Source organism: Sulfurimonas sp. (assembly GCF_023229025.1).
Lineage (GTDB): Bacteria > Campylobacterota > Campylobacteria > Campylobacterales > Sulfurimonadaceae > Sulfurimonas.
The window spans coordinates 1-57,671 of record NZ_JALOAA010000004.1 but is presented as its reverse complement, the minus strand read 5'-3'; the positions used below and the strand labels follow the sequence as shown (position 1 = coordinate 57,671).

The 57,671-nt window shown below is 37.1% G+C and carries 55 protein-coding genes and 5 tRNA genes (1 of these 60 running past the window's edge); 38 read left to right on the top strand and 22 right to left on the bottom strand.

The window, feature by feature from the left end:
• A protein-coding gene (locus M0Q20_RS01965) for a thioredoxin family protein (RefSeq protein WP_295058337.1) crosses the window boundary here: on the top strand, positions 1 to 56 show its final stretch. It extends 265 nt beyond the left edge of the window; the window shows 56 of its 321 coding nt (coding positions 266-321); its start codon lies beyond the left edge, outside the window; the stop codon is at positions 54 to 56.
• On the opposite strand, the gene M0Q20_RS01960 is transcribed toward M0Q20_RS01965, so the two are convergent.
• Positions 57 to 806 carry an RNA methyltransferase gene (locus M0Q20_RS01960; RefSeq protein ID WP_295058335.1) on the bottom strand — a complete coding sequence of 250 codons (750 nt, stop codon included), beginning with the start codon at positions 804 to 806 and terminating at the stop codon, positions 57 to 59.
• A 124-nt stretch (positions 807 to 930) separates the two neighbouring features.
• Here M0Q20_RS01960 and M0Q20_RS01955 point away from each other — a divergent pair, with 124 nt between their 5' ends.
• Together M0Q20_RS01955 and M0Q20_RS01950 are read left to right on the top strand one after the other, a co-directional pair.
• Entirely contained in the window at positions 931 to 1,554 is a 624-nt protein-coding gene (locus M0Q20_RS01955) for a hypothetical protein (protein ID WP_295058333.1), read from the top strand.
• A gap of 21 nt (positions 1,555 to 1,575) precedes the next feature.
• Positions 1,576 to 3,720, top strand: coding sequence for a copper-translocating P-type ATPase (locus M0Q20_RS01950; protein WP_295058332.1), 2,145 nt, complete (start codon positions 1,576 to 1,578; stop codon positions 3,718 to 3,720).
• A gap of 2 nt (positions 3,721 to 3,722) precedes the next feature.
• Here M0Q20_RS01950 and M0Q20_RS01945 read toward each other — a convergent pair whose 3' ends face one another.
• Positions 3,723 to 4,451, bottom strand: coding sequence for a YaaA family protein (locus M0Q20_RS01945; protein WP_295058330.1), 729 nt, complete (start codon positions 4,449 to 4,451; stop codon positions 3,723 to 3,725).
• Between the two features lie 150 nt (positions 4,452 to 4,601).
• On the opposite strand from M0Q20_RS01945, the gene M0Q20_RS01940 reads away from it, so the two are divergent.
• The 19 genes from M0Q20_RS01940 (at position 4,602) to M0Q20_RS01850 (ending at position 23,230) form a co-directional block, all read left to right on the top strand.
• Positions 4,602 to 4,678, top strand: a tRNA-Thr gene (locus M0Q20_RS01940).
• Between the two features lie 44 nt (positions 4,679 to 4,722).
• Positions 4,723 to 4,807: transfer RNA gene (locus M0Q20_RS01935), tRNA-Tyr, on the top strand.
• Between the two features lie 14 nt (positions 4,808 to 4,821).
• A tRNA-Gly gene (locus M0Q20_RS01930) sits at positions 4,822 to 4,898 on the top strand.
• 167 nt (positions 4,899 to 5,065) lie between these two features.
• Positions 5,066 to 5,140 (top strand) — tRNA-Thr (locus M0Q20_RS01925).
• 90 nt (positions 5,141 to 5,230) lie between these two features.
• Complete coding sequence (gene tuf / locus M0Q20_RS01920) at positions 5,231 to 6,430, top strand: elongation factor Tu (protein ID WP_295058328.1); 1,200 nt, start codon at positions 5,231 to 5,233, stop codon at positions 6,428 to 6,430.
• 45 nt (positions 6,431 to 6,475) lie between these two features.
• Positions 6,476 to 6,628 (top strand): 50S ribosomal protein L33, encoded by a 153-nt coding sequence (rpmG, locus tag M0Q20_RS01915; RefSeq protein ID WP_295058327.1) that lies wholly within the window; start codon positions 6,476 to 6,478, stop codon positions 6,626 to 6,628.
• A gap of 50 nt (positions 6,629 to 6,678) precedes the next feature.
• A tRNA-Trp gene (locus M0Q20_RS01910) sits at positions 6,679 to 6,754 on the top strand.
• 62 nt (positions 6,755 to 6,816) lie between these two features.
• On the top strand, positions 6,817 to 6,996 hold the full coding sequence (secE, locus tag M0Q20_RS01905; protein WP_295058324.1) for a preprotein translocase subunit SecE: 180 nt from the start codon (positions 6,817 to 6,819) through the stop codon (positions 6,994 to 6,996).
• A 9-nt stretch (positions 6,997 to 7,005) separates the two neighbouring features.
• Positions 7,006 to 7,548, top strand: coding sequence for a transcription termination/antitermination protein NusG (gene nusG, locus M0Q20_RS01900; protein WP_295058321.1), 543 nt, complete (start codon positions 7,006 to 7,008; stop codon positions 7,546 to 7,548).
• Between the two features lie 19 nt (positions 7,549 to 7,567).
• Positions 7,568 to 7,993: a 50S ribosomal protein L11 gene (gene rplK, locus M0Q20_RS01895; RefSeq protein WP_295058318.1), complete on the top strand. Its 426-nt coding sequence runs from the start codon at positions 7,568 to 7,570 to the stop codon at positions 7,991 to 7,993.
• 65 nt (positions 7,994 to 8,058) lie between these two features.
• Positions 8,059 to 8,751 carry a 50S ribosomal protein L1 gene (gene rplA / locus M0Q20_RS01890; protein ID WP_295058315.1) on the top strand — a complete coding sequence of 231 codons (693 nt, stop codon included), beginning with the start codon at positions 8,059 to 8,061 and terminating at the stop codon, positions 8,749 to 8,751.
• A 153-nt stretch (positions 8,752 to 8,904) separates the two neighbouring features.
• Positions 8,905 to 9,393, top strand: coding sequence for a 50S ribosomal protein L10 (rplJ, locus tag M0Q20_RS01885; protein ID WP_295058314.1), 489 nt, complete (start codon positions 8,905 to 8,907; stop codon positions 9,391 to 9,393).
• A gap of 200 nt (positions 9,394 to 9,593) precedes the next feature.
• Positions 9,594 to 9,965 carry a 50S ribosomal protein L7/L12 gene (rplL, locus tag M0Q20_RS01880; protein WP_295058311.1) on the top strand — a complete coding sequence of 124 codons (372 nt, stop codon included), beginning with the start codon at positions 9,594 to 9,596 and terminating at the stop codon, positions 9,963 to 9,965.
• Between the two features lie 199 nt (positions 9,966 to 10,164).
• The gene (gene rpoB / locus M0Q20_RS01875; RefSeq protein ID WP_295058308.1) at positions 10,165 to 14,310 is read left to right on the top strand and encodes a DNA-directed RNA polymerase subunit beta; all 4,146 of its coding nucleotides are present in this window, start codon (positions 10,165 to 10,167) and stop codon (positions 14,308 to 14,310) included.
• A complete protein-coding gene (gene rpoC, locus M0Q20_RS01870) occupies positions 14,303 to 18,814 on the top strand; it encodes a DNA-directed RNA polymerase subunit beta' (protein WP_295058306.1) in 4,512 nt (1,503 codons plus the stop codon). The genes rpoB and rpoC overlap by 8 nt, the downstream gene beginning before the upstream one ends.
• Positions 18,815 to 19,031: 217 nt before the next feature.
• A complete protein-coding gene (rpsL, locus tag M0Q20_RS01865; protein ID WP_295058303.1) occupies positions 19,032 to 19,406 on the top strand; it encodes a 30S ribosomal protein S12 in 375 nt (124 codons plus the stop codon).
• A gap of 230 nt (positions 19,407 to 19,636) precedes the next feature.
• Positions 19,637 to 20,104 (top strand): 30S ribosomal protein S7, encoded by a 468-nt coding sequence (rpsG, locus tag M0Q20_RS01860; RefSeq protein WP_295058300.1) that lies wholly within the window; start codon positions 19,637 to 19,639, stop codon positions 20,102 to 20,104.
• A gap of 11 nt (positions 20,105 to 20,115) precedes the next feature.
• Positions 20,116 to 22,206, top strand: a complete 2,091-nt coding sequence (gene fusA / locus M0Q20_RS01855; protein WP_295058297.1) for an elongation factor G — start codon at positions 20,116 to 20,118, stop codon at positions 22,204 to 22,206.
• Between the two features lie 358 nt (positions 22,207 to 22,564).
• Positions 22,565 to 23,230, top strand: coding sequence for a hypothetical protein (locus M0Q20_RS01850; RefSeq protein WP_295058294.1), 666 nt, complete (start codon positions 22,565 to 22,567; stop codon positions 23,228 to 23,230).
• Here M0Q20_RS01850 and M0Q20_RS01845 read toward each other — a convergent pair.
• The gene (locus M0Q20_RS01845; protein ID WP_295058291.1) at positions 23,219 to 23,938 is read right to left on the bottom strand and encodes an arginyltransferase; all 720 of its coding nucleotides are present in this window, start codon (positions 23,936 to 23,938) and stop codon (positions 23,219 to 23,221) included. The two genes, M0Q20_RS01850 and M0Q20_RS01845, sit on opposite strands and share 12 nt — an antisense overlap.
• Before the next feature lie 42 nt (positions 23,939 to 23,980).
• On the opposite strand from M0Q20_RS01845, the gene M0Q20_RS01840 reads away from it, so the two are divergent.
• Complete coding sequence (locus M0Q20_RS01840; RefSeq protein ID WP_295058289.1) at positions 23,981 to 24,346, top strand: hypothetical protein; 366 nt, start codon at positions 23,981 to 23,983, stop codon at positions 24,344 to 24,346.
• Here M0Q20_RS01840 and prfB read toward each other — a convergent pair.
• The gene (gene prfB / locus M0Q20_RS01835; RefSeq protein WP_295058287.1) at positions 24,324 to 25,421 is read right to left on the bottom strand and encodes a peptide chain release factor 2; all 1,098 of its coding nucleotides are present in this window, start codon (positions 25,419 to 25,421) and stop codon (positions 24,324 to 24,326) included. The two genes, M0Q20_RS01840 and prfB, sit on opposite strands and share 23 nt — an antisense overlap.
• A gap of 50 nt (positions 25,422 to 25,471) precedes the next feature.
• Between prfB and panC the strand changes: the two genes are divergently transcribed.
• A complete protein-coding gene (gene panC / locus M0Q20_RS01830; RefSeq protein ID WP_295058284.1) occupies positions 25,472 to 26,293 on the top strand; it encodes a pantoate--beta-alanine ligase in 822 nt (273 codons plus the stop codon).
• Here panC and M0Q20_RS01825 read toward each other — a convergent pair.
• The 4 genes from M0Q20_RS01825 to flgB form a co-directional block, all read right to left on the bottom strand.
• Positions 26,270 to 28,039: a penicillin-binding protein 2 gene (locus M0Q20_RS01825; RefSeq protein ID WP_295058280.1), complete on the bottom strand. Its 1,770-nt coding sequence runs from the start codon at positions 28,037 to 28,039 to the stop codon at positions 26,270 to 26,272. The genes panC and M0Q20_RS01825 overlap by 24 nt on opposite strands.
• 102 nt (positions 28,040 to 28,141) lie before the next feature.
• Positions 28,142 to 28,441, bottom strand: coding sequence for a flagellar hook-basal body complex protein FliE (gene fliE, locus M0Q20_RS01820; protein ID WP_295058277.1), 300 nt, complete (start codon positions 28,439 to 28,441; stop codon positions 28,142 to 28,144).
• 14 nt (positions 28,442 to 28,455) lie between these two features.
• Positions 28,456 to 28,950, bottom strand: a complete 495-nt coding sequence (gene flgC, locus M0Q20_RS01815; protein WP_295058274.1) for a flagellar basal body rod protein FlgC — start codon at positions 28,948 to 28,950, stop codon at positions 28,456 to 28,458.
• 9 nt (positions 28,951 to 28,959) lie between these two features.
• Entirely contained in the window at positions 28,960 to 29,391 is a 432-nt protein-coding gene (gene flgB, locus M0Q20_RS01810; protein ID WP_295058272.1) for a flagellar basal body rod protein FlgB, read from the bottom strand.
• A gap of 258 nt (positions 29,392 to 29,649) precedes the next feature.
• Here flgB and M0Q20_RS01805 point away from each other — a divergent pair, with 258 nt between their 5' ends.
• The 3 genes from M0Q20_RS01805 (at position 29,650) to M0Q20_RS01795 (ending at position 32,511) form a co-directional block, all read left to right on the top strand.
• Entirely contained in the window at positions 29,650 to 30,078 is a 429-nt protein-coding gene (locus tag M0Q20_RS01805; protein ID WP_295058270.1) for a type II secretion system protein, read from the top strand.
• Between the two features lie 100 nt (positions 30,079 to 30,178).
• Positions 30,179 to 30,604, top strand: a complete 426-nt coding sequence (locus tag M0Q20_RS01800) for a prepilin-type N-terminal cleavage/methylation domain-containing protein (RefSeq protein ID WP_295058267.1) — start codon at positions 30,179 to 30,181, stop codon at positions 30,602 to 30,604.
• Between the two features lie 68 nt (positions 30,605 to 30,672).
• Positions 30,673 to 32,511 (top strand): primosomal protein N', encoded by a 1,839-nt coding sequence (locus M0Q20_RS01795; RefSeq protein WP_295058264.1) that lies wholly within the window; start codon positions 30,673 to 30,675, stop codon positions 32,509 to 32,511.
• On the opposite strand, the gene M0Q20_RS01790 is transcribed toward M0Q20_RS01795, so the two are convergent.
• A complete protein-coding gene (locus M0Q20_RS01790) occupies positions 32,504 to 33,064 on the bottom strand; it encodes an NUDIX hydrolase (protein WP_295058260.1) in 561 nt (186 codons plus the stop codon). The two genes, M0Q20_RS01795 and M0Q20_RS01790, sit on opposite strands and share 8 nt — an antisense overlap.
• Complete coding sequence (locus M0Q20_RS01785; protein WP_295058257.1) at positions 33,033 to 34,241, bottom strand: peptidoglycan DD-metalloendopeptidase family protein; 1,209 nt, start codon at positions 34,239 to 34,241, stop codon at positions 33,033 to 33,035. Before M0Q20_RS01785 ends, M0Q20_RS01790 begins: the two co-directional genes overlap by 32 nt.
• 114 nt (positions 34,242 to 34,355) lie before the next feature.
• On the opposite strand from M0Q20_RS01785, the gene M0Q20_RS01780 reads away from it, so the two are divergent.
• Together M0Q20_RS01780 and M0Q20_RS01775 are read left to right on the top strand one after the other, a co-directional pair.
• Positions 34,356 to 35,153 carry a plasminogen-binding N-terminal domain-containing protein gene (locus M0Q20_RS01780; RefSeq protein WP_295058254.1) on the top strand — a complete coding sequence of 266 codons (798 nt, stop codon included), beginning with the start codon at positions 34,356 to 34,358 and terminating at the stop codon, positions 35,151 to 35,153.
• Positions 35,154 to 35,156: 3 nt separating this feature from the next.
• Positions 35,157 to 36,542, top strand: a complete 1,386-nt coding sequence (locus M0Q20_RS01775) for an FAD-linked oxidase C-terminal domain-containing protein (protein ID WP_295058251.1) — start codon at positions 35,157 to 35,159, stop codon at positions 36,540 to 36,542.
• On the opposite strand, the gene M0Q20_RS01770 is transcribed toward M0Q20_RS01775, so the two are convergent.
• Positions 36,534 to 38,372, bottom strand: coding sequence for a GGDEF domain-containing protein (locus M0Q20_RS01770; RefSeq protein ID WP_295058248.1), 1,839 nt, complete (start codon positions 38,370 to 38,372; stop codon positions 36,534 to 36,536). The genes M0Q20_RS01775 and M0Q20_RS01770 overlap by 9 nt on opposite strands.
• 124 nt (positions 38,373 to 38,496) lie before the next feature.
• Between M0Q20_RS01770 and M0Q20_RS01765 the strand changes: the two genes are divergently transcribed.
• Entirely contained in the window at positions 38,497 to 39,384 is an 888-nt protein-coding gene (locus M0Q20_RS01765) for a YihY/virulence factor BrkB family protein (RefSeq protein ID WP_295058246.1), read from the top strand.
• Here M0Q20_RS01765 and M0Q20_RS01760 read toward each other — a convergent pair.
• From M0Q20_RS01760 to ispG, 3 genes are read right to left on the bottom strand one after another with little or no spacing between them, the layout of a single operon-like run.
• Positions 39,268 to 40,530 (bottom strand): ComEC/Rec2 family competence protein, encoded by a 1,263-nt coding sequence (locus tag M0Q20_RS01760; RefSeq protein WP_295058242.1) that lies wholly within the window; start codon positions 40,528 to 40,530, stop codon positions 39,268 to 39,270. The genes M0Q20_RS01765 and M0Q20_RS01760 overlap by 117 nt on opposite strands.
• Before the next feature lie 6 nt (positions 40,531 to 40,536).
• A complete protein-coding gene (locus M0Q20_RS01755; protein ID WP_295058239.1) occupies positions 40,537 to 41,979 on the bottom strand; it encodes a replicative DNA helicase in 1,443 nt (480 codons plus the stop codon).
• Positions 41,979 to 43,040, bottom strand: coding sequence for a flavodoxin-dependent (E)-4-hydroxy-3-methylbut-2-enyl-diphosphate synthase (ispG, locus tag M0Q20_RS01750; RefSeq protein ID WP_295058236.1), 1,062 nt, complete (start codon positions 43,038 to 43,040; stop codon positions 41,979 to 41,981). The genes M0Q20_RS01755 and ispG overlap by 1 nt, the downstream gene beginning before the upstream one ends.
• A gap of 167 nt (positions 43,041 to 43,207) precedes the next feature.
• Here ispG and M0Q20_RS01745 point away from each other — a divergent pair, with 167 nt between their 5' ends.
• Together M0Q20_RS01745 and M0Q20_RS01740 are read left to right on the top strand one after the other, a co-directional pair.
• On the top strand, positions 43,208 to 43,471 hold the full coding sequence (locus M0Q20_RS01745; RefSeq protein WP_295058233.1) for a hypothetical protein: 264 nt from the start codon (positions 43,208 to 43,210) through the stop codon (positions 43,469 to 43,471).
• Positions 43,472 to 43,873: 402 nt separating this feature from the next.
• Positions 43,874 to 44,536 carry a hypothetical protein gene (locus tag M0Q20_RS01740; RefSeq protein WP_295058230.1) on the top strand — a complete coding sequence of 221 codons (663 nt, stop codon included), beginning with the start codon at positions 43,874 to 43,876 and terminating at the stop codon, positions 44,534 to 44,536.
• A 68-nt stretch (positions 44,537 to 44,604) separates the two neighbouring features.
• Here the strand turns inward: M0Q20_RS01740 and M0Q20_RS01735 are convergent, their stop codons facing one another.
• Complete coding sequence (locus M0Q20_RS01735) at positions 44,605 to 46,608, bottom strand: TonB-dependent receptor (RefSeq protein WP_295058228.1); 2,004 nt, start codon at positions 46,606 to 46,608, stop codon at positions 44,605 to 44,607.
• Positions 46,609 to 46,790: 182 nt separating this feature from the next.
• Positions 46,791 to 47,786 carry an agmatine deiminase family protein gene (locus M0Q20_RS01730; RefSeq protein ID WP_295058225.1) on the bottom strand — a complete coding sequence of 332 codons (996 nt, stop codon included), beginning with the start codon at positions 47,784 to 47,786 and terminating at the stop codon, positions 46,791 to 46,793.
• A gap of 16 nt (positions 47,787 to 47,802) precedes the next feature.
• Between M0Q20_RS01730 and M0Q20_RS01725 the strand changes: the two genes are divergently transcribed.
• Positions 47,803 to 48,819: an alanine racemase gene (locus M0Q20_RS01725; RefSeq protein ID WP_295058222.1), complete on the top strand. Its 1,017-nt coding sequence runs from the start codon at positions 47,803 to 47,805 to the stop codon at positions 48,817 to 48,819.
• On the opposite strand, the gene M0Q20_RS01720 is transcribed toward M0Q20_RS01725, so the two are convergent.
• The 5 genes from M0Q20_RS01720 to ribA form a co-directional block, all read right to left on the bottom strand.
• Entirely contained in the window at positions 48,812 to 50,791 is a 1,980-nt protein-coding gene (locus M0Q20_RS01720; protein ID WP_295058219.1) for an EAL domain-containing protein, read from the bottom strand. The two genes, M0Q20_RS01725 and M0Q20_RS01720, sit on opposite strands and share 8 nt — an antisense overlap.
• Positions 50,792 to 50,866: 75 nt before the next feature.
• On the bottom strand, positions 50,867 to 51,262 hold the full coding sequence (locus M0Q20_RS01715) for a hypothetical protein (protein ID WP_295058217.1): 396 nt from the start codon (positions 51,260 to 51,262) through the stop codon (positions 50,867 to 50,869).
• Positions 51,259 to 51,486, bottom strand: coding sequence for a PP0621 family protein (locus M0Q20_RS01710; protein WP_295058214.1), 228 nt, complete (start codon positions 51,484 to 51,486; stop codon positions 51,259 to 51,261). Before M0Q20_RS01710 ends, M0Q20_RS01715 begins: the two co-directional genes overlap by 4 nt.
• Positions 51,483 to 52,064, bottom strand: coding sequence for a 16S rRNA (guanine(527)-N(7))-methyltransferase RsmG (gene rsmG / locus M0Q20_RS01705; protein WP_295058212.1), 582 nt, complete (start codon positions 52,062 to 52,064; stop codon positions 51,483 to 51,485). Before rsmG ends, M0Q20_RS01710 begins: the two co-directional genes overlap by 4 nt.
• Before the next feature lie 13 nt (positions 52,065 to 52,077).
• Complete coding sequence (gene ribA / locus M0Q20_RS01700; RefSeq protein ID WP_295058209.1) at positions 52,078 to 52,641, bottom strand: GTP cyclohydrolase II; 564 nt, start codon at positions 52,639 to 52,641, stop codon at positions 52,078 to 52,080.
• 70 nt (positions 52,642 to 52,711) lie between these two features.
• Here ribA and hemB point away from each other — a divergent pair, with 70 nt between their 5' ends.
• The 3 genes from hemB to M0Q20_RS01685 all read left to right on the top strand — a co-directional run bounded on the left by hemB (position 52,712) and on the right by M0Q20_RS01685 (position 55,872).
• Positions 52,712 to 53,683 carry a porphobilinogen synthase gene (gene hemB / locus M0Q20_RS01695; RefSeq protein WP_295058206.1) on the top strand — a complete coding sequence of 324 codons (972 nt, stop codon included), beginning with the start codon at positions 52,712 to 52,714 and terminating at the stop codon, positions 53,681 to 53,683.
• Between the two features lie 67 nt (positions 53,684 to 53,750).
• The gene (gene argF, locus M0Q20_RS01690; RefSeq protein ID WP_295058203.1) at positions 53,751 to 54,677 is read left to right on the top strand and encodes an ornithine carbamoyltransferase; all 927 of its coding nucleotides are present in this window, start codon (positions 53,751 to 53,753) and stop codon (positions 54,675 to 54,677) included.
• A 1-nt stretch (position 54,678) separates the two neighbouring features.
• A complete protein-coding gene (locus tag M0Q20_RS01685; RefSeq protein ID WP_295058199.1) occupies positions 54,679 to 55,872 on the top strand; it encodes a multiheme c-type cytochrome in 1,194 nt (397 codons plus the stop codon).
• Here the strand turns inward: M0Q20_RS01685 and trpS are convergent.
• Positions 55,869 to 56,828 carry a tryptophan--tRNA ligase gene (gene trpS, locus M0Q20_RS01680; RefSeq protein ID WP_295058197.1) on the bottom strand — a complete coding sequence of 320 codons (960 nt, stop codon included), beginning with the start codon at positions 56,826 to 56,828 and terminating at the stop codon, positions 55,869 to 55,871. The two genes, M0Q20_RS01685 and trpS, sit on opposite strands and share 4 nt — an antisense overlap.
• A 115-nt stretch (positions 56,829 to 56,943) precedes the next feature.
• Here trpS and raiA point away from each other — a divergent pair, with 115 nt between their 5' ends.
• The gene (gene raiA / locus M0Q20_RS01675; protein ID WP_295058194.1) at positions 56,944 to 57,270 is read left to right on the top strand and encodes a ribosome-associated translation inhibitor RaiA; all 327 of its coding nucleotides are present in this window, start codon (positions 56,944 to 56,946) and stop codon (positions 57,268 to 57,270) included.
• A gap of 5 nt (positions 57,271 to 57,275) precedes the next feature.
• On the top strand, positions 57,276 to 57,671 hold a 396-nt coding region (locus M0Q20_RS01670), incomplete at its 3' end, for a CopD family protein (RefSeq protein ID WP_295058383.1).

Below are 57,671 nucleotides of genomic sequence, written 5' to 3'. Positions count from 1 at the left end.
GTGTAGGGGAGGTGATTAAAGAGATAAAACGCCCCTATGAAATCATGATGAGTTAACTACTGCATAAAGGCGATAAGCGAAGCTGTAACCGCAACATTAAGCGACTCTACTCCTCTGTTCATTGGGATATTTATGGAGTCGTTGCAAAGTTCTTGAACCTCTTTTGAGACTCCTTCACTCTCATTTCCTAAAACAAATATAGATTTTTGGCTCTTTTGTATATCGTAGATACTCTTTTTTGCATGAGAACAGAGCAGATAAATTTTTACATCTTCTAAATCTTTTAAAACTTCATCTAAGGTATTGCAGTAGTATATAGGGAGTTTAAAGAGTGTACCCGCACTCGCTTTTATGACAAGCGGAGAGATTTTTGCACTGCTTTTTTTAGGAAGTATGACTCCATCGACATATCCGGCTGCACATGAGCGGATAATCATTCCGAGGTTTTGAGGATTTTGGATGCCGTCTAGTGCGAGAAGTTTAAATTTTTTAAGATTTTTTATCTCATTTGCGTTTTGATATGAGTTTGCAATGATGTCAATAGCCACGCCTTGATCCTGTTTTGCATTTTTACTTATGCGGCTTAGGGCATTTTTATCATGGTAACTCACTTCAATATCTCTTTTTTTTGCAAGCAAGAGGATGCTATTTACTGCACCGTCAGGTTTGTTGGAGTTTGACATATGAAGTTTATGAATATCTACACTCTCATCTTGTAAGACTTCAATAACGACATTTCTACCATAGAGTGTGATTATCTTCTCAAAATATGCTTTTTTCTTTTTGTACTCTTTTGAATCTTGCAAAATGAACCTTCTGTTTATATTGTTGGAATTCTACACTATTTTTCTATTTTATTCTATTTAGGCAAAAAAATGCTTAATTGGCAAAATAGTGCTATACTCTAAAAAAGAGAAATCGGAGAGTTTAATGGATAGTAGAATTGAGGAGATAGCCGCACAGATTAAGACTCTTGAAGATGAGCTTATGGTAGAGCTTAGAAAAAAGCAGAGTGAATTTTTTTATACGCTTGAGGATAAAAAAGTAAGATTTAAAGAGAGTGTTATAAAGGAGGGAAGATTAAAAATAGAGAGCTCTATTAAATATCTCTCCTCTTTTCCTGTTTTGGCAGTTCTAACTATCCCGTTTATCTGGTCTATGATGCTACCGGCGCTTGTGGTTGATATCTTTGTTACTATCTTTCAAGCAGTCTGCTTCCCGATATATAAGATACCAAAAGTAAAAAGAAGTGATTATGTAGTTATTGATAGGTTTAACCTCTTTTACCTTGATAGGGTAGAGAAGATAAACTGTCTTTATTGCGAATATTTTAACGGTGTAATTGGATATACAAGAGAGGTAGCGGCAAGAACAGAGCAGTTTTGGTGCCCTATAAAGCACTCAAAACCGCAGATAGACATGCACTCAAGATATGATAAGTTTTTTGATTTTGGGGATTTTGATACCTACAGAAAAGAGCTAAAAGAGAGAAGATCAAACTTTAAAGATTTGGAAGAAGATACAGAGGATAAAATAGATGTAAGTAAATCTTAATGAAATAAGGAAGGTAACGACATGAAAACGAGCGCAAAAAAAGATAATGAAGCAACCCAATATACCTGCCCCATGCATCCAGAGGTGATTCAAGCGTATCCGGGAAGCTGCTCTAAGTGTGGCATGGCACTAGAACCGGTTATCGCAACAGCAAATGAAGAAAATATAGAGCTGAGAGATATGAGTCTTCGTTTTTATATTAGTGCAGTTCTCTCTTTTCCTGTTTTTGTTTTGGCCATGAGCGTAGATATGATGCCTTGGCTACTTCCTGATTTTTTAAGTATGAAAATGGTTCAATGGATAGAGTTCTCTTTAGCTACGCCTGTTGTCTTTTGGGGAGGCTGGCCGCTTCTTGTGCGTGGCTATAAATCTTTACAAACTATGAATCTAAATATGTTCACGCTTATTGCCATAGGTGTTTTAGTTGCTTGGATTTATAGTGTCATTGCTATGTTTATTCCGCGTATTTTCCCGCCTATAATGCAGATGCAAGATGGTTTAGTTCATGTCTATTTTGAAGCAGCGGCAGTGATTACAACACTTGTTCTTTTAGGTCAAGTTCTCGAACTTCGTGCACGCTCACAAACAAATACAGCCATTAAATTACTGCTAGAGCTTGCTCCAAACAAGGCACGTATAGTAAAAGATGATGGAACAGAAGAGGATATAGCGTTAGAGAAGGTTCAAGTCGGAGATATCTTGCGTGTTCGCCCCGGTGAAAAAATTCCAATTGATGGTGTTGTTATAGAGGGCGAGAGTAATGTTGATGAGTCGATGGTTACCGGTGAGCCCGTTTTGGTTAAAAAGTTTGCAGGCGAAAAACTCATAGGTGCTACTATTAATGCTAACGGAAGTCTGCTAATGAGAACAGAAAAAATTGGTGCAGATACTCTACTCTCACAAATCATAGATATGGTCTCACATGCACAGCGTTCCCGCGCACCTATACAAAATTTGGCTGATGTTGTCTCAGGATATTTTGTACCTGCCGTGCTTCTAATTAGCGTTGTTACATTTATTTTCTGGTGGATATGGGGACCTGAGCCTCGCTTGGCATATGCCATTGTAAGTGCCGTCTCAGTGCTTATTATAGCCTGTCCGTGTGCGCTTGGTCTGGCTACTCCTATCTCAATCATGGTAGCAACGGGACGAGGAGCTACGGCAGGAGTGCTTATAAAAAATGCCCAATCTTTAGAGATAATGGAAAAAGTCGATACCTTAGTTGTAGATAAAACAGGGACGCTTACAGAGGGAAAACCTAAGCTAATAAAGGTACATGTAGAAGATGGCTTTAGTGAGGAGAAGCTCTTAGGATTAGTTGCAAGTTTAGAGATGGCTAGTGAACATCCATTGGCAGAGGCTATTGTAAATGGGGCAAAAGAGAGAAAGCTTGAGCTTAATAAAGCAGAGAACTTCCAATCTCTAAGCGGAATGGGAATAACAGGCGAGGTTGACGGAGGGGCAGTTGCAGTAGGTAATCTAAAACTGTTAGAGAGTCTAAAGATAGATGTTGATGAGTTGTCAAAAAAAGCAGATATAGAGCGAGCAGATGGCAATATTGTTATGTTAGTTGCTATTGACTCAACTGCAGCAGGCTTTATTGCCGTTGCAGACCCTATCAAAGAGAGTACGGCAGAAGCTATTAGTGATTTGCATGCACAAGATATAAGAGTCGTGATGCTCACAGGCGACAGCCGTGCAACAGCAGAGATTGTTGCAAAAAAACTCGGCATTGATGAGGTGCATGCAGAGGTGTTGCCTGAGCAAAAAGCAGAGATTATTAAAGAGCTTCAAGCAAATGGGCAAACTGTTGCCATGGCAGGCGATGGCATAAATGATGCTCCGGCACTCGCGCTAGCCCATGTGGGTATTGCTATGGGGACAGGTACTGATGTGGCAATTCAGAGTGCGGGTATAACTTTGATAAAAGGTGATTTAAGAGGCATTGTCAGAGCAAGACTCTTAAGTAGAGCAACAATGAGAAACATAAGACAAAATCTCTTTTTTGCCTTCTTTTACAACTCAGCAGGAATTCCAATCGCTGCCGGACTGCTCTATCCGTTTTTTGGCGTACTGCTCTCACCAATGATAGCGGCAGCTGCCATGAGTTTTAGCTCAGTCTCTGTAATTGCTAACTCACTTAGGCTCAGAGGGGTAAAACTATAATTTTATTCTGTAATGTTGTAGATAATCTCTGTTTTGTTTTTTACAACCCTAATCTCTGCTACGCTTAAACCCTCTATCTCTAGAGCCATAAACTCCTTCATCGAGTTTATGCTCTTTTGCGCAACCGCTCTTAAAACCAGACCTCTATAAGCCTTTGCCCAATGACTTACTGCTTTGCCATTTTTTAAAAACTTCAGAGTCGTGTATGGTTTTTTTACTTCGTAAAATTTATCATAGTATCCTGCGCGTAAATCTAAAATATCAGAGCTGTTTAGATATAAATCAAGCTGATATGAAAATCTATCCCTATAAAACTTATCCGGAACAAATTTTCCTATATTGCTACCTTGTTTTACTTTATAGTTAGCAATAGTGTCACCGCCAAGAAGAGGACCGTAAAGGTTTGAGAATATTATTGTATTAGATTTCAGATACTCTTTTTGGGCGTTATCAAGAGAGCTAAAATCTAGATATTCATATGCAACACCGCTATATCGCTCAATCGCATACATTAACTCAGTGTTAAATATATCAGCTATATAGGGTTTAGAGTCACTAAATTTTTTAAAGCCAAATAGCTCTTTAATAGTATCTTCATCTGCACTATTGACAATACTACTATACTCATTTAGTATCTCTTGCCTTGCTTCATTAGATCCAAAAAGCTCTTTTTTGGACTCTTTGCCTCCGGTTTTTTTGCCTTCAGCGGGTGAAAATAAAATTTTTAGCATCTATGCCAACCTCTTTAATTATTAATAACACTATTTATATGTGGGCAAATAATAACCAATTTTTCTTAAAGAAGTAAGTATGATAAATTTTTAGTAAAAAACTCTTGACATTGAAAATATATTGCACTATAATTCTGGCTCAAATTCGATGCCGACATAGCTCAGTTGGCTAGAGCAGCTGATTTGTAATCAGCAGGCCCGGGGTTCAAATCCTCGTGTCGGCACCATTGAATTCGAGAATATTAGAAACAGTGTTAGACCGGATAAATCTGGTGAGATAGTCAAGTGGCCAACGACGGTGGACTGTAAATCCGCTCCCTATGGGTTCAGAGGTTCGACTCCTCTTCTCACCACCATTTCAATGGCACATGCGGGCGTAGCTCAGTTGGCTAGAGCGTCAGCCTTCCAAGCTGAGGGTCGAGGGTTCGAGTCCCTTCACCCGCTCCATTGAGACATTCTGGAAGCTGAAGTACAATTTCAACTTACTTCACAATTATACTTTTTACATATTTATAACTATGTAAACATTTATATTGCTTTCTACACACAAAATACTAATATTTATGATATTTAAAAAAATTATGCAATTATTGCTTTGTGGAATTTCCACTATTGCTCGCGTGGCTCAGGGGTAGAGCACTTCCTTGGTAAGGAAGAGGCCGGCGGTTCAAATCCGCTCGTGAGCTCCATAATACTATATATAGTTAAAGTTTAAGCAATAATTGAATAATTTTTGGATATAATTCCATCTCTATTCACAAATTAAGTCGGAGGACACTATGGCAAAAGAAAAGTTTGAGCGTAATAAACCGCACGTAAACATTGGTACTATCGGTCACGTCGATCATGGTAAAACAACATTGACAGCAGCTATCACAGCAGTATTAGCAGTAACTAACGGTGCAAAATTGATGGATTACGATGCTATCGATAATGCTCCTGAAGAGCGTGAGCGTGGTATCACGATTGCAACTTCACATGTAGAGTATGAGACAGATTCTCGTCACTATGCGCATGTTGACTGTCCAGGTCACGCCGATTATGTTAAAAACATGATTACGGGTGCTGCACAAATGGATGGCGCTATTTTAGTTGTTTCTGCAGCTGATGGTCCAATGCCGCAAACTCGTGAGCACATTCTACTTTCTAAGCAAGTTGGTGTTCCATATATCGTTGTTTTCATGAACAAAGAAGACATGGTTGATGATGAAGAGCTATTAGAGTTAGTTGAAATGGAAATCCGTGAGTTACTTGATACTTATGATTTTCCAGGTGATGACACTCCAATCGTAGCAGGTTCTGCTCTTAAAGCTCTAGAAGAAGCAAAATCAGGTACTCTTGGTGAGTGGTCTGAAAAAATCAAAAAACTTATGGCTGAAGTTGATGCTTATATCCCAGAGCCAACTCGTGAAACAGATAAAGATTTCTTAATGCCTGTAGAAGATGTTTTCTCAATTTCAGGTCGTGGTACTGTTGTAACAGGACGTATTGAGCGTGGTACTATTAAAGTTGGGGAAGAGGTAGAAATCGTAGGTATCCGTGATACTCAAAAGACTACTGTAACCGGCGTTGAGATGTTCCGTAAAGAGATGGAACAAGGCGAAGCAGGCGATAACTGTGGTCTTCTTGTTCGTGGTATCGGTAAAGATGATGTTGAGCGTGGTCAAGTACTTTGTAAGCCGGGGTCAATTACTCCTCACACAAAGTTTACTGCTGAGATCTACGTACTAAGCAAAGATGAGGGTGGACGTCACACTCCATTTTTCAGCAACTATCGCCCACAATTCTACGTTCGTACAACGGATGTAACAGGTGCAATTACACTACCGGAAGGTACTGAAATGGTTATGCCTGGTGATAATGTTGAAATTACTGTTGAACTAATTCATCCAATCGCTATGGAAAAAGGTACTAAGTTCGCTATCCGTGAGGGTGGACGTACTGTTGGTGCCGGTGTTGTAGCTGAGATTCTTGCATAATTCGGATATTTCCGAATTTGCAAAATCCCTTAAAAGGTTAATAGCATGAGAGAAGCAATACATTTAGGATGTGAGAAGTGTACACGTCGTAACTATCACACTACTAAAAATAAGAAAACACATACTGAGAAATTCTCTGTAAAGAAGTTTTGTAAGTTTTGTCGTGAGCATACTGTTCATAAAGAGATGAAACTATAGTTACAATTCAAGCTAAAGTCTTCTGACTTAGCTTTTTTTGTTTTATATGCAGGCGTATAGCTCCAATGGTAGAGCACTGGATTCCAAATCCAGGTGTTGGGAGTTCGAGTCTCTCTACGCCTGCCACATTAATTATCTATAAAGCTTTAGGGCTTTATCTGTAATTAATGACAACTGGAGAAGTTTAAATGAATCTAAGTACACATATAAGAAATGCCAAAGCAGAGCTTAGCAAAGTTATTTTTCCTACAAAAGGTCAAGTTAAACAAGCTTATATATCAGTTGTTATAGTTGTTGCTGTTATAGCTGCTTTTTTAGCACTAGTTGATTTAATGATGTCATCAGTTATGTCAGCAATCTTAGGATAAGGAGTGGCAGTGGAGGAGAAAACAAGTAATCATCAGTGGTACTCTATTCAAACATACGGAAGTGAGAGAGCGGTTCGTTTAGCAATCTTGAATATAATTGAAGAGATGGGACTGCAGGATAAGATAACAGATGTTATCGTCCCGACTGAAGATGTCATAGAAGTTAAAGATGGTAAGAAAAAGATATCTGAGCGTTCGCTTTACTCAGGGTATGTTTTTGCAAGGATAGATTTAAATACCGAGATACAGCATTTAATTCAAACTATTCCAAAAGTCTCTGGATTTATCGGTGAAGCGAATACGCCAACACCGTTAAGTGAACATGATATCAACGTAATACTTGATCGTATTCAAAATCGTGCCGCACCTAAACCAAAAGTATTTTTTGATAGCGGTGAGATGGTACGAATTATTGATGGACCGTTTGCGAACTTTACGGCAACTGTAGATGAGTATGATTTAGAGCATGGAACTCTAAAGCTTAATGTTTCAATTTTTGGTAGAGCAACTCCGGTTGATATCTCTTACACACAAGTTGAAAAAATAATTTAAATCATAAAAAGGAAATAAAATGGCAAAAAAAGTAGCGGGCTATATTAAGTTACAAATTGAAGCTGGTAAAGCAACACCTGCGCCACCGGTAGGACCGGCTTTAGGACAACGTGGTGTTAACATCATGGAGTTTACCAAAGCATTTAATGAAAAAACAAAAGATAAAATGGGATTTAAAGTCCCTGTTATCATTACTGTTTATACCGATAAAAGTTTTACTTTTATCACTAAACAACCACCTGTATCGGCACTTCTAATGAATGCTGCAGGAGTTAAAAAGGGCTCTGACAACCCACTGAAAAATAAAGTTGCAAAGATTACTCGTGCGCAACTAGCAGAAGTTGTAAATAGAAAAATTGAAGATTTAAATACTGATGACAAAGAGATGGCAGCTAATATTGTTGCAGGTTCAGCTCGTTCAATAGGTATAGAAGTAGTAGATTAATCAAAAATATCATCGACCACAGTGATATAAAATTTTGTGGCAGAATTTCATAGGAGAATTTGATAATGAGTAAAAGATATAAACAATTAATAGAGAAAATTGATACTACGAAAAGATATAGTGTCGAGGAGGCTTCAACAGTTGTAAAAAGCCTAGTTAGCGCAAAGTTTGATGAGACTGTCGAGGTTGCACTAAACCTGAATGTAGACCCAAGACATGCTGATCAGATGGTTCGTGGTGCAATAGTCCTTCCTCATGGTACCGGTAAAACAGTTCGTGTTGCAGTTTTTGCAAAAGGCGTTAAAGCTGATGAAGCTAAAGCAGCCGGAGCAGATATAGTCGGTACTGATGATTTAGTACAACAAATTAAAGATGGAGTTTTTAACTTTGATGTAGTTGTTGCTGCACCTGACTGTATGGGACTAGTTGGTCAAATCGGTCGTATTCTTGGACCAAAAGGGATGATGCCTAACCCTAAAACAGGTACTGTAACTCCAGATGTTGCAACTGCCGTTAAAAATGTTAAAGGCGGACAAGTTAGCTTTAGAGTTGATAAAAAAGGTAATATCCACGCAGGTATTGGTAAGGCAAGCTTTGATGCAGCTAAAATCGCAGAAAACTTAACCTCATTTTTAAAAGCTATTAATAAGCATAAGCCTGCATCTGCAAAAGGTCGTTATATTACAAACGCTGCTCTAAGTTTAACAATGAGTCCGGCTATAAAACTTGATGTAATGCAACTAGCTGATATAAAATAAGCGAGTAGTTTTTAGTGCTTTATTCGTAAAGCACTCTTAAGTTACTGCTTTGGTAACTGCATTTTATGGACTGAAGATATAGGAGCGATAGCTTAATTTATCAAATTATATTTGGTAATCCTGTTGAAGTATTGTCTGGAAAGGAGATATTCTATGACAAAAACACAAAAAGCTGAAATTATTGAAGTACTTTCAAATGAGTTCAAAGAGGCTCAAAGTGTAATTTTTTGTGACTATAAGGGATTAGGCGTTTCTAAGCTTGAAGGCTTAAGAAATGCTGCCCGTGCAAAAGAGGCAAAAGTTCAAGTTGTTAAAAATACTTTAGCAACGATTGCATTAAGTAATGCTGAGCTTACAGGTGTTGAGTTAAAAGACACTAATATTTTAGTATGGGGTAACGACTCTGTTGCTACTTCTAAAGTAGTTTCTGAGTTTGCTAAAGATAATGATAAATTCATAATCAAGTCTGCTTATATTGATCGCGCGGTTGCAGATAGTGCTAAAGTTGAAGCATTTGCTAAACTTCCTGGGCGTGAAGAGCTACTTGGCATGCTTGCAGCTACTTGGATGGCTCCACTTACATGTATTGGGTTTGGTCTTAACGCACTTAGAGAGAAAAAAGAGCAAGAAGAAGCTGCTTAATTAAAGCAATTAGCTTTAAAAGTAAATGTTGTTGTCTGAGTTATCAGAACAATATAGGGGAAATAAATCGCACTAGTGCGATGAGCTTCCTGCACGAGGGAAACTTAGCGTTAGCGTAGCTCAAGGAATTACTTCCTTGAGTGTACAAATAGATGTTAAGGTTCCCTAAATTTATAAAATAAATTTAAGGAAATAGCAAAATGGCTGTAACTAAAGAAGACGTATTAGAGTTTATCTCAGGACTTTCTGTATTAGAACTTGCTGAGTTAGTAAAAGAGTTTGAAGAAAAATTCGGTGTATCTGCACAACCTGTTGCTGTAGCAGGTGGAGCTGTAGCTGGTGGAGCTGCTGCTGAAGAGCAAACAGAATTTAATGTTATTATTACTGATGCAGGTGATAAGAAAATCAACGTAATTAAAGTTGTTCGTGCTCTTACAGGTCTAGGATTAAAAGAGGCTAAAGAAGCAAGTGAAAACGTACCTTCAACAATCAAAGAGGGTGTTGATAAAGAAGCAGCAATGGAAGCTAAAAAGCAACTAGAAGAAGCTGGCGCAAAAGTAGAAGTTAAGTAATTACTACTATGAGGAGAGAGAAATAATTTACTTACCCTCTCTCCTCAACTTTTGGGCGCTTTTACGAATGGATTTTTATCTCTTCGTAAAAGTGCCCTTATGTCGTTAATAAGCACTATACAAATCATCTAGGGACGCCTAGATACGATACCTTAATCTTTAATGATTAAGTCTCAAAAACAACTCATCGAGGTAGCCAATGTTAAACACTTTATATTCCGGAAACCGTCTTCGTGTAGACTTCTCTAAAACTCCTCAACAGATAGAAGTACCAAACTTACTGCAACTACAGCAGAGTTCATACGGCAAATTCTTAATGCTTGATGAAAAAGATCGCTCTCAAAGCGGTGTAGAGACAGTATTTCAATCAGTTTTTCCAATTCATGACACTCAAAACAGATTAACAGTTGAGTATATCGGCAGTGAAGTAGGTAAGCCGAAATACACAGTCAGAGAGTGTATGGAGCGTGGTCTTACATATGCTGTAAGCTTAAGAATGAAAACTCGTCTTATTCTTTGGGATAGAGATGAAAATACAAAAGAGAAATTAGGGGTTAAAGATATTAAAGAGCAGAGTATTTTTGTTCGTGATATCCCATTAATGACCGATAGAACATCATTTATAATAAATGGTGTAGAGAGAGTAGTGGTAAATCAACTTCACCGCTCACCCGGCGTTATCTTCAAAGAAGAGGAGTCAACTACAGCGGGTAATAAATTAATATATACCGGTCAAATTATTCCAGACCGCGGCTCATGGCTCTATTTTGAGTATGATCCAAAAGATATTCTTTATATGAGAATTAATAAGCGTCGTAAAGTACCTGTTACAATAATGTTCAGAGCACTTGGGTACTCTAAGCAAGATATATTAAAACTATTTTACCCAATTCAAAATATAAGCATTATTGACAATAAATATTTAATGCCTTTTAATCCAAGTGATTACTCTGCGAGATTGACTTATGATTTAATAGATAAAAACGGAAACACTCTTTTGGCTTCAGGTAAAAGATTATCAGCTAAAAAATCTCAAAAATTTATTGAGGATGGACTTAAAGAGGTTGAGTATCCGCTTGAAATACTGCTTGATCGCTATTTAGCAAAAGCAATTGTTGATCCTGAAACAGGAGAAGTGCTATTTGATGCTATGACTCGCATTGATGAGAATAAGCTTAAGAAAATGAGTGAAGTCGGCGTGAAGAGCTTTAGTATCGCAAATGATTTAGCCGATGGCGTAGATGGTTCAATAATAAATGCATTTAATGCAGATGCAGATTCTCTTAAACTACTAAAACAGACTGAAGATATTGAAGATGAAAATGATCTATCGGCTATTCGTATCTATAAAGTTATGAGACCCGGTGAGCCGGTAACAAAAGAGGCTGCAAAAATATTTGTAAATCAGCTATTCTTTGATCCTGAGAGATATGACTTAACAAAAGTCGGTCGTATGAAGATGAATCATAAACTAGGGCTTAATATTCCTGAATATGTAACCGTATTAACAAAAGAAGATATTATTGAGTCTGTAAAATATGTAATTAAAGTTAAAAACGGTCAAGGTCATATTGATGATAGAGATCACCTAGGAAATCGTCGTATTCGCTCAATTGGCGAACTTTTAGGCAATGAGCTACATAACGGCCTAATTAAGATGCAAAAAGCGATTCGTGACAAACTTTCAACAATGAGTGGACCTATGAATGAACTTATGCCTCATGATTTGATTAACTCAAAAATGATTACATCTACAATTATGGAGTTCTTCTCAGGAGGGCAACTTTCACAGTTTATGGATCAAACAAATCCACTCTCAGAGATAACGCATAAGCGTCGTCTCTCAGCCCTTGGAGAAGGTGGTCTTGTAAAAGAGCGTGCAGGGTTTGAAGTGCGTGACGTTCACCCTACGCATTACGGTAGAATCTGTCCTATTGAGACTCCCGAGGGTCAAAATATCGGTCTTATAAATACTCTTGCAACTTACTCAAAAGTTAATGAGCACGGCTTTATTGGAGCTCCATATAAAAAGATGAAAGATGGAAAAATCCTCGATGAAGTGGTCTATCTTACAGCAACACAAGAAGAGGGCAGAAAGATTGCGGCTGCATCAAATAAACTTGACGCAGATGGTCAATTTATAGATAAGCTAGTCGTAACAAGAATGGATGGCGAGATACTTTACCGTCCGGTAGCCGAGTGTGAATATGCTGACCTCTCTTCTCATATGGTTGTAGGCGTTGCAGCCTCTTTAATTCCATTTTTAGAGCATGATGATGCAAACCGCGCACTTATGGGTTCAAACATGCAGCGTCAAGCGGTACCGCTTATAAAGTGTGAAGCACCATTAGTCGGAACTGGAGTTGAAAAACTTGTTGCACGTGACTCATGGGAGTGTGTTAAGGCTAAGCGCTCAGGTATTGTAGAAAAAGTTGATGGAAAACATATATACATAATGGGTGATGAAGATGGTGAGATTTATATAGATTACTATCCATTGCAAAAAAATCTTCGTACAAATCAAAACACTGCATTTGCACAAAAACCAATCGTAAAAATTGGGCAAAGAGTAGAGAAGAATCAGATAATAGCAGATGGTCCAAACATGGATCAAGGAGAGCTTGCTCTTGGTGTTAATGCTATGGTTGCTTTTATGCCTTGGCATGGTTATAACTTTGAGGATGCTATTGTAATCTCAGAGAGATTAATCCGTAAAGATGCATTCACATCAGTTCATATTTATGAAAAAGAGGTTGAAGCAAGAGAGTTAAAGCATGGCGTTGAAGAGATTACTCGCGATATTCCAAATGTAAGAGATGATGAGCTTGCTCACTTGGATGATAGCGGTATAGTAAAAATCGGTACAAATGTAACCGGAGGCATGATGCTTGTAGGTAAAGTTTCTCCAAAAGGGGAGGTTAAGCCTACTCCTGAAGAGAGACTACTTCGTGCAATTTTTGGTGAAAAAGCGGGTCATGTAATCAACAAATCGCTCTACTGTCCTCCAAGTATGGAAGGTGTCGTTGTTGATGTGAAAATCTTTACAAAAAAAGGGTACGACAAAGATGCACGCGCGTTAGAGCTTGAGAAAGAGGAGCGTGACTACCTAGAGCGTGAGCACTATGACAGGCTGCTCATGATAGACAAAGAGGAGATGCTTCGTGTCACTAAGCTTTTAACAAAAGAGCCTCTTTTAGCAGATATTAAAATTGGAACTACTAATTATAAAGCCGGCGACACTATAGATGGAAAAGACCTTCTTGAGGTGAACCGTTTTGCTATGAATGCCATTATAAAATCTTTTAGTGAAGAGATACAAGCAGAGTACAATAAAACAAAAAACTACTTCCAAAAAGAGAAGAGACTCTTCCGTGATGAGCATGAAGAGAAATTAAACATCTTAGAAAAAGATGATATCTTGCCAAACGGTGTCGTAAAGCAAGTGAAAATTTATATAGCAACAAAACGTCAGCTAAAAGTCGGTGATAAGATGGCAGGACGACATGGAAATAAAGGTATCGTCTCTACTATTGTTCCTGAGGTAGATATGCCGTATATGGAAGATGGAAGAGGAGTAGATGTTTGTCTAAATCCGCTAGGTGTTCCTTCCCGTATGAATATCGGACAGATTTTAGAGATGCACTTAGGAATGGCAGGTCGTGAATTAGGACATCAAATCACAAAAGAGTTCGAGTCTAAACAAAAAGATTTTATCCAAAATCTTCGTACCAAAATGATTGAAATTTCTGATGTCGCATCTATGATGAATGCAAAAGAAGTTCTTGGCAAGATGAGTGATGAAGAGCTGCTTCATCACGCACGTGATTGGTCAAAAGGTGTTAGATTTGCATCTCCGATTTTTGAGGGCGTAAATGCAGAAGAGTTTGAGAAGATTTTCAAGCTTGCTAAAATGGAGACAGACGGTAAAACCGTACTTTATGATGGTTTTACAGGGGAGAAGATAAAAGAGCGCGTAAACGTAGGATATATGTATATACTTAAGCTTCATCACTTAGTTGATGAGAAGATTCATGCTCGTTCAACCGGTCCATACTCACTTGTTACACAACAGCCTGTTGGCGGTAAAGCACTATTTGGTGGACAAAGATTTGGAGAGATGGAAGTTTGGGCACTTGAAGCATATGGTGCTAGTGCCGTGCTTAAAGAGATGCTAACAATCAAATCTGATGATGTTGATGGACGTGTCCGCGCTTACAAAGCGATTACAAAAGGTGAGCTAGTTCCGGAATCAGGTATTCCGGAGACTCTATTTGTATTGACAAAAGAGTTACAAGCATTAGCTCTTGATGTAGAAATATTTGACGAGGTTGAAGATAATGAGTAAATTAGTACCTATTGAAGTGACTGAAGAAAAAAGACCGACTGATATAAAGCAGATACAGTTTCGCTTAGCAGCTCCTGATAAGATTTTATCATGGAGTCACGGTGAAGTTAAAAAACCCGAAACTATTAACTATCGTACACTAAAACCAGAGCGTGACGGTCTATTTTGTGCGAAAATTTTTGGACCCGTAAGAGATTATGAGTGTCTATGTGGTAAATATAAAAAGATGCGCTACAAAGGTGTTGTATGTGAGAAGTGTGGAGTCGAAGTAACAAGCACTAAAGTTCGCCGTGTTCGCATGGGACATATAGAACTTGTAACTCCTGTTGCGCACATCTGGTATGTAAGCTCCCTACCTTCACGTATTGGTACTTTACTTGGCATCAAGATGAAAGATTTAGAGCGCGTACTCTATTATGAAGCATATATAGTCGAGAGTGGCGGTGAAGCATATTATGATGCAGAAGCAAAAACACCGGTTTTAAAGTATGATGTTTTAAATGAGGAGCAGTATCGTACACTTCAACAAAGATTTGGCGAATTAGGCTTTAAGGCTCGTATGGGCGGTGAAGTTGTTCGTGATTTGCTTGAAGATATCGATTTAGTTGATGCATTTACTCAGCTTAAAGAGGATATTGAGCTTACAAAAAGTGAAGCAAAAACAAAAACTATTGCTAAAAGATTAAAAGTTATTGAATCGTTCTTAAATTCAGGAAACAATCCTGCTTGGATGATGCTGACGGTTCTTCCTGTTCTTCCACCGGATTTAAGACCTCTTGTATCATTAGACGGCGGTAAGTTCGCAGTCTCTGACGTAAATGACCTTTATCGCCGTGTTATTAACCGTAACCAAAGACTTAAGCGTCTTGTTGAGCTTGAAGCACCTGAAATTATTGTTAGAAATGAGAAGCGTATGCTTCAAGAGTCCGTTGATGCTCTATTTGATAACGGTCGTCGTGCAAATGCAGTTAAAGGTGCAAATAAACGCCCACTTAAATCTTTAAGTGAGATTATTAAAGGTAAGCAGGGTCGTTTTAGACAAAATTTACTCGGTAAGCGTGTTGACTTCTCCGGACGTTCTGTAATTGTTGTCGGTCCAAATTTAAGAATGGATGAGTGTGGATTGCCTAAGAAAATGGCACTAGAGCTATTTAAGCCTCATTTAATTGCAAAACTTGAAGATAAGGGTTATGCAACAACTGTTAAAGCTGCTAAGAAGATGATTGAGGAGAAGACGAATGAAGTTTGGGAGTGTTTAGCTGAGATAGTTGACGGGTATCCTGTTCTTCTTAACCGTGCACCGACACTTCATAAGCTCTCTATTCAGGCATTTCATCCTAAGCTAATTGATGGCAAGGCTATTCAGCTTCATCCGTTAGTTTGTGCTGCATTTAACGCCGATTTTGACGGTGACCAGATGGCTGTGCATGTTCCGCTAGGCTCGGCTGCTATTGCAGAAGCAAAAGTATTAATGATGGCATCTATGAATATTCTTCTGCCTGCATCAGGAAAAGCGATTGCTACGCCTTCACAAGATATGGTTCTTGGTATTTACTATATTAGTTTAGAGAAAAACGGTGTGAAGGGTTCAAATAAACTTTTTGCAAATGTCGATGAAGTAAGAATTGCTATAGAGCATAACGCACTAGATATTCATGCAAAGGTTAGAACAAGAGATGAAGGTAGAATAATTCATACAACGGCAGGTCGTATGTTAATTAAAGCAATTTTACCTGATTTTGTTCCATCAGAACTCTGGAACAGAGTTATGAAGAAAAAAGCTATAAATGAACTTGTTGATTATGTTCAAAAACATGGCGGTATAGGCATTACAGCTGGTTTCTTAGATAGACTTAAAGATTTAGGCTTTAAACATGCAACAGAGTCGGGAATATCTATATCAATAGATGATATTAAAATCCCTGCAGGAAAAGCAGCTAAGATTGCCGATTCAAAAAACAGAGCATTTGAGATTCAAAAGCAGTTTGAAGCAGGTCTTTTAACTGAGCAAGAGAGATACAATAAAATTATTGACGTTTGGACAGATACAAACAACACTCTTGCAACTCAGATGATGGAGCTTGTTCAAACTGATAAAAATGGCTTTAACTCTATTCATATGATGGCGGATTCGGGTGCTCGTGGTTCAGCGGCTCAGATTCGTCAGCTTGCAGGTATGAGAGGATTGATGGCTAAGCCAAGCGGTGAAATTATTGAGACTCCGATTATCTCCAACTTTAAAGAGGGTCTTAACGTAATTGAGTACTTTATTTCAACTCACGGTGCTAGAAAAGGCCTTGCCGATACTGCACTTAAAACAGCAAATGCGGGTTATCTAACACGTAAGCTTGTTGATGTTGCTCAAAATGTTAAAATTGTAGAGCATGATTGTTATACTCATGAGGGCATAGAGATATCTGATATTAGTGATCAAAACACTCTAATAGAGTCTCTTGAAGATAGATTAAACGGTAGAGTTTTAGCTGATGATGTAATTGACCCTATTTCAAATGAGATTTTATATGCTGAAGGCACTTTAATTGATGAAGTATCTGCTAAAGTAATCTCTGAAGCCGGCATTAAAACTGCACACATTAGAACACCGACAACTTGTAAAAGTGAAAACGGTATTTGTGCATTATGCTACGGTGTAAACCTAGCAACAGGATATATAGTCCGCAAGGGTGAGGCTGTTGGTATTATTGCAGCACAATCAATCGGTGAGCCTGGTACTCAGCTGACTCTTAGAACATTCCACGTTGGTGGAACAGCATCTTCAACTGCTCAAGAGAGACAAGTTATTGCTGAGAAAGAGGGTTTTATACGTTACTATAATCTTAAAACATATCTCTCAAAAGAGAATAAAAACATAGTTGCAAATCGTAGAAATGCGGCAGTACTTTTGGTTGAACCGAAAATTAAAGCTCCTTTTGCAGGTAAAGTTAAGATTCAAACCGTTCATGACGAAGTAATTATAAGCGTATCGTCAAAAACAGATACGGTTCGCTATGTACTTCGTAAAAATGAGATTGCTAAGCCAAATGAACTAGCAGGAGTCGGCGGTCAAATAGAGGGTAAATACTACTTTCCGTATGAGAGTGGATCTGAGGTAAAAGAGCTTGAGTCAATCGTTGAGACAATCAAAGACGGGTGGAATGTTCCAAGTCGTATTCCATATGCATCTGAAATTTTAGTTGCAAATGGAGCACCTGTAACTCAAAAGATTTTTGCAAAAGAGGATGGTGTTGTTAAATACTTCTTGCTAAAAGGCGACTATCTAGAGAGATTTGAAGGTCTTAAGGCAGGGTATGAGGTAGTTGAAAAAGGTCTTTTTGCAACCGTAGTTGATAGTAACAATCGTGAAGCGGTAAGACACTATATTGCACGTGGGTCCGTGATTGTTGTTGAGGATGATGCTGTTGTAGATCCTAAGTCCGTCATTGCTAAGCCAAAGAGTGATGAGTCAACTATTATTGCAGAGTGGGATCCATACTCTAATCCGATTATATCAGAGACAAACGGTGTTGTGCATTTTGAAGATATTATAAGCGGCACAACTGCTACAGAGCAGTATGACGAACTAACGGGCAAAACACGTTTAATGATAAGCGATCATGTATCTACTGAGTATAAACCGACAATTGTTCTTGCATGTGAAGATGGAGAGGTTATAAGATATCAACTTCAACCAAAAACATCTATATATGTACAAAATGGAGCGAGTGTTAAAGTAGCGGATATTATTGCAAAAGTACCAAAAGCACTTCAAAAATCAAGCGATATCACTGGGGGTCTTCCTCGTGTAAGTGAACTTTTTGAGGGTCGTCGTCCAAAAGCAACAGCTCTTATATCTGAGATAGACGGAATAGTGAGTTTTGGTAAACCTCTTCGTGGAAAAGTTAGGATTATTGTTTCATCGGAAAACGGCATAATAAAAGAGTATTTTGTTGATAAATCTCACTCTGCTGTTGTTAATGTCGGCGACTTTGTACATGCGGGAGAGAGATTGACAACAGGTATTATATCTTCACATGAGCTATTACGTATCATGGGTGTAAAAGCACTTTATAACTACTTAGTAAGTGAAGTACAGCAAGTTTATCGTTCACAAGGTGTAAATATTGCCGATAAGCATATTGAAGTAATCTTTACGCAGATGCTAAGACAGATAAAAATTGTAAAATCGGGCGATACGAAGTTTATAGAGGGAGACTTAATCTCTAAAACTAAGTTTGCCGAGGAGAATGAAAAGATTGTCAAACTTGGCGGTCGTCCTGCAATTGCAGAGCCTTTCTTGGTGGGTATTACAAGAGCGGCAGTTTCAGCGGATAGTATCATATCGGCTGCATCGTTCCAAGATACTACTAAAGTATTAACAGAAGCAGCTGTAAGTGCTAAAATTGATGACTTAAATGATCTAAAAGAAAATGTCATCATAGGTCGCACAATCCCTGTTGGAACCGGTATGTACAAAGATCAGCAGATTGTTTTTGAGTATAACTAAAATCTGATTTTTCTAAGTTTGAGATGACTAACCTCTAGTCATCTTGAACTTGATTCTAAATAAATTCTAGCAACTATCTTTCTCACATAAAATTTATATATTAATTAATACTTAAAATAAGCTAACTTTTATTAAATTTTCACTACAATCACGCGTCTATAACTCCCTAAAAAGAGAGAGTTAAATTCTACTGGAAAAAATTAAGTAAAGGAATTGTATGCCTACAATCAATCAATTGATACGTAAAGAGCGTAAAAAAGTGGTTAAAAATTTAAAATCACCGGCTCTACTATCATGTCCACAGCGTCGCGGTGTTTGTACACGTGTTTACACGACAACACCTAAAAAACCTAACTCGGCTTTGAGAAAAGTTGCAAAAGTTCGTTTAACTTCAGGTTTTGAAGTTATCTCTTACATAGGTGGTGAGGGTCACAACCTTCAAGAGCACTCAATAGTTCTTGTTCGTGGTGGTCGTATTAAAGATTTACCGGGTGTTAAGTATCACATTGTTCGTGGTGCATTAGATACCGCAGGTGTTACAGGTCGTACTGTAGCTCGTTCTAAATACGGAACAAAGCGTCCTAAAAAATAATCTTTGATTATTTTTTAGGTACTGCTATAACATTAAGTACGTAAAACGAACTAGTCTGTTTTACTACGTTAACATTGGGTTTTCTTCAGCAGAAGGCTCACGAAACTAGTTTCGTTTTGGAATTGGTTGGCAAGTATGAAAAAGCTGAATAGTATTCAAGTAGCTACAGGACACTCTAAGTGTTTTGAGTAAATTTGAACAAAAACAAATTGAAGTAAGGAAAATTACAAATGAGAAGAAGAAAAGCTCCTGTTCGTGAAATTATGCCCGATCCGGTTTATGGAAGCAAAGTTTTAACGAAATTTATAAACAAAGTTATGTTTGATGGCAAAAAATCTACAGCTGAGAAGATTATTTACAGTGCAATGGATATCATTAGCGCACGTGGTGAAAAAAGTGGTATAGATACATTTAATGAAGCCATAGAGAACATCAAGCCTATTATTGAAGTAAAAAGTCGCCGTGTTGGTGGTGCTACTTATCAAGTTCCAGTAGAAGTACGTCCGGTACGTCAGCTTTCACTAGCTATTAGATGGTTAGTTGATGCTTCACGTAAAAGAAACGAAAGAACAATGGCTGAGAGATTAGCAAATGAATTGATGGATGCGTCATCTGATAAAGGCAATGCATTTAAGAAAAAAGAAGATACCTATCGTATGGCTGAAGCAAATAAAGCATTTGCTCACTATCGTTGGTAATAGGATAAATTATGGCGAGATCACATAAACTAGAAGACGTAAGAAACATCGGTATTGCTGCTCACATTGATGCAGGTAAAACAACAACGACTGAGAGAATTCTGTTCTATACGGGGCGTGAGCATAAGATGGGGGAAACTCATGAAGGCTCTGCAACTATGGACTGGATGGAGCAAGAGCAAGAGCGTGGTATTACAATTACTTCTGCTGCTACAACTTGTGAGTGGCAAGGTAAGCAAATTAACATTATTGATACTCCGGGTCACGTTGACTTTACCATTGAGGTTGAGCGTTCTATGCGTGTTCTTGATGGTGCTGTTTCAGTATTTTGTGCAGTTGGCGGCGTTCAACCTCAATCTGAGACGGTTTGGAGACAAAGAAATCGTTATGGCGTACCATCAATTGTTTTTGTTAACAAAATGGATAGAACAGGTGCAAATTTTTATGAAGTTGAAGCTCAAATTCGTGACCGCCTAAAAGGTAATCCGGTTCCAATTCAGTTGCCAATCGGTGCTGAAGATGGTTTTTTAGGAGTTGTAGATCTTGTTAAGATGAAAGCTATTGTTTGGGATGTAGATGCTGCAATGGGTTCAAATTACCATGTAGAAGAGATTCCGGCGGATATGCTAGAAAAAGCAAATGAGTATCATGAAAAATTAATTGAATCAATCTCTGAGGTTGACGGTAATGAAGAGCTTGCCGAAAAATACCTAGAGGGCGAAAAGCTTACTGAAGAAGAGATCGTAGCAGGAATAAAAGCTGCGACAATTGGCATGCATATAGTTCCAATGACTACAGGAACAGCATTTAAGAACAAGGGTGTTCAAACACTTCTTGATGCTGTTGTTGCATATCTACCTTCCCCTACAGAGTGTGCTGATATTCGTGGTACAATGATGGATGATGAGACAAAAGAGGTGGTAGTTCCATCAAAAGATGATGGTAAATTCGCATCTTTAGCATTTAAAATAATGACTGACCCATTTGTTGGAACATTAACTTTTATTCGTGTTTACCGTGGTTCAATAGAAGCAGGCTCATTTGTTCATAACTCTACAAAAGATAAAAAAGAGCGTATAGGTCGTATTTTAAAGATGCATGCTGTTAAGCGTGAGGAAGTAAAAGCGATTTATGCAGGTGAAATCGGTGCAGTAGTCGGTCTTAAATATACTACAACAGGTGATACTCTTTGTGATGCCGAAGATAAGGTTATATTAGAGCGTATGACTTTCCCTGAGCCTGTTATCTCTGTTGCAGTTGAGCCAAAAACTAAAGCAGATCAAGAAAAAATGGGTATCGCATTAGCTAAGCTTGCTGCTGAAGACCCATCGTTTAAAGTTCATACAGATGAAGAGACGGGTCAGACAATTATCTCAGGTATGGGAGAGCTACACCTTGAAATTCTTGTTGATCGTATGAAGAGAGAGTTTAAGGTAGAGGCTGAAGTCGGTGCTCCTCAAGTCTCTTACCGTGAAACAATAAAAAAAGAAGTTTCACAAGAGTATAAATACGCTAAGCAATCAGGCGGTCGTGGACAATTTGGGCATGTGTTCCTTAGAATTAAGCCAGGCGAAGCCGGTGCAGGATTTATTTTTCACAATGAGATTAAAGGTGGGGTTATTCCAAAAGAGTATATTCCTGCAGTTGAAAAAGGTTGTTCTGAAACTATGGCCAACGGTGTTCTTGCAGGCTACCCTATGGAAGATATTGAAATCACTCTTTATGATGGTTCATACCATGAGGTCGATTCAAATGAGATGGCATTTAAACTTGCAGCATCAATGGGCTTTAAAGAGGGTTGTAGAAAAGCAAGCCCTGCAATCTTAGAGCCGATGATGAAAGTTGAAGTTGAAGTTCCGGAAGAGTACATGGGTGATGTTATCGGTGACCTTAACCGTCGCCGTGGACAAGTAAATGCAATGGGTGATAGAAGCGGAAACAAAATTGTTGATGCTTTCGTCCCGTTGGCTGAGATGTTTGGTTACTCAACCGATCTTCGTTCTGCTACTCAAGGACGAGCTACATACTCTATGGAATTTGATCACTATGAAGAAGTTCCAAAAAATGTATCTGAAGAGATAATTAAAAAGAGAAACGGCTAATTCCTTATTATCTTGCCTCCTTTGGGAGGTATTATCTACCTCCTTCTACAAAAAAATCTAAATTTTACGATTTATTAGCACTATTTCTATTTTTTATATAAAATATAAACTTAACAATCACTCTTAAGGACACTATTACTATATAAACTAAAGATGTCCAAAGTAGAGGATGCAAAAAATTCCCTTGCTGCATAATTGAGTCGATTCTTTGCAGAGGCGAATGCAAAAGGTCTGAGTGCTGTAAAACCGATAGCACCAACAAGATTGAGAAGAAGTAAATTAGTTCAATTTTTATTTTTTTAATCATGATGCAATTATATCTAGTATAATTAAAAAAATAAAAAAGTCAGGTAGAAAAATGAAAAACTTTATACTTATAACTCTACTCTCCTTGATTCTCTCTGCTCAAAATCCTACTATATACTCTCAGCTTGGTGATCAGATTTATAATAATGCTCAAGCGATACATAAACTAAAAGATATAGATAAATTTTCCCAATATAAAAAAGAGATACAAGAGTATATCAAAGATGTCAATAGCACAAAGCTAAATGGATTTGCGATAGAGTTAGGGGACAAAAGTATAGATAATTTAGAGTACTTGCAGAAGTTAAGAGAGTTGTCAAAAAAAGATATAAATTTTACAAGAATCGCTAAAAATAGTTTTCAAGAGGCTATTAAAGAGGGCAATAGTAGGCTTTTTGCAGAAATTTTAAATTCCGGCATAATTAAAATTGATGACTATAAGGATGAGATTTTTGAATTTTACTCCCTGTTTAAAGATGAGATTTTTCTATCAGATGAAGTAATGTCATTTATACAAAGCGAGTTAGAAAAACAAAAGAGCAAGCAAGAAGCTAAAGGAGCGGCAAGAAAAGAAGAGACTCAAGCGCAAAGAATAAAATGGCTCAGAGAAAAAGATAGAGCAAAAGAGCAGAAGATAAAAGAACTTTTAGAAGAGGAGCTTCTTAAGAAAAAAAGAGAGATAAGAGAGCATCAAAAGGAGGAGCTTTTAGGTAACTAGCCATTTTGGCTCTTCATATATACTCGGTCTGCCATCAAGGGTTTTATATGGTTTATAGTGAGATTTATAAGATAGAGAGGGACACTCTTTAACATAGTAACCTAGATAGATCCACCTTTTGTTGCTTCTTTTTGCAAACATTATCTGATTATATAAAGAGAGCTTACCTAGAGAGTAGCCTCTATACTCAGGGTCATAATAGAAATAGATGGAGGATACTCCGTCATCTAGCACATCGATTAAGTCAACTCCTATAAGTTTCTCTTCATGAAAGTATAAAACCTCGTAACCGAAATCATTTGGAGCATCTACAAAAGAGGCGTAGTAGCTTTGTGCAGATGAAGGTGAGTAGTCCCAATTTTTTTTCTCGCCCATAAAGAGATGATACTTTTCAAAGAGTGCCAAGTGTGTCTTGCTTATGGTTGGTCTTTGTATGTAGCTTTTAATCTCTGCGGCTTTTCTTATAACTCGTCTTTGCGAGGAAGAAAATTTAAAATTTTGCACATCTATTTTTATGCTTTTGCACTCATCACATGAAGAGCATATCGGTCTAAAGAACATTCTACCAAATCTTCTATAGCCGCGCTCAATCAAATCTTGGCAATGAGCAGTAGAGCACTCCTCGATGAGTTTGTAGTGAGTGGTTTGATTTTTATCGGATAAATATGAGCATTTATCGTTGACTTTAAACTCTTTAAGTATATTCATACTGGAAGTTTGACATAATTAATATTAGAAAAAGGTATATAAATGAAAGAGATATTTAAAAAGTATAAAACTGTTATTTTTAGGACAGTCGGTGCAATAATGCTTTTAATTGGGTTTGTTCTATATTTCTGGGTTACTCCAAAAGAGGTTATGAGTGAAAACGAAATAGCAGCGGCAAATGTTGCAAGGATGGAGGCAAGTGTTCGCGGTAACTTCGCGCCTTCAAAACAGAGTTCAAAGCCTGATACTTCAAAGTTTCTAGAGAAGCTTAAAAATGCACAAAAAGCGCAAATTCAGTACTTAACTATACTAAGCATGGTTTTTGGAGTTCTTTTTTTAGGCTACAGTTTTATCTCAAAACCTAAGAGCGATTCTCTAAAAAAATCTACGAGCGATTTTGAGAAATAAGCACATCCTCTATAATTTTATCTATATTGCCGTCAAGTATTTCAGTGACGTTTGAGTATGCTACACCGCTTCTTGTATCTTTAATCTGCTGATAGGGTTGCATAACGTAAGAGCGTATCTGATGACCCCAACCTATCTCACTTTTTGCTATGCCGTCTGCTTCTGCTTTTTGATTTTCAAGCTCTAGTTCATAGAGTCTTGACTTTAGCATCTTCATGGCAGTAGCTCTGTTTTTATGCTGACTTCTATCATTTTGACACTGCACAACTATACCGGTTTGTATATGGGTTATTCTAATAGCTGATTCAGTTTTGTTTACATGCTGACCTCCGGCACCGCTTGAGCGGTATGTGTCAACACGAATATCTTTATCTTCAATCTCTATATTTATATCATCATCAACTTCAGGCGAGACCATCACAGAGCTAAAGGAGGTGTGTCTTTTTGCATTAGAGTCAAAAGGCGATATACGAACAAGCCTATGAATACCGTTTTCTACTTTGAGATATCCATAGGCATTTTCACCCTTGATAAGCAAGGAGACATCTTTTATGCCTGCCTCATCACCTGCTTGATAATCAAGTAGCTCAATGCTCCATCCCCGAAGCTCTGCAAATCTTTTATACATCCTAAGAAGCATAGATGCCCAGTCTTGAGACTCTGTTCCGCCTGCTCCGGGGTGAATAGATAAAATCGCATTATTTGCATCCATCTCTTGGCTTAGGAGCACTTCTATCTCCATAGCTCGTATGAAATCCTCAAGCTTTTGGGCACTCTCAAAACAGTCACTTATAGACTCCTCATCGCCCTCTTCTTTAGCCATCTCATAGAGTTCTTTGGCATCTTGAAGTTCATTTTTAGCAACACTATATTTTTTAAGTTTTCGCTCGCATTGAGTTTTTTCCTTTTGAACTACTGCTGCATTAGAGGCATCATCCCAAAAATCTTGTCTATTTTCAAGCTCTGTAATCTCATCTAAGCGAGCTTGAAGCTTATGAGGCTCAACTACATCAGTAATGTTGTCCATTTTATTAGAGAGGTTTTTTAAAAGTTCTGTATATTCATAATTATCCATAAATCAATCCAATAGTGTATAATTTCGATTATATTAAATTGAGGCTTAAAATGAAGATTATTTCTAGTCCGGCAGAGTTAAAAAATTATCTTGTAGGTATGAACCAAAGTATTGGTTTCATCCCTACAATGGGCGCACTTCATGAGGGGCATATTGCACTTATAAAAAAAGCAAAAGAGCAAAATGAGATAGTTGTAGTCTCACTATTTTTAAATCCTACGCAGTTTTTAAAAGATGAGGATTTAGAAAAATATCCGAAAAAGGATGAAGCTGATAAAAAGATATGTGAGTTAAGCGGTGTTGATATTATGTTCTTTCCTCAAGTAAGCGATATGTACGGAGTTGATGAGGTCTCTGTTTTGGCTCCAAAAATAAGAGGCTATGTTTTAGAGGGAGAGAGCAGACCAGGGCATTTTAACGGTGTTTTAACAGTTGTTATGAAGCTTTTAAACATAGTAAAACCGACAAGAGCCTATTTTGGCAAAAAAGATGCACAGCAGCTAAATCTTATCTCCTTAATGGTCAAACAACTTTTTATGGATGTGGAGATAGTCCCTGTCGATACCGTACGTGAAAAGGATGGACTCGCACTTAGTAGTAGAAATGTCTATTTGAACAAGGATGAGAGAGTAGAAGCGCTTAAAATAGCATCATCTTTGCGCAGAGCAAGTGCTATGGTAAGTAAAGGAGTCCTTAACTCTGAGGAGATAACTACTGCAATGAGGGAGACTTTGGCACCGTTAGAAATTTTTTATGTAGAGGTTTTAGACCGTCAATTTAACCGACTCTCGCATGTAGAGATAGCAAATACAGTTATTTTGGTTGAGGTAAAGGTGGGAACTACTAGACTACTTGACAATATTTGGCTTTAGGTGGCTCTCTTCGACTAAAGTATTTACAATATTTTTAAAGACGGGTACAGCTGTTTGAGAGGCAAATTGGCTCTTTTTTGGACGAATGACGATTACTCCGATTGTGTATCTTTCTGTTTTGTCGTTTGCAAAGCCGATAAAGGCAGTATTGTACTCATTAACATACTTTTTCCCCTCAACTATATGCGCAGTTCCTGTTTTGCCCCCGATCTCTAAACCGGCAGTTTTTGCTTTTATGCCCGTTCCTTCATCTACAGTTTTTATTAAAATCTTTTTCATCCTATGCGCAGTTGAACTTTTTATGACTTGAGTCTGCTCATGTTGAGGAATAACTATCTCTCTGCCGCGATTATCGATAAAACGGTCAACTATTTTTGGAGTAACCATCCGGCCGTTGTTGTTAAAGACGCTATATGCACGAATAAGCTGCATGAGATTTGCATGCATTCCGTACCCATATGAGCATGTTGCCTTATAAATCTCATTTTCTAACTGCATAATATGAGGAATAGAGCCGGTTCTTTCATAGACAAGATCGGGCGTTGATTTAGATGCGAAGCCAAAATCAAGCAGACCTTGATTAAACTGGACACCGGATAGCCTTTGCGCAAGTTGAGCTATTCCTATATTTGATGAGTGCACAATTACATTCTCAGCAGAGAGCCAGTCAAATTTATGCTCATCGGTTATAACCTTTCTCCCAATTTTATAGCGTCCGTTATGCCCATTTACTAAATCATATGGATTAACAACTCCTTTATCTAAAAGAAGTGCAAAAACTATACTCTTTATAACGCTTCCCGGCTCAAAGCTATACTCTGTCATGGCACTGTTTAGAGAAGGGTAGTCGCTCTTTTTTATAGCTTTTGGAAGATATCTATTTGAGCTTGCCATGGTAATTATGTTGCCATTTTTTGTATCCATTACAGCAGTTATTATCTCTTTTGCATCAAGTTCAACTTTCATCTTATCAAGCATCTTCTCAATTCGTAGTTGAAGGCTAACGGGTATATTTAGTTTTACATCAAGACCTTTTATCTCAGGTTTTGTAAAACTATCTTTGTTTAAGATTATATAGCCGTTTACATCTCTTGGCCCTTGACTTAGCTCATCTTGCTTTGCTTGAAGCTCATTCTCAAACTTTTTCTCTATACCCTTGATACCTTTTATATAGGTATAGCCATCATCTTCAGCTTTTTGCGGGTAGCCTATTATAGGGGTTAAAAGATTGTTGTATGGATACTCTCTGCTCTCTCCGCTCTCGATGATATTTAAGCCATGAAGGGATGTTTTTCCTGTGATTGGATTTTTTATTTCCATAAAAACATTAAGACGTCTTAGCTCATAAGCGAGTTGCTTGAGATATTGAGCCTGCTTTTGTTCTACATTATAACTAAGGACTACAACACCTTTTTGCTTACTTATCTTCTCTCTTATCTCTTTTGCGTCAATACCTGAGTAAATACTAAAGAGCTCTATAAAAAGTTCTCTTTTTTTAGGGTCTATGTAGTGAGTATTTACAACAGCTTTGTAGAGTTTTACAGTGGATGCTATATGAAAGCCGTCAGCACTTATGATTGAGCCTCTAGTTGCTTTAGAGCTCTCTTTTGTATAGAGCGAGGGGAGGTCACGTGGCTTTAGTGTTGCAATAAGCATCACAAACAGAAATAGTAAAAAACCCAGCACAATTAGGGAGTATAAGATAAATATTTTTTTACTTTTGTTTTCTCTGTTTTGGTTATTCATATTTTATGCTGTCTTAATTTTTAGTGGATTATAGCATTTTATGATAATGATGCATGTTAAGGTTTTTTGAGCAGAGCAGAGATTTAGTTTTATAAAACGGTTTTAGAGTTGAGTTCTGCCAAGCTCTTTATATGCGTTGAGTGCTTTGTTGCGAATTTCAAGCATAAGCTTCATGCTAGTTTCTGCTTTTCCAATGGCAAGTGCGGCTTGATGTAAATCTTTTACCTGCCCTGTTGCTATATCTCCAACAGCTTTGTCGCCTTTTTCTTGAAGCTCATTTACTTCATTTATAGCAGATTTTAGGGTATCGGCAAAATCTTCTCCACCATTTCCCTCTATCTTGCTCTTTTGTTTTAACAGTTCGGCGGAAGATACGCCTGAAATATTCTCAATACTACTCATAATTTACCTCTATGTTATTGCAATAGTGAAATTGCACTGTTTGCCATGTTTTTAGAACTCTCAAAAGCGGCGACATTCGCCTGATAACTTCTAGTTGCTTCTACTAAATCGGCCATTTCTATAACAGGATTAATATTTGGATAAGCGACATAGCCGTTTGCGTCAGCATCTGGGTGTGCCGGATCAAATTTTAGTTTAGGTTCTCTGTCATCTCGCGAAATTTTATCAACTATAACGCTCATTATAGCAGGATTGACCTTTTTACCAAATTCACCCTCATTTAGCGGGTCTTGATACTGTGCGCTATCCGTCATGCCCTCTACTGCCTGATTGAACTGCTCATTAAAGTTGATAGCTTTAAAAACTACCTCTTTTCTTCTGTATGGCCCGCCCTCTTCAGTTCTAGTAGTCTGTGCATTTGCTATATTTTGAGAGATTGTGTTTACTCTTACTCTTTGAGCTGAGAGCCCGTAACCGCTAATATCAAAACTGCTTAAAAAATTTGACATATTCTATCCTTAACTAACTTTTGAAGATGAGTCTATAACACTCTTGAAAATATCTGAGTTTTTCTTCATGGCACCAATAAGAGCATTAAACATAATGGAGTTTTTACTCATCTCTGTAGTCTCTACATCCAAGTCCACGCTATTGCCGTCATTTCTTGCCATGTGACCGTCTCTAAAAAATGTTTTAGCTCTTGAAGAGCTACTCTCATCAGCTAAGGGGAGATGAGCACTATCTGTCTGAGCCATCTGTAGCTTTAAAGAGCCTTGGTTTTGAATCTTTGCGCTCTCGTTTGCCAGTGCATCTTCAAATCGTATATCTCTTGGTCTATAGTAAGGAGTATCGGCATTTGCAATGTTTGAGGATATCATATCTTGACGAATAGCCCTGTAGTCAAGTGCTTTTGCTGCAAGATGGTGTGAAGCAGATATCTCAATGCTCATGTAAACTCCTTTTTTAAATTTAAACGATGTCGGAAGTAATTCCGCCATCTACGCTAGCCGCTAAGGCACTGAAGCTTGACACTTTCGTGTCAGAATTTGGTTTATTGCATAACCTAAACTTGTAAGTAACACAAAACAAGCAATTAAAGTTCCAATATGCATTTTAAATCTCTTAAGCAATAATTAATCATAGATACTTCATAATGTTTGCCAAGGTTACAAGAGTAACCCAAATTTTTGTTTATACAAGGAGTTCTTATGAAAAGAGCCGGTTTTACTATGATTGAGTTGATATTTGTTATCGTTATTTTAGGTATTTTAGCAGCTGTTGCTATTCCAAGACTTGCTGCGACTCGTGATGATGCAAAAGCAACTGCGGCGATGGCAAATTGGAAGAATGCTGTAAATCAGATTCAATCTACTGCTACTGCTACTGGAGCTGTCCCTGATTTGACTACTCTTATTGATGGAAGTGATACATTAGCAGTTACTGGTACAACTATAACTGCTCAAATAGAAAGTGGTGGTGCTACAAGTACTTGTGCTATAGGTACAGTTGCAACTGATGCAAATGGAAGTACATTAACTATTTCTGGTGTAGATACATCTGGTACTGGTCCATGTGTATTATTTGAAACAGTAACAGAAGGCGCTATACAGTTAACAGGTTCTAGCGTAACTCGTTAATATTTTCTCGTTCCCAAGCTTTACTTGGGAACAGATAGATAAAAGTAGTTATTTTTAAGTTATTTTAGAATAGTTTTAAAGTTATTACGTAAGGTTTTTTATGAGATTTTCTCGCGGTTTTACTATGATAGAGATGGTTTTTGTTATCGTAGTTCTTGGTATTTTAGCCGCTATTGCTATTCCTAGACTTGCAGCAACAAGAACGGATGCAGAGATAAGTAAAGGTCGTGCAGATGTTGCTTCTGTTCGTTCGGGCATTATTAGTGAGAGACAGAGCAGGATAATACAGGGCGATTCTGACTGGATTACAGCTGCCAACTTGGATAACGGCGGTTTGTTTGGCGGTGTTCTTATGTACCCTGTAGCAAATGAGCCTGGAGTAAATGGTAAATGGAGCGCTGAGGCCGGAAGCGGAACATATGTCTTTAGGGCAGGAAATGTGGATACAACTTTTACTTATAATCCAGCAAGTGGAACTTTTACTTGTGTTGCTGGTAACGGCAACTGTAACATTCTTGTCAATTAAATCTATTTAGATTAAAAATCTGCACAAAGTTGCAGCGACTCTCTTTTTATATTGGACAACCTAAAATTTTGTATTACTATAGCATAGCACTTCTCAACTCTCCTCTAGAACCTTTTACATATCAAAGCCCTGATATTATTGAACTTGGCACAAAAGTAAAAGTACAGGTTAGAAACAGAGAAATTGACGGGGTTTTGCTAGCTACATGTGAAGAGCCAGATTTTAAAACTAGTGAAATTTTAGAAGCTTATAACTTTATATATGTGCCAAAACAGCTCGCTCTTGCAAAGTTTATCTCATCTTACTACATCTGTTCACTTGCTGAGGCACTGGGATTGATGACTCCTTATGCAAAAGAGAGTGTTGATGCCTCGTTTGAGTTTAAAGACATAGATATAAACCTATCGCAAAAGCAAAAAGATGCGCTTAAGTTTTTAAAAGAGCATAAAGTCTCTCTCCTTTTTGGAGATACCGGAAGCGGAAAGACAGAGATTTATATGCGTTATTTTGAGGAGATGATGCAAAAGAAGAAGCGTTCTATTTTTCTTATGCCGGAAATCTCACTTACTCCTCAAATGAGTCAAAGACTCCATTGTCACTTTGGAGATGCGGTTGTTATGTGGCACTCAAAACTTACCCCAAAACAGAAAAAAGAGGCACTTGCAAAGATTTATAATGGAAGTGCAAAGATAATCGCAGGTCCTCGTTCGGCTCTTTTTTTGCCCATAAAAGATTTAGGTCTGATTGTAGTAGATGAGGAACATGATGATAGTTATAAATCATCTTCAAGACCGCGCTACAACGCAAGAGATATAGCTATATATATGGGAAAACTTTACGGAGCTAGTGTTGTTTTAGGGAGTGCCACCCCAAGCCTTACTACTTATGTAAAATTTCCTCATGTACGGCTTAAGGGTGGATATTTTGCTTCAAAAAAAGAGTTTGTTTATGAGCGTTCTATCGAAAAACTATCGCCGATGATACTTGAGAGTCTCAAAGAGGCACTAAAGGCAAAAGAGCAGGCTATACTTTTTCTTCCGACCCGTGCAAACTTCAAGTATCTCATATGCGCTGATTGCGGACATACCTATAAATGTCAATTTTGCAGTGTAGGTATGAGCATACATCAAAAAACACGCTCTCTAAGTTGTCACTACTGTAACTTTGCTCAAGCTATCCCTCAAGTTTGTTCAGAGTGTAACTCACCTAATCTTGTAAGCTCAAGACTCGGAACAGCCGAGGTTGTAAAAGATATAAATAGTGAGTTTAAAGAAGCTGTGGTAGAGCAGTTTGACAGAGATGTTATTACTACGGCAAATAAACTAAAACGCGCTCTCAAGAGCTTTAATGATAAAGAGATAGATATACTTGTAGGAACTCAGATGATTAGCAAGGGGCACGATTATCATGGTGTCTCTTTGGCTGTTGTTATGGGGCTTGACAATATGCTTAACATGAGTGACTACAGAGCAAGAGAAAAAGCACTCTCAACACTTATCCAAGTAGCGGGAAGAAGCGGACGAAAAGATAGTGCAAGAGTTTTAGTTCAAACATTTAATCAAGATTTTTTTAATACTTATATCGATAAATATGAGGATTTTTTAGAAGAGGAGAAAGAGTATAGAAAAGAGCTATATCCGCCATATAAAAAGTTGTGCCGTATTCTATTTTGGCATAAAAACGGCATTAAAGCTCAGGATGAGATGAAGAGCTCTTTAGAGTGTCTGCAAAAATTTTCCAACATCGAGGTAGTAGGATTTGGAAAGTGCGCTATTGAGAGAGTTGCAGATAAGTATAGATTTGAGATACTTCTGCGCTCAGATAAAAGTACTGATATTATCAGAGCGGTTTTAGCATGTAAAACACCTATTGCCGAGATAGATATGGACCCTATAGAGTTTACTTAGCCGAATCAAAAAACCAATAAAATGCCATCATAACGCCAGTGGTCTTTTGGTACCCCTCATCAAACATAAATGCTCTTGCATTTTTTGTCGGAATATAGACTACTTCTATATCTTCATCATCCAATCCTCCTCCATCGTCTATCTTCATGGAGTCATCACAAGTTGCATAGTATATAGTTTGAAAAGTTCCAGAGATTCCGACACTTGTGTAAAAAGAGCTAATTTTTTGCAGACTCTCTAGAGGTATATCATAACCGCACTCCTCTAACACTTCCTCTTTTGCAATTTGTGCATTGCTCATATTTTTATCTACTATTCCGGCACAGAGTTCGTACATCATCGGGTTATTTGGATTTTTATTTAAAACAGTTGCGCGCATCTGCTTTACAAGTACAAAAGCATCTTTTTGGCTATGCCATAGTAAAACGGCAACACTATCATGTGTCAAAACTGCTTCCCACTTCCTCTGAACTCCCCCAATAGAGTAGTCTATTAAAATCGGTTTTATAAAATTAGGTTCTCTAAGAGCTTGAATCCGGTTTATCTTGTACACAATACTCTCCATTGTAGAAATAGCAGATAGATTGAGAAGTAGATACTCTTGCATACTTTGTCTCATTGGCAATATGCAGAGCTATGCTCTCATCATAATTAGATTTTAGTTTTAAAAATGCACTTTTTTCTGCACCTGATAATTTTTTGGTAGCAACTTGAACAACTCTTAGAGGGTCAATAGCTCGACCGTTACTATAGAGTCCAAAATGAAGATGTGGACCGGTAGAGAGACCCGTGCTTCCTACATAACCTATAATCTGCCCTTTTTTTACATAAGAACCTTTTCTTATCCCTTTTCTAAATGAGCTTTGATGAGCATAAAGAGTCATGTATCCGTCACTATGCTGTATTTTAATCATCTTTCCATAGCCTCTTGTACGACCCATATAGACAACTCTTCCACTTCCTGCAGCCGCAATTGGAGTACCGCGAGAAGCAGCGTAATCAACACCTAGGTGAGCACGATATTTTTTTAAAATAGGGTGATATCTTCTTTTTGTAAATTTTGAGGATATTCTAGCGCTTCTAACAGGATTTCCAAGTAAAAACCCTTCTACCTCTTTTGCATCTTCATTATAAAATCTACCGTCATCATTTAAATAGATATAGTGTTTCTTACCTCTCATCTCTATCATGGCAGCTTTTAGAGTAGGCATGGAGAAAGGTTTTCCAAGTCTATACTTCTGCTCATATATCATAGCAAGCGTATCGCCTTTTCTTAAGTCTCTTTTGAAGTCTAGAGAGTGTTTAAAGCTTGATACAAAAATGGTCGCAAGTTTTGTAGAGCCGGTCTCTCTTATGATGTCTAGATATGGAGAGTGCTTTATTTTAAGAGTAAATGCTTCAACTCTTGTTTCACTTATAATCGGTACTGTTTCAAAAAGATACTCTGAGTTATGTTTGTATATATGAATTTGTAGTTCATCGTTAAGCGGTATAAAAATCTGGTCAATATTGTTGTTTTTATCTCTTGAGATCTGATAGTGAACGCCTGAATATATCTCCTCGGTGAGTTGTTGTTCATCTTCATCTAAATTATAGTAAAGATGTTTTAGAGGAAGATTGTTTTTCTCTAAAAAGTCAAGGTATGTCTCCCCGTTACTCCAGCGAAATGTTTCAACTTGTGCCGCAAACAGCGGTATAGTGAATAAAAAAAGTATAAAAAATCGTATCATATATATAACCATAAATATAAAATTTTAAAAATAATTTTAAAACTCTAACAAAATTTGCCTTAGTATGAGGTTTGTTTGCTATAATCGCACTATATTATTTACAAAGTAGTGAAAATGAAATATCTGTTTATGCTTTTTATTATAGCCTTAGAGCTTTTTGGAGTTGTTGTAAAGTCTCCCGTAGTGGGAATAAACGAAGATGCAACAGAAGTTACAATCAATATTGAAAAAATTGATGTCGGAGTGAGCGGTTTTATTGTTCATGGGATAGACTCAGAGCATACGACAATTTTAAAAAATGCCGTAGTTAAGAGTTTTGATGAGCAGAATAAAACTGCTAAAGTTACAATAAGTGAGTTTAGTGGACTTAGCAGTAGTGCTCTGCCAAGCGGAAAATGGAGTGTGAAGGTCGGAGATACTGCTGTTTTAGCTTTTGGATATACAAGAGGACTTTTAATCGCTCCAAACGAGGAGATATACTACAAAATTACGAAAAGCTCTAAACTTCAGTGGATACATCCAGATATTTTTGCGACTATTTTATCATTTAATGGGCATCCGACACCGCTTAGAAGTGATTTTGAGGAGATGAGCTCTAGCACTTCGGTTGGTCTTGTTTTTATCTATTTAGATGAGAGAGTCTATACGCTTGATGCAAAGAGTTTTAAAATACTTGCTACTACTGAGGCAAAGCTTGAGCAAAAAGAGGTAAATCTACCTTTTCACACAAGAGTGCAAAAGATTAGTGCAAATTGGTGGGGAGAGGGAAGCAGTGAGCTAGAAGAGTATGAGCCTCACTACTATGAGCTTATGATAAAAGCAAACCCTAACAACAGAGAACTTTACGATGCGGTAAAGAGTGGCGGTAAAAAATTGCAAGATTTAGTAGAAGAATTTGATATTAAAGGGTAGATAATGATTGATGCAAAACATTTGACATATTTTAAAGAAGTTGTTGGAGATGAGAATATCTATAGTGACAAAGCTCATCTGCTAGCCTACTCTTATGATGCAACAAGAGAGCGTTTTGAACCTGATGCGATTATTTTTCCAAGAGATGAAGATGATATAAGTAAAATTTTAAAGTACTGCAATGAGCATAAAATAGTTATAGTTCCTCGCGGTGCAGGAAGCGGTTTTACAGGCGGAGCACTTCCAAGCAGCGGCGGAATTGTTCTGGCGTTTGAGAAGCATATGAACAAAATTCTTGAGATTGATATGAAAAATATGGTCGCAATAGTTCAACCCGGTGTGATAAATATGGACCTGCAGCGTGCAGTAGAAGAGGTGGGGCTCTTCTACCCGCCCGACCCCGCAAGTCAAGAGTACTCAAGTATCGGCGGAAATGTGAGTGAAAATGCAGGCGGTATGCGCGCCGCTAAGTATGGAATCACAAAAGATTATGTAATGGCAACACGTGCAGTGCTTCCAAACGGCGATATTATTAAAGCAGGAAAAAGGACTATTAAAGATGTAGCAGGTTATAACATCAGCGGTATTTTAATAGCAAGCGAAGGAACTTTGGCTGTACTTAGTGAGATAACTCTAAGACTTATCCCAAAACCAAAGATGACAAAAACCGCAATGGGAATCTTTAGCAGTGTTAATGAAGCTATGAATGCCGTATATAAGACAATGGCAAGCGGTATAACGCCTGTTGCTATGGAGTTTTTGGATAATTTGACTATCCGCGCAGTTGAGCAGACGTTTAACAAAGGACTCCCTGTTGATGCAGGCGCTCTTTTGGTAACTGATGTAGATGGGAACTTAGAGGTAGATCTTGATTTTCAGCTCTCCCAGATTGAGAAGGTCTTTAAAGAGAATGGTTGCTATGAGTTTAAAATTGCAAAAGATAAAGATGAGGCAGCCGATCTCTGGTTTGCAAGACGTAACGCTTCACCCGCACTAAGTGTTTATGGAAGCAAAAAATTAAATGAAGATGTAACCGTTCCACGCTCAGCTTTGCCTGAACTTTTAGAGAAGTTTTATGCAATAGCGGATAAGTACAACGTCAAAATTCCATGTTTTGGGCATACGGGAGATGGAAATGTTCATACGAATGTAATGGTGGATGGAAAAGACCCTGAGCAGGTAAAAATTGCATATCAGGCTATAGAAGAAGTTTTTCAAGCGACCATTGATTTGGGTGGAACTCTAAGCGGTGAACATGGCATAGGGCTAGCAAAAGCGCCTTACATGTCAATGGCGTTTACTCCCGAAGAGATGGCACTTTTTAAAGCTATCAAGATGGCATTTGATCCAAATAATATTTTAAACCCATCAAAGATGGGATTAGAATGAGGTTTTCATCTTCTCATCTTTGATTAGGCTCTGATCAAAACATACGACTTGATTTCTACCATGCTCTTTTGCATGGTATAGAGAAATATCCGCATATTTAATACACTTCCAGATACTATCGCTATCATCCGGAAACATAACCGCTCCGACGCTAAGTGTTTTACTAAAAGTCTCAGAACCGGCACTTATCTTCTGTTTGGCAAAATTTGTACGAATTTTTTCTGCAACCTCTTTTATATACGCCTTATCGCAGTTATGCAGAAGTACTATAAACTCTTCACCGCCAAATCTAACGGCAATATCTGAGGAGCGGATTGACTCCTTGATTACTCTTGAGACTACTCTTATCGCTTCATCTCCCACATCATGTCCATATGTATCGTTAATCATCTTGAAAAAGTCTATATCAATCATCAAAACTCCATATGGGATATTACTTCTTAATGCTTGTGGAATTGCTGTCTCTGCAAACTCATCAAGGTATTTACGATTGAACATTCCGGTTAGCTGATCTACTCTAGCCATTTTGTTTAGTATCTGCATAAGTTTTTTACTGACAATTGCAGGTCTTGCCGTAGCTATATAATCTTCTATCAAGCCGGCTAGTTTTCTAACCCTGAGGCTCTCCTCTTTATCTTGTGTAACTACAGAAATTATAAGGTTTAACTCATTTGAGATTGAGAAAGGAAGACATAGATACTCTAAATTGGGCTTATGAAACTTACTGCATGTCTCATCAAAGATTGTTGAATCAACTATGCTGTTTATTCTGTCTGCTCTGCACTCTCCATCAGCCAAATCACAGTGACAGCCGTTTACGCTGTAAACAACTTTCTTAATGCCGCTAAGTGCATCTGCTTCTATGATAGTAAAGTCACTGAGCTTAAATTTTGTTTTAAAGACATATGCTAATCTATCGTATATATCTTCTAATTTTTCATCATGCTCAATCGTCTGTTTAAATTTATAGATTTCTGAGAGCTTATCTATGGTGTCATTAATATTTACAAGCGGGTCATGAGATACCTCTTTGTTTTTGTTTTGAACAAAAATATATACTTTTTTGTCAATCTCATCAAATACTTTTTGAAGTTTCTCAAGGAGGGAGTTGAGCATATTTGCAACAGATTTGCTCTCCTCAAGCTCTCCTCCATCAACCCTTTTTGAGTAGTTACCGCTATACGCAGCCATCATGACATCTCTGATGGAGTAAAAAATATTAATATATGGTTTTAGAAATTTATTTACCACTAGGAGTACCGCTGCCATAATAAGTAGAGCCAAAAGTGCAGTATATCCCACTGTAGTAAAACTGCTTCCCCTAATATCGCTAATGTCAATTACCATACTTATAGCTCCAAGGACCTCTCCTTCTTTGGCATCATGGCAAGACATGCAGTTTGTGTCGCCAAATGAGGAGGCTTTATATGGTATAGTCATACGTATTGTACTTTTAACGGCAGTCTCAATAATCTCTTGTTCTGTTTTTCCGCTTGCGAGTACTTTTTTGTCTATTTTGTCTCGGGCAATCTCGTTATTAAAACCTTCTCCATACTGTTTAATTACTGTCGGTGCTCTAGCAACCCAGAGGGCAGAAATATTTTCAATATTTTCTATATGATTTAAGAAATAGAGCCGCTTATCCATTATGCCGTTAACCATATGTGAGGTTAGACCGCTCTTTACAACTTCAGCAGTCAGCATGGCTCTTTTTTGAGCACTCTCTATGCCGAAGTTTCTAAAACTAAGTGAAACAATTATAATCATCGATATAAAAAATACCAAAAAGAGTCCGGATAGAATCAATGTGATTTTTTGCCTTGTGCCCATTGTAGCAACCTTTGTTCTTTTGTGTTGTGTTAAAATATAATTTTTGCTTATTATAACACAGAGATAAAAAAAATAAGTGATGATGTGTCATAATAAAGTTATCAATTTGCCAAAAGGGTGTTTTTTGTTTCAAATAATTAAAAAAATCTATAAATATATAAGACTTTTCGTAATCTCATTTATAGATAGAGACCTTACTTTTTATGCGGCAAGTCTTAGTTTCTATACAATTTTTACACTAATTCCGCTTCTGCTAATTATGCTTACCGTCTTTACCTCTATGCCGAGTTTTTCAGGGTATTATGAGAAGATTCAAGAGTTTATGTTCTCAAACATAATGCCGGTAAACTCAGACTCGTTAATGAAATATATAAACGGTTTTTTACAAAACTCCGTAGAGATGAGCATGATAAGTTTTGTGGTGGTGATTGTCTCTTCCCTTCTGTTTTTTCAAAATTTTGAATATATTGCAAATAAGATTTTTCATGTAAAAAAAAGAGGTTTTTGGGAGTCTGTGACAACTTTTTGGACGCTTCTTACCTTAACGCCTATAGGTCTTGGAGTCTCTTTTTATATAACCGGATATGTCGCCTCTTTGATGTCAGGTAGTGAATATACATCCGGTATCAATATTCTTCCTTATGTTCCCTATCTCATTATATGGGCGCTCTTTTTTCTAATATTTCAAATTTCGGCAAATACAAAAATCAATACAAAAGCCTCACTAATAAGCTCATTTATTACTTCCATCGCTTTTAGCATTGCCAAAAACGGCTTTATCTACTATGTCTTTTATAACAAAGCATATGCAACGATATATGGCTCTTTTTCTATCGTTATGTTTCTGTTCTTATGGATTTATGTATCGTGGATTATATTTGTATATGGACTAAAGCTATGCTACATGATAAATCGCGTATATGAAAAGAGACAAAGCAAAGCCCAGAAGCAACCTCATGCAGAGCCTGTTAAAAATAGCTCCAAAGGAGAGGAGGAGATAGAGAAAAAATAGATATTGATTAAGTGTTATTAAAACTCCATCCTCTCCCAGCTTTAAAAGCCATAGCAAAGCGGGGTCAAAAATATCTCCAAACCCGACTATATGAAGAAGTATACTTAGCGGATAGAAGAGAGTAAAGAGTGTTGTCCATAAAATAGAGAGCGGATGGTAGATACTGAAATTTTCAAAAATTGCCAAAGAGAAGGGAAGCATTAAAAGATATACCCAAACCGGCAGAAGTATAAATTGCCAAACTTTGCTTAAGTGCTTAAAGTGAATTAAAAATAAAAATATATAAAAAACCCCGCTTGCCGAGAGCCAAAAACCAAGAGAGAAGAGTAGGCGGGGAAAGAGTGCTAAAAGAAGCAAGATTGTTAAAAACAGAGTCTGCATTGAGATTATCTTTATCCCTCTGTCATAAAGAATAAAACCGACAACAAGCATACCAAAAGCCCGAATCAGCGATGGCGGCGAATCTAAAAAGAGCATATATGTAAAAAGAGCAAGACCAACAAGCATAAAAAGGTCAAACTTAGAGTTTCTGTATGGGAAAAATCTATCCTGAAAAAAGCCATAAAGAGGACGCATGATAAAAAACAAAATAGCACTTAGTACACCTAGATGAAAACCGCTTATTGCAAGAAGGTGTGATACGCCCAGCGTTGAGAAGATTTTTTGCAACTCTATATCCAGCGGGGTTGCCGTGTAGAGTGCTTGATATATATTTTGAGGCTCTTTTTCTTTATGCATGGAGGAGATATAATCGTTAAGGTTTTGTTTTGTGCTACTTGTACTCTTTATCTCTGTGATTTTACTGTATCCGTAAAAGGTAGTGAGGTATTTGTAGAAGTTTAAATCTTTAGGCCAGATTTCAATCTCTACCTCTTGGTTTTTTAAATCTTGTAGGGATTTTTTGGCTGTTGTGTAAAAAATGAGATTGTCTTTGCTTTTTAGTTTTAGTACTTGATACTCTCTGTTGTTTTTACTTTTGGTGTACTGTTTTAAAACGGTAGCATCAAGAAGAGCCGAGTCAAAATTTGTAAATTTTTTATAGTTTATATACTCTAGAGAGAGTGAAAAAATAAGGATAAAAGAGACAATAGAGATAAGAAATAAAGAGTCGCGTTTTGAAGCAAAAAGCGAGACTCTCTCTATCATCTTTTATCAAAGAGGCGGCATAGATACTGAATCATTTCCAATGTCAATATTTGCAGAGCGCATATCTACATTTTCAAAAACTGTCTCTATCCCTTTTTTCCCATCAACAAATTTTGTTAGTTTTTTCTGGAAAATAAGCTTTACATGCCCTGTTGGACCGTTTCTCTGTTTTCCAATAATTATTTCGGCATCCTCTTCCTCTTTTTCGATATAGGTTGGAATGAACTCTTTGCCTTCTGCTTTTGCCGCTTTTTCACGCTCTTTCTCCTCCTTGTAGAGGTAGACGTCATCACGGTAAACAAAGAGGATAATATCGGCATCTTGCTCGATTGAGCCGGACTCACGAATATCGCTTAACATAGGGCGTTTGTCGTTTCTAGACTCTAATCCACGGTTAAGCTGAGAGAGCGCAACTATGGGCATATTGAGCTCACGTGCGAGCATTTTTAGCCCGCGGGAGATTTCTGAAACCTGTAGGTGTCTATCTTGATTTCCGACTCCTTGCATAATTTGAAGGTAATCAATTACCGCTATCTCAATCTCTGGATGCTGATTTTTGAGTTTTCTTAGTTTTGAGCGGAGTTGGTTTATATTTATACTTCCTTGATCATCGACAAAAAGTTTTGCATGATTCATCTTATCAATTGCTCCGTTTAACGAACTCCACTGATCATCATTCATATCTCCTACGCGGAGTTTTTGAAGAGGAATAGATGTCTGAATAGATAGAAGCCTTAGCATAAGCTGTTCAGCAGGCATCTCAAGCGAGAAAAATGCAACGCCTTTATCTTGAGATATAAGAGAGTTTACGGTATTTAATACAAAAGATGTCTTGCCCATGGCAGGGCGAGCGGCAATTATTACCAAGTCCCCTTTGCCAAACCCCGTAGTCATCTTGTTTAGCTCATGAAAGCCTGTGTCAACACCGACTAAGACGCTGTTGCCTCTAGCTTTCATCTCTTTGATGTACTCCATGGTGTCATATGTCATCTTAGGGGAGTCTTTGAAGTCGCTTGTCTGATTCTCTTGAGTTATTTCATAGAGTTTTTTCTCTACAATATCGACAACTTCGGCAGATGGAAGCTCTTCTTCTACCGTTACTCTCTTAATCTCGGTTGTAAGTGTTAAGAGATGGCGTTTAAGAGATTTGTCTTTTATCTCATCAACATAAGCTTTGGTGTTTGATATAGGGTTTGCTGAGAGAATTTCAAGCATAACGCTCTCATCAAATTTTTTCATCTTAAGGAGCTCTTTTTTGATAAACTCCTCATCAATGGGCTGATCTTTTTGTAGAAGAAGAGTCATGGCTTTAAAGATATCTTGATGAGCAGGAAGGTAAAAATCATCCTTCTTTAGAGTAACACTTAGTTCGTCAAACTGGCTCGGTTCAAAAACAATTGAGCTTAAAATGCTTCTCTCAAAAGCTAAATTATATAAATTTTCTTGCATTAGTGCGTATCCTTAGCCATTTTTTCTACCTCTTGTACAAATCTATCTACAAGTTCACTCTCATCAAGGTTTGCAACAACCTCGCCCTTTACCATAACAAGTCCCTTTCCTTTGCCATAAGCGATAGCGACATCTGCATGAGCGGCTTCTCCTATGGCATTTACGACGCACCCCATAACAGAGACGTTAAGAGGCGCTTTTATATGTGTAGTACGTCTCTCTATCTCGCCAACTGCCGTTACAAGGTCCGCCTCAATACGTCCGCAAGTCGGACATGAGATTATGTTTAGACCATCTTTTGCCGCACCGCTATCTTTTAGAATTGCACGCGCAACATTTATCTCCTCCTCTAGCTCTCCGGTTATACTCACTCGCATTGTATCGCCGATTCCATCAAGCAGAAGTGCGCCAAGACCTATTGAGCTTTTAACGGTTGCATGAAAGAGTGTTCCGGCCTCTGTTACTCCAAGATGAAAAGGGTAGCTGTTTTTAGGACGCAACATTCTGTAGGCATCGACTGTTCTTTGAACGTCGCTTGCTTTTAGTGAGATTTTAATATCATCAAAACCCAAATCTTCTAAAAACTTGATGTTGTACTCGGCGGATGCTACCATCCCCTCTGCGGTTTGTCCATATCTGCTTAAAAACTCTTTCTCCAAGCTTCCGGCATTTACACCGATGCGAATAGGGATATTTCTTGCTTGACAAGCTTTTACAACCTCTTTGACACGCTCTTTTGAGCCTATATTGCCCGGATTTATGCGAATGCAGTCTACGACCTCTGCGGCTACGAGGGCTAAACGGTGGTTAAAGTGGATGTCTGCTACAAGCGGAAGCGAGATCTGCTCTTTTATACTCTTTAGAGCAAGTGCATCTTCCATCTCCGGAACTGCAACACGCACTATGTCGCACCCTGCAAAATAAAGACGCTTTATCTGCTCGACGGTAGTAGTTATATCCGAAGTTTTTGAAAATGTCATAGATTGCACACTTATAGGTGCGTCACCGCCAACAGCAACATCACCTACAAAAATTTGCTTAGTTTTTACTCTTTTTATCATAAAGAGATTTTATCTCTTTTGGTATAAAAGAGTGCTTTATTTATTTTCACATGTTTTAAACATGTGAAAAATAGAAGGGGTTAAAATTTGAAAGTGAGGTTTGTGTAGGCAAATTTTAATAGCATTGTAATTATAAACATTTATAGTATAATCAGGATAAATTTCATATGATTTATCTTATAAATATTAAGAGAGTTACAAAAGATGCTTTTTCTACAAAATTGCCGACATATGGTCAAAAGAGGATAATCATGTCTGCAATAATCACAAATATTATAAAAATTTTAAATGATAATCAAAACTTGATAATACATTGTTATAAAAGCAGAGATGATTTGAGTTGTATTTCTGAAAAATTAGTAGATAAGATAAATGCTTATTTAAAAACAAAATCAGATGATGAAGCAAACCAAAAAGATCTCATCAGGTAGGCTATTAGAAAAGCACATGAACTGCATGAAAATGACATTATATTTTTTAAAAACAACTCTATCTTTATAAAACTTTTCGATACTTCTAAAGTTAAGGTTATTCGTGAAGAGGAGAGAGGAACAATTGCAAGTAGATATAATGGACTTGATGAAGAAGAACTAAAACTATTTTACGATAATTTTTGTAGCGCAAAAGAGAGTGATGATTTTTATCGTGAAGCTGCAAGAGAGTTTGTCAATACTTATTTAATTGACAAAAAGTTAGATAATGAAACTTATGAAAAATATGTTTTTCAATATATTCAATCAATAATAAATGACAAACTAACTTCAAGATATGACAAAAATGATATCTTTTTCAAAGGATTTTCAGGATATGTTTTTAGGGTGCACTTTGAAGAGATGTTTGAACATATTGCACATTTTATACTTTTTGAAGTAAGCATGTTAAATAAACAGATTATAAGTTTTTTAAACTACTACTCTTTAGATATTATAGTCGTTAACGGTAAAAAATATAAAGTTCCTCAAATCAAAGCAGAGAGCGGCTTAAGATGGAGTGTTGTTTCAATGATGTCTATTGTAAAAATCTACAACAAAGTTGCACTCTCCATAGAGCAGATTAATTTTAAAAGAGAACTTTTACAAAAGAAACTTTGTGAATTTAACATAGGAGAACTCTCTCCTATGGAACATAACAATATGATAAATAAAAATATAGCTAAAACTATATCAGAAATAAACGCTACCATAAGAAGAGAGAACACGATTAGAGATGTGTTGAATATATCAAAAAATGATGATGAGAGAAAAAAACTCAAAGAGGATATGAAAAATATTAAGAATGAACTACAAACTTTAGCAGATAACAAAAAGAAGCTAAGCGAAAAACTTATAAAACAGCAAGCTTTAATAGAGTTCAACAATATTAAAAAAGATGAAGATTCTCTTAAAAGACAACAAAAAAGAGATGAAAAAATTTTACAACAGAATGAAGAAGCATATTTATCAATAAAAACTTCGCTTGTCAAAGCGTTAATATCAAAAAAACAATATTTACAATAAAATTATCAATAGTCTAGAAAAGGTGCTTTATTTTTCACATGTTTAAAACATGTGAAAAATAGAAGGGGTTAAAATTTGAAAGTGAGGTTTGTGTAGATGTATCTTCCCGGTTCGTTCATGAGCATAACATCCGATGTGTTACCGGCAACTATAAGAGTTAAATCTTTATAAGTGTTATTTACTGCGTAAGTTTGATTAAAGAGGTTGTTTACACCTATGGTAATCTCTGTATTTTTATTTAATGCATGTTTTAGTTTTGCATTTAAAATAGCCCAAGCTTTAAGAACCTGTTCGCCGTTATCTTCATCAATATCACTCCATTTGTCAGAAGCTTGTACCTCAACGGTTGCCATGCTACTGTTTATATACTCATAGTTAAGAGCTATATTTCCACGAAGTGGAGCCATATCTGCTAGATCTTTGTCTGTTTGTCCGGCAAGTGCCTCATCTTTTTTACCGCGCTTATATGATGCACCCATATCTACCGTTATCTCATCAGTTGCAAAGTAAGATGCACTTAGCTCGGCACCATATACCTTTGCGTCAATATTTACAAACTTATTTGAAGCTAAATCGTTGTTGTAGTAGATGTAATCATCCAGCATTGAGTAGAAACCTTTTATCTTAAAGCTATAGAGCTCATTTTTAGCTTCATATCCAAAATCTATCTCTGTATTTGTTGTTTGCTCTAAGTTTGGTGTACCCACAGTAGTGCCGTTTGAGCTTATAAAGTAAAGTTCTCTAGCATCCGGAACACGAGAAGCCCGACCAAGACCTAAAAAGAGTTTGTTTGCTTTATTTATATTGTATGAAGCAAAAATATTTGCACCCAGAGCGCTATAACTGTTTGACTCTAAACCGCCTCCGTTAGTTATATCTGTTGAGTCATATCTAGCTCCCGCACTTACATCAAATGCGCCGAAGGTTTTTTCAAGTTTTGCAAAAATAGCCGCATTTTCTGTTACGGCATCATTTATGCTTTTAAGTGTTCCACTTCCAATAGGCAAACCGGTTGTTGTATTGTAGTAGTCACCATCCCATTTTCTCTGGCTGCCATCTAGACCGACTAAAAGTTTGTAGTCGTCAAGTAGAAAACTATTTTTGAGCTTAATACCTCTCATGTCTGTTGTCAGATGATTTGTATTGTCTCCCGGTACGGCATTTGAAGAGATTCTGTATTGTGTACTCATTGGGTGATCAACATTTGAGTAGTAGTACTGTAAGTTGATGTTTTTGTATATATCAGTTAAATCTTTTATATTATACTCGATGCTATAGATATTTGAGTCATCATAAATAGCATCCATCTTAGAGTTGCCGTAAAGTACATCATCACTTCTATTTGCCGTATAGCTTAGGCGAAGTTCTTGATCATCCGTAATATTTACAAACATTTTAGTCATAACACTCTTTTTTGTATACGCCTCCATATCTTTATGTTCCGGTTTAAAAGCCATTGCAGCTGCAGCCGGATTTGCTGCTATATAGTTGTCTATCTGCTGTGCAATTGTATTGCCGTCTCCATCTTCATACTGATCGCTTGATTCATAAGAGGTGCTTACTAAAAGACGAACTACATCGTTGCCGCCACTAACTGTAGCCCCGATTTTTTTATAATTCCAACTTCCATATCCAAGATTTAATTCACCATGAAGCTCTTTTGTCGGTTGTTTAGTTTTTATCTTAACACCACCGCTTAGAGTTCCGAAAATCTCAACATCGTAAGGACCTTCAATCACTTCAACTTCTTCTATTTGATTTGTAAGAACGTGAGATATAGGTGGATCCATTCTGTTTACACATGCACCTTGAACTTTTGTGCCGTCAACTTCAACAGAGATATTGTCCCTTTTTTGACCGCGAATATATATGTCATTGGCGATACCGCTTCTGCGGTTCATGTCGATACTCGGTACACTTGAGCTAAGAGCCTGTGCCAAATCTGCTGAGATTTGAGCATTTTTACTAACCTCTGTAAGAGTAGTGGACTCAACACTTATCTTAGGAAGTTCAAACTCGCTTGCGCTTAAAGCAGCTACTGCAATTAACGATAATGGAATGATTTTTAACATGATAATAACCCTTGATTATTTGATTGGGCAAGTTTATATAAGTAGTGTTACATAAATGTTAAGAATTGACAAAATTTTGCTAAAATTTCGTCATGAATAAAATAGAAAAAATAAAACGAATAATTTTAATACTCTTAGGGCTAGTTCTCTCGGCTTATTTGATGTATAGCGGCTTTGCTATTTTAGCTGAGGATAACTCCGGCAGCAAAGTTCATAGTAACACAGTGAAGTGAGCCGTGCTGTTTTATAAGTGAGGAGCAGTTAATTCCTATAATGTCTCTATTTGGAAATGTCTCTTTAAAGATTTTTAGTGCTTCTTCATCTTGTTTTACTCCATAAGTAGGAACTAAAACAGCACCGTTTACAAAAAGAAAATTTGCATAAGTAGCAGGAAGCCTCTCCCCCTCAAAATAGCATGCATCGCTCATAGGAAGTGCTATTAGTCTAAAGTCAAGCTCTTTTGCAAAAACCTCCAGCTCCGCTTCCATAAGCTCTAGCTCCTTGTAATGCTCATCTTCTTCATCTCTGCACTGAACATACATGATGCTTCTCTCATCTATAAATCTAGCTAAAGTATCTATATGTGAATCTGTATCATCTCCGGCTAAATAGCCATGATTTAGATATAGAATTCTACTTGCTCCAAACTCTTCTTTGAGTTTTTTTGTTATCTGCTCTTTTTTTAGCAGAGGGTTCCTGTTTTTATTTAACATACATTCAGATGTTGTCAGGATTATATCGACTCCATTGCTCTCAATTGCGCCGCCCTCTAAAACAAAGTCAACTTTTTTGAGCTCCTTGTCGTAGCATCTTTTTATTGCACTGCTCATCTCATTATCTTTAGAGGCTTCAAACTTGCCGCCCCAGCCGTTAAAAGTAAAATCGAGAAGTTTTACGGTATTGTCCTCTTTAACACAAAGGGCAGAGCAGTCTCTTGCCCATGTGTCGTTTGTCTCATACTCTACAAAGTAGAGATTTTCATTTTTGTCAAACCTGCTCTTTACACTTTGTAAATCATCACAAACAACAAGACACTCCTGATATTTTATAATCTCATTTATGATGTTTATAAACGTCTGTTGCGCTTCATCAAGGTACTCTACCCAATCACTTTTTGCATGTGGAAATATAATTTGTGTAAAACTCTGTTCTTCGAACTCTGCAATTACTCTTCTCATCTGATATAATTCCTTTATGGCTTATATAATTTTAAATAAAAATCATCTCTTTAACAACCTTGACATTATCTCTAAAAGTACCAAAACAAGAGATAAAATTGCACTAGTATTAAAAGATAATGCTTATGGACACGGATTATTAGAAATTGCTTTGATGGCAAAAGAGTACGGTATAAAAAGAGCAGTTGTTCGTACATCTAAAGAGGCAGAAGCGGTAGAAGATTTTTTTGAGTATATTTTGGTTTTAGCAGAGGTCCCTATTTTAGCAAGCGATAAAATAAGATATACGATAAATGATATAAAAAGCATAGATAAATTTCCTACCGGTACTAAAGTAGAGTTAAAAGTAGATACCGGAATGCATAGAAACGGCATTGACATGAGCCGACTAAAAGAGGCTTTTATAAAGATAAAAGATGCAGGTTTGCTCTTAGAAGCTGTTTTTACACACTATAGAAGTGCAGATGAGCTTACAAGTGAGTGGTTTTGGCAAAAAGAGAACTTTAAAAAAGTAAAAGAGATATCACGTATGCTTGCTGATGAACTTGGCTTTGATGCACTTAGATTTCACTCCTCTAACTCCGCTGCACTTTTTAGAGAGGGCAGTTTTGATGAGGATATGGCAAGAGTCGGCATAGCGGCTTACGGATGTTTAGAGCTTCCAAAGGCTCTCTGTGTTGATGGATTTAAACCTGTTTTGTCGCTATGGGCGGATAAAATCTCTTCAAGAGAGCTGAAACAGGGCGAGAGAGTAGGTTACGGCGGTGATTTTAAGGCTACTAAAGATTGTATTATCAGCAACTACAACTTTGGATACGGCGATGGATTTTTTAGAGTCTGTGCAGATGGGTACAAAACTCCAAAAGGCATAAAGATTGTCGGTAGAATTTCTATGGATAATAGTTCGTTTATAACGTCTGATGAGAAGCTGTTGATTTTTGACGATGCAAGAGTTGTTGCAAAGTATGCAAAAACAATAGGGTATGAGATTTTAACCTCCCTAAAGCCGGAGATAGAGAGAAGAGTTATATAATCTCTTTAAAGTCCCTATTTAGCTCACTGCTTGGTTTGCCTATATAGTAGCCTTGAATAAAATCAACGCCCATCTTCTCTAGAACATCAAGGGAGTCTTTATCTTCAACAAACTCGGCAATTGTCTTAAGCCCTAAATTTGAGGCGAAGTTGATTATTGTCTTGACGACAACTCTTGAGTTTTCATCGGTAGTGACAAACTTAACAAGCGAAGAGTCGATTTTAAGATAGTCGACATTGAGTTCTAAAATATGTGAAAAGTTTGAGTATCCGCTTCCAAAATCATCAATTGCAACTTTACATCCATACTTTTTAATATCTTTTATGAAATTTTTTATCTCTTGATAATTTTCTATTCTATCTGTTTCAAGAATTTCAAAAATAACTCTTTGAGGCTGCTCAAACTCTTGAAGTTTGTTAAAAATAAATTTTACGATATCTTTGCTTTGGATATCTACAATAGATAAATTTATAGAGAATTCAAAACTGTTACCTTTGAAAAATTCAAATGATTTTGTAACTATCGCTTTTGTTATCTCAGGATAAAGTTTTGATCTTATAGCAATGTCTAAAAAGACAAAAGGCGGGATAACTTCGCCTTCATGAGTAATAATTCTTGCCAAAGACTCATACTTCTCTATTCTCTTTGTTCTAGTGTTATAGATAGGCTGAAAATATGGAGTAATCTGGTCGTGTTTTATTGCATTTTTTAGCATTAAAAGTGCATTCATATTTTTTACTATCTGCTCCTTAGCGTCAAAGGAGTCGTTATATAGCACAATATTTTTTGTCTGTTTTTTGGCTATTTGAAGAGCATTATTTGTTTTGATTAAAATAGACTCTTTGTTTGAAGCTATACCACAACTAAAAGTTATAAAGATTGATTGACCGGCTACATTGAATTTTGTCTCGCTTATCTTATTTAGCATATCTTTAATCATAAAAAAGAACTCTTCATCAGACATTTGCGTAGTTGTAAATATTGCAAACTCATCATTTGGAAGCTTGTAGACACTGTTGTCATCTTTACAATACTCTCTAATCCTATTTGGCACTTGAATTAAAACCTCATCACCGACTTTATAGCCGTAGAGGTCGTTTATATCTTTAAATGAGTCTATATTAATAAGTGCCAAATGGAATGATTTTGCATCTTTACTCTGTTTGATATCTTCAATCAGTTTTAACCTGTTTGGTAGCTTTGTGAGTCTGTCATATAGAAAGGACTCTTTTAGCTCTTTGGTTTTTTCTTCGATTTTCTCTTCAAGAGCGATACTTACTCTTTTTGATTCTCTTACAAGATATAAGACGCTTATAAAAAGAGCAAGGAAGAGAGTCAGGTCAAACATAACAGATTTGAAAAAGTTTTTATAGAAGTATTGATTTAGATTTTTAACGGGAATCTGTATGCTTATAACTCCCCTTATCTCATCAAGTTCATAATCATAAGCCTCTTCATAACGCTTTTGGATATGAAGAGGAGCATCCTCTTTTTTACCATGACAAGCCAAGCATGAGTAGGTTACCTTTAGAGCTGTTGCATATTGATAAAATTTACTGTTTTGGTCGCTAAAGTAGACGCTCTCATCACTATTTTTTTTAAAAAATTCTATTGCTTTTAACTCATCCTTATCGGCGCTGTTTTTAATGTTTCTGGCACGGTCGGAGACGGTTTTTACGCTGATGTTAAGAGGATTGTTTTTTGAGAATCTCTCAGATATAATCGGTGAGCTAAAGGCAGGAAGCGCAGGAAGTGTCTTTTCGTTTATATCAATGGCACCGTCTAAAAAAAGAGTCTGGTAGTAGAGCCTACTCTCTATAACGTAGCTATTTAAGACCTCTGCCTCTTTTTTTGCAAAATCATACTCTCGTGCTTTTATATCAAAATAGGAGTAGGTGATTTTAAGTAGAATAACTACTAAAAAAATCAGAGGAATGCTTTTTAAAATCTTATCATTTAAAAAATTTTTCACAAGCCCTCCCTCCTATTTCTAAAACAACTAACTATTGTAGGCTAAAAAAACTTAATTAAACTATATAACATATTTTTATAATGATGTTATCTTTATAATGGCATTTGAGAAAATTACTCCATCCACTTCTAGTAGAGCAAGCTCTTCAATCTCATCTTCATCTTCGATTAGTACTAATATTTTTGCATCAAAAAGGTAGCTCTGGGCTAAATCTTGAGCCGTTTTGGCAAGCTCTTTTTCTACAACGATATATGAAGCGCCAAGAGACGAAGTGTAGAGTATTTCTGTTATGTTCTTTACTCGTATGGCTATTTTAATTAAGTTTAACGTAGCGTGATTTATAATGTCAAGATTTTTTTCATCAAACTCTATATAGAGAGTTGATGAGGGCGGGGTGTTTAGGATTGCCTCGGTATCATAAACATGATAAAAGTTTTCACTCTTTAAAAATCTATGTCCAAAAAATATCAATTTTTCTTCTTTGCGCACTCTTTTGAGCAGTAATATTTTGCATCACTTAAAAATGCGTCATCTAAGTCAAAGTAGATGCCACACACAGAACACTCAATCATCTCGCTACCTATTTTATCGCTCTTTTTCTCTTTTTGCGATTTATCTATAGAAGGTTTTTTCTTTATAAGCGTAAAATAGACAAGTGCAATAACACCTATAACCAATAAAATTTTTAGTATCATAAATCATCTCCGATAAGTAAGTAGTGTCTATTTTTCATCTTTATAACTTTGTGTTTTATATCTTTTGAGAGTTCATCATACACTCTCTCTCCTTTATAAAAAAGAAGTTTTGAGTTTTTATCTCTAAAATTCTCACTTATTTTCAAAAGCATATCCGTATCCGTAACGGCTCTAGAGGTTACAACATCAAAAATTTCACTCTGCATCTCCTCAACCCGTTTTTTGATTACACGAACATTCTCAAGATTCAAATCCGCCTTTATAAACTGCAAGAAACTTGCCCTTTTTGCCAAGGGTTCGACAAGTGTTACTTCAGTCTCCGGAAGTCCCATAGCAAGAATTAAACCCGGAAAACCGGCACCGGTACCGATATCTAGAAGGTTTTTGCACTTTGGTAGAAAGCTTATTGGAAAGATAGCATCATAAATAAACTCATCTACGGTGCGCTCATCTTTAGCACCCGTTAGGTTGTGGACTCTGTTCCATTTAAAAAGGTGCTCTTTGTATTTTGTAATATTGTCAAAAAAATCATCAGGCAACTCAATTTTTTGCTCACTAAGCACTGTTTTTAAATTCAAAAATATATCCTTCTTAAAGCAGATGCCCCATGTCATCTTTTTTCACTCCCAGATATGCCTCGTTATGCGGGTTTGACTTTATGATTATCGGTATCCTCTCTACTATCTCTATGTCGCTTATAGAGTTTATCTTGTTTGGATTATTAGTAAGGAGCTTGATTTTACGTATGTTGAAATGGTGGAGTATAAAAGTTACCATCTCATATGTTCTCTCATCCGAGGCAAAGCCTAGCTGATGATTTGCCTCAATCGTATTTAGTCCAATATCTTGAAGGGCATAGGCGTTTATTTTATTTAAGAGTCCAATATTTCTACCCTCTTGTCTAAGGTAGATAACCATTCCGTTTGTTTGTGCAGCCATTGTTAGAGCATACTCTAGCTGTGCTCCGCAGTCACACTTTAGACTTTTGATTGCATCACCCGTTAAACACTCTGAGTGGACCCTAACAATAGGAATCTCTTCTAGCTTCTCTTTGAAAATTACAAGATGCTCTTTGTGACCCTCTTTGAAGACTTGAACTTTAAAATCACCGAACTCTGTCGGTAAATTTGCTACTTCTGAAATTTTAATATTCAATTAATGTACCCTAATTTTAACTTTAAAACGGTAAAATATTTTTCAAAATTATATCTAAAAAGGCTTAATAATGTTTCAAAGGTTTCGTAGAACCCGCCTAAATACAAATCTTCGTTCACTAGTTCGTGAGACGAATGTTACTGTAAATGATTTTATATATCCGCTGTTTGTAAGAAGCGGGGAGGGGATTAAAACTGAGGTTGCATCAATGCCGGGTGTATTTCAGATGAGTATCGATGAGGTTATAAAAGAGTGTGGTGAGATAAAGAAATTGGGGCTTTACTCTATCATACTCTTTGGTATTCCGGATGTAAAAGATTCAATAGGTTCAGACTCACTGTGTGAGCATGGGATTATTGCTAAAGCGATTCGAGCAGTTAAAGAGGCGCATCCGGACATGTTTGTCGTAACAGATTTATGTTTTTGTGAATATACAGATCATGGGCACTGCGGAATAATAGATGAAAAACATCAAACCGTAAATAATGATGCAACACTTAAAATTTCCGCACAGCAAGCTATTATCCATGCAAAAGCCGGTGCAGACATGATAGCACCTTCGGGCATGATGGATGGAATAATTCATATACTCAGAGATGCCCTTGATGAGGCAGGGTATGAGAATCTTCCTATTATGAGCTACTCAACAAAATTTGCTTCAGGATACTATGGACCTTTTCGTGATGTAGCTGAATCAACTCCTAGTTTTGGCGACCGTGCTTCGTATCAGATGGATCCGGCAAACAGAAGAGAAGCTGTTGCGGAGAGTATATCCGATGAGATGCAGGGTGCAGATATTTTAATGGTAAAGCCCGCTCTTGCATATTTGGATATAGTAAGAGAGATTAAAGATAACACCTCTTTACCGATGGCGGTTTATAATGTAAGCGGAGAGTATGCCATGCTTAAGATGGCTGGGATGAATAATTTGATCGATTATGATAGAGTTGTTATGGAGACGATGCTTAGTTTTAAAAGAGCGGGTGCGGATATCATCATCTCATACCACGCTAAAGAGGTCGCAAAGATGTTACAAAAGTAACCTTAAAGAAAATTACTATAAACTTATGGTTTTACTTTAATATGAATAATTAAACTTAGGAATGATATTGAGACATTTTTTAACACTAAAAGATTTTACAAAAGAGGAGATTCTTGAGATTGTTGAGACGGGACTATCTATCAAGAAAAATTTAAAAGCAAAAATTTACAATCAAGAGCTTAAAAATCAAACACTTGCTATGGTATTTGAAAAAAGCTCTACTAGAACACGTGTAAGTTTTGAGACTGGAATGTTTCAACTGGGTGGGCATGCTCTTTTTCTATCTAATCGTGATATTCATTTAGGGAGAGGCGAGCCTGTAAAAGATACAGCTCGCGTAATATCAGGCATGTGCGATATGGTAATGATAAGAACTTTTGAGCACTCCATGATAGAAGAGTTTGCTCGTTACTCAAGCGTTCCTGTTATAAACGGCTTGACTGACTCCTACCATCCTGTGCAGCTTTTAGCAGACTATATGACTTTAGTTGAGTATGGGATGGATAAAAATATTGTTGCTGCTTATGTAGGCGATGGAAACAATATGACACACTCATGGATGATGCTAGCTGCAAAACTTGGTTTTGAACTTCGTATTGCCACTCCAAAAGGTTATGAACCGGATAGTAGAGTGCTTGAAGATGCTCTTACGATTGCAAAAGAGAGCGGCGCGGTTATAAAGGTTATGAACGACCCAAAAGAGGCTGTATCGGGTGCAACGGTCGTTACAACCGATACATGGGTGTCTATGGGGCAAGAGGAAGAGAAAGAGGAGCGTGTAAAGACCTTTGAAGGTTTCATGGTTGATGATGCGATGATGTCCTTAGCTCAAAAAGATGCAAGATTTTTGCACTGCCTTCCTGCCTATAGAGGTCTAGAGGTTAGTGAGGAGCTTTTTGAGAAACACTCTGAAATAGTTTTTAGCGAAGCAGAAAATAGACTACATGCGCAAAAGGGCTTGATGGTTTGGCTAGATAAAAATAGAGGAGATTAAGATGAAAAGGTTGCTGTTGATTTCTATACTCTTTACTACTCTTTTTGCCGCAAAACCGGTTGAGATAGGTGAGATGTTTAAAGATTCAGGCAAATGTAAAACATGTCATCTACCTATAGTTAAAGAGTGGGAGCAGTCATGGCATGCAAAAAGCCATTACAACAATAACGAGTACTTTAGAGCAACTACTGACTACGTCAGCAGAAAAACAAGAAAAAGTTTAAGCGGCGTAAAAGTAGAGTGTGCAACTTGCCATAATCCGAGAATATCCGTAACAAGTACGGGGATAGAACATGAGATAATAACTCTTATGGGGCTTAATGAAGATTCAGAGGTAAAGAAGGCTCTAGAGAGTGATGATATAAGTGAAGGTATTAACTGCGTTGTTTGTCATAACATAGGGAAAATTCACTCAGACAAAGATGAGACGGTAAGAGGAATAAATCGTGTAGAGTGGACAAAGTCAGGTGTCATGGTTGGACCTTACGATGATGCACGATCGCCTTACCATAGAGTCGAACATAGGGAGTATATGGACAAAGATCCAAATAAACTATGCTTTGTGTGTCATGCAAACGATAGATCGGCTTCAGGTTTTGTATTTACAAATATGCAAGATGAGTACAAAGAGGGAGGCAAACTCTGTGTGGATTGTCACATGGGAAGTAAAAAACAGGGTGTTGCCGCTACTTTGAGAGTAGATAACGGGAAAGCAAAACAAAGAGAGATTAGAGAGCATACATTTTTTGGCGCACATACTCAAAGCATGTGGAAAGATGCTCTTAGTTTAAGTTTAGAGCAGAAGAGAGATGAGACTATTATACACATCTCAAATCCAAATCCGCATAATATCCCGAGTGGATTTGGTTCAAGAGAAATAGTAGTAGAAGCTGTATTTAAAAACAGCAAAGAGGTAGTAGGTACTAAAACAATCTCTTTGACGACTTACTACAAGGATAAGAGAGGAAAAGAGACAATTCCTCATCTAGCTGTTAGCGCTTCAGAAGATTTGAGTATTGCGGCTAACTCAAAAAGAGTACTTAAAGTTTTAAACGAAAAAGATGCCGATAGAGTGGAAGTAACTCTCTATTACCGCTTGGTAAATGATGAAGTGCGCTCTATTTTAGAGTTAGAAGATCCTATCTTCTCGCAAAGAAGTTTTATAGCATCAAAGTTTACTTTTTTAACTAACTAATATCTTATTCCGGTAAGAGTTCTTATCTTCTCAATAGTAGGGAGTGCTACCTCTTTTGCCTTGGCAGCGCCAATGCTTAAGATCTCTCTTACTTCATCTTGATGCGCTTCATAATACTCACGTTTTTCTCTAAACTCTCTAAAGTATTCCCACATTATATCTGCGAGGTAGATTTTAAAGTGCCCGTGACCTTCTCCTCCTCTTTTGTATCTCTCTTGAAGTTCTATTAAACTATCGCCCTGTAAAAAAAGTTTTGCCATGTTGTAAACGTTGCAACTCTCATACTCTTTTGGCTCTTCTACGGCTACATTCTCGGTAACGATTTTTTTAATGGTCTTTAATTGACTCTTCTCATCACCGAATATATTTACAACATTTTTGTAGCTTTTAGACATTTTTTGTCCGTCAATTCCCGGAACTGTTTGAACCTCTTCTTGAACTCTAAACTCAGGTATGGTTAAAATATCTCCATATTGGTTATTGAACTTTATAGCAATATCTCTTGCTATTTCAACATGCTGAATCTGATCTTTGCCGACAGGAACTACATTTGAGTTAAAGATTAAAATATCTGCCGCCATCAAAACCGGGTAAGAGAACAGAGAGTGATTTGCTCCAATACCCTTAGCTGTTTTATCCTTGTAGCTGTGAGCACGCTCTAAAAGCCCCATTGGAGTAAATGATGATAGAACCCAGTAGAGCTCAAGCACCTCTTTGACATCAGATTGAACCCAAAAAACTGATTTCTTGGGGTCAATGCCTAGTGCTAAAAAGTCGGTCGCACACTGCATTGTTAATTTTGAGAGATCTTTACCGCCGCTTGTCATGGCGTGATAGTTTGCAATAAAAGCAAATGTTTCGCTTTTTTCCTGAGCCTCTACCATCTGCTTTATTGAACCAAAATAGTTTCCTATATGCAAATCCCCAGATGGCTGTATGCCCGTTAAAACTCTCATAATGTATACTCCAAAATCCATAAATTTTATTTGTGACATTATACATTTTTTAGCTTTATTTCGCTATTATTGAACTATAAATAGTACTTAAAACTATTAAAATAAAGGATAAAGAATGAATGTACAAATTCATGCAAAAGGTTTGAGTATACATGCGGATACAAGAGCACATATAGAAGCTGCTATTGAAGCATTTAAAAAGTACTCACTTGATATTACTTCGGTAAACGTGAATCTAAAAGCAGAAAAAAAGGGTGTTTGGGTAGAGTTTGATGTACGTATAGCACATGCACAACCGGTAGTAATTAGTCAGAGTGATGAAGATTTGGGTAGTGCGATTGATTTGGCGATTGAGAGAGCTACAAAAGCACTTCGCCGTCTTCACGATAAGGTAGTTTCGCATAAGGCGACTTCTATTAAAGAGATGGAAGTAGCAGAATAGTAGTGATGTATAGTTGGATAGTTTGGTTTCATATTCTCTCTTTTATCTCATGGTATGCCGTACTTTTTTATTTGCCACGCCTTTTTGTATATCATGCAGAAAATATTGATAATGAGGGTTTTGTAAAAGTAGTAAAAATCATGGAGATGAAAATCTACAAATATATCGGTGTCCCTGCAATGTGGGCTACAGTTTTAAGCGGTGCTTATCTTTCATACGAACTCGGCTTTAGCGGTAATGGCTGGCTACATGCTAAAATATTTTTTGTTCTTATCTTGATTGCCTATTTCTTTTCGCTTGGATTTTTCAGAGTTAAGTTCTTAAATGATGAGTGCACAAAAAGCGGTAAGTTCTTCAGAGCTTATAATGAAGTTCCAACAATTTTACTACTGATTATAGTA

Excerpts from the sequence above, each read along its gene's own strand:
- M0Q20_RS01745 (WP_295058233.1), top strand. The coding sequence starts at position 43,208 with ATGATTTATCTTATAAATATTAAGAGAGTTACAAAAGATGCTTTTTCT.
- M0Q20_RS01845 (WP_295058291.1), bottom strand. The coding sequence starts at position 23,938 with ATGAATATACTTAAAGAGTTTAAAGTCAACGATAAATGCTCATATTTA.
- prfB (WP_295058287.1), bottom strand. The coding sequence starts at position 25,421 with ATGGATAATTATGAATATACAGAACTTTTAAAAAACCTCTCTAATAAA.
- M0Q20_RS01685 (WP_295058199.1), top strand. The coding sequence starts at position 54,679 with ATGAAAAGGTTGCTGTTGATTTCTATACTCTTTACTACTCTTTTTGCC.
- M0Q20_RS01730 (WP_295058225.1), bottom strand. The coding sequence starts at position 47,786 with ATGAGAAGAGTAATTGCAGAGTTCGAAGAACAGAGTTTTACACAAATT.
- fliE (WP_295058277.1), bottom strand. The coding sequence starts at position 28,441 with ATGAGTAGTATTGAGAATATTTCAGGCGTATCTTCCGCCGAACTGTTA.
- panC (WP_295058284.1), top strand. The coding sequence starts at position 25,472 with ATGAAGATTATTTCTAGTCCGGCAGAGTTAAAAAATTATCTTGTAGGT.
- tuf (WP_295058328.1), top strand. The coding sequence starts at position 5,231 with ATGGCAAAAGAAAAGTTTGAGCGTAATAAACCGCACGTAAACATTGGT.
- M0Q20_RS01805 (WP_295058270.1), top strand. The coding sequence starts at position 29,650 with ATGAAAAGAGCCGGTTTTACTATGATTGAGTTGATATTTGTTATCGTT.
- M0Q20_RS01950 (WP_295058332.1), top strand. The coding sequence starts at position 1,576 with ATGAAAACGAGCGCAAAAAAAGATAATGAAGCAACCCAATATACCTGC.
- M0Q20_RS01800 (WP_295058267.1), top strand. The coding sequence starts at position 30,179 with ATGAGATTTTCTCGCGGTTTTACTATGATAGAGATGGTTTTTGTTATC.
- rplA (WP_295058315.1), top strand. The coding sequence starts at position 8,059 with ATGAGTAAAAGATATAAACAATTAATAGAGAAAATTGATACTACGAAA.
- M0Q20_RS01710 (WP_295058214.1), bottom strand. The coding sequence starts at position 51,486 with ATGATACTAAAAATTTTATTGGTTATAGGTGTTATTGCACTTGTCTAT.
- rpsL (WP_295058303.1), top strand. The coding sequence starts at position 19,032 with ATGCCTACAATCAATCAATTGATACGTAAAGAGCGTAAAAAAGTGGTT.
- rplJ (WP_295058314.1), top strand. The coding sequence starts at position 8,905 with ATGACAAAAACACAAAAAGCTGAAATTATTGAAGTACTTTCAAATGAG.
- M0Q20_RS01825 (WP_295058280.1), bottom strand. The coding sequence starts at position 28,039 with ATGAATAACCAAAACAGAGAAAACAAAAGTAAAAAAATATTTATCTTA.
- fusA (WP_295058297.1), top strand. The coding sequence starts at position 20,116 with ATGGCGAGATCACATAAACTAGAAGACGTAAGAAACATCGGTATTGCT.
- hemB (WP_295058206.1), top strand. The coding sequence starts at position 52,712 with ATGTTTCAAAGGTTTCGTAGAACCCGCCTAAATACAAATCTTCGTTCA.
- secE (WP_295058324.1), top strand. The coding sequence starts at position 6,817 with ATGAATCTAAGTACACATATAAGAAATGCCAAAGCAGAGCTTAGCAAA.
- M0Q20_RS01775 (WP_295058251.1), top strand. The coding sequence starts at position 35,157 with ATGATTGATGCAAAACATTTGACATATTTTAAAGAAGTTGTTGGAGAT.
- M0Q20_RS01770 (WP_295058248.1), bottom strand. The coding sequence starts at position 38,372 with ATGGGCACAAGGCAAAAAATCACATTGATTCTATCCGGACTCTTTTTG.
- rplK (WP_295058318.1), top strand. The coding sequence starts at position 7,568 with ATGGCAAAAAAAGTAGCGGGCTATATTAAGTTACAAATTGAAGCTGGT.
- M0Q20_RS01760 (WP_295058242.1), bottom strand. The coding sequence starts at position 40,530 with ATGATAGAGAGAGTCTCGCTTTTTGCTTCAAAACGCGACTCTTTATTT.
- M0Q20_RS01755 (WP_295058239.1), bottom strand. The coding sequence starts at position 41,979 with ATGCAAGAAAATTTATATAATTTAGCTTTTGAGAGAAGCATTTTAAGC.
- M0Q20_RS01945 (WP_295058330.1), bottom strand. The coding sequence starts at position 4,451 with ATGCTAAAAATTTTATTTTCACCCGCTGAAGGCAAAAAAACCGGAGGC.
- rpmG (WP_295058327.1), top strand. The coding sequence starts at position 6,476 with ATGAGAGAAGCAATACATTTAGGATGTGAGAAGTGTACACGTCGTAAC.
- rpoC (WP_295058306.1), top strand. The coding sequence starts at position 14,303 with ATGAGTAAATTAGTACCTATTGAAGTGACTGAAGAAAAAAGACCGACT.
- flgC (WP_295058274.1), bottom strand. The coding sequence starts at position 28,950 with ATGTCAAATTTTTTAAGCAGTTTTGATATTAGCGGTTACGGGCTCTCA.
- M0Q20_RS01785 (WP_295058257.1), bottom strand. The coding sequence starts at position 34,241 with ATGATACGATTTTTTATACTTTTTTTATTCACTATACCGCTGTTTGCG.
- M0Q20_RS01735 (WP_295058228.1), bottom strand. The coding sequence starts at position 46,608 with ATGTTAAAAATCATTCCATTATCGTTAATTGCAGTAGCTGCTTTAAGC.
- flgB (WP_295058272.1), bottom strand. The coding sequence starts at position 29,391 with ATGAGCATTGAGATATCTGCTTCACACCATCTTGCAGCAAAAGCACTT.
- M0Q20_RS01850 (WP_295058294.1), top strand. The coding sequence starts at position 22,565 with ATGAAAAACTTTATACTTATAACTCTACTCTCCTTGATTCTCTCTGCT.
- M0Q20_RS01740 (WP_295058230.1), top strand. The coding sequence starts at position 43,874 with ATGTTTGAACATATTGCACATTTTATACTTTTTGAAGTAAGCATGTTA.
- rpoB (WP_295058308.1), top strand. The coding sequence starts at position 10,165 with ATGTTAAACACTTTATATTCCGGAAACCGTCTTCGTGTAGACTTCTCT.
- ispG (WP_295058236.1), bottom strand. The coding sequence starts at position 43,040 with ATGATAAAAAGAGTAAAAACTAAGCAAATTTTTGTAGGTGATGTTGCT.
- M0Q20_RS01840 (WP_295058289.1), top strand. The coding sequence starts at position 23,981 with ATGAAAGAGATATTTAAAAAGTATAAAACTGTTATTTTTAGGACAGTC.
- M0Q20_RS01725 (WP_295058222.1), top strand. The coding sequence starts at position 47,803 with ATGGCTTATATAATTTTAAATAAAAATCATCTCTTTAACAACCTTGAC.
- M0Q20_RS01780 (WP_295058254.1), top strand. The coding sequence starts at position 34,356 with ATGAAATATCTGTTTATGCTTTTTATTATAGCCTTAGAGCTTTTTGGA.
- M0Q20_RS01955 (WP_295058333.1), top strand. The coding sequence starts at position 931 with ATGGATAGTAGAATTGAGGAGATAGCCGCACAGATTAAGACTCTTGAA.
- rpsG (WP_295058300.1), top strand. The coding sequence starts at position 19,637 with ATGAGAAGAAGAAAAGCTCCTGTTCGTGAAATTATGCCCGATCCGGTT.
- raiA (WP_295058194.1), top strand. The coding sequence starts at position 56,944 with ATGAATGTACAAATTCATGCAAAAGGTTTGAGTATACATGCGGATACA.
- trpS (WP_295058197.1), bottom strand. The coding sequence starts at position 56,828 with ATGAGAGTTTTAACGGGCATACAGCCATCTGGGGATTTGCATATAGGA.
- rplL (WP_295058311.1), top strand. The coding sequence starts at position 9,594 with ATGGCTGTAACTAAAGAAGACGTATTAGAGTTTATCTCAGGACTTTCT.